The following is a 57,671-nucleotide window of genomic DNA, read 5'->3' on the forward strand; positions in this document are numbered from 1 at the left end:
CTGCCAAAGCGCGAACTCCGCCCGTTGCCCTATACACACCGCGACACATTGTCGGCTTGACTTTGCCTGTGCCCACCCAATTGCTGTAAAGTTGACGTCAAGGTCAGCTTTTACCAGGCCAGGCCAAGAATCAAAAGAAAGGGCAGGCCCCAACTGCCCAGAGGATCAAGCATGTCCAACCGTGATATTTCCCGGCGCGCCTTCCTGCAAGGCGGCCTGATCGCTGGTGTCGGTGTGACCATGGCGCCACTTGGCAGCCAGGCCTTCGCCGCGTTGATGGAGGAGCGCGTTACCACGTCGCCGCAAAAGTGGATGAACCACGACGGCAAGGCGCGTTTCCGTAACGATGCCTTGTCCAAGGTCTGCGGCGACAAAGTGTTCGCCCGCGACATCCGCGCCAAGGACATGCCCGGCTGGCCCGCCCAGCAGGGCCATGCGCTGCTGCTCAAGGCCACCACGGTTGATCGTATCTATGCCGGGCATGACCTCAGCCTGCTCGGTGCCGACCTGCAGCCGGACCGCATCGTCACCGCCGCCGACCTCGAGCAGGACGGTATTGCCTGGCCCGAGGCCCATTCGCCTGACCCGCTGCTGCCGCCCGGCAAGGTGCCGATGTTCATCGGCCACCCGGTGGCGATCCTGATCTGGCACGACTTCGAGCGCTTCCGCCAGGCCAAGCGCAAGCTGCAGTTCAATCAGCAGGCGATCCGCTACGGTGCCCAGGCGCCGCTGTACCAGCGCGACCCTTATGGCAGCTTCCGCTTCGTGCGGGTGGGCGGCGCCACGCCGTTCGACGACGATGAGTTCTCCAGCCTGAAGAATTCCATGCTGTTCCCCACCATTCTCAACCGCAAGCCGGTGTGGTCGAAGCAGCCCAACCAGCACGGCGACCTGACCGAGCAGGGTTTGTTCTACGCCAGGCGCATGGCCGAGCAGCTGGACAACCCGCCCGAGGACTGGCTGGTGTTCGACGAGCGCTACAAGACGCCGTCCATCGAACCTGCGGCGCTGGAGCCGGACAACGGCAACGGCTGGTATGACCCGGCCACCGGCACGCTGCACTTCGTGGTCGCCACCCAGTGCCCGTTCGAAGTGGCGCAGGAATGCGTGCACATGATCAAGCCGTCGCGCTTTGCCCTGAACACGCTGAACATGCACCCGGGCTACACCGTGGGCTATGGCTCAAAAGACAACAACATCTTCGTCTTCTATGCTGCGGTGGCTGCGCTTTACGGCGCCGGCGTGCCGATCCGGCTGGCCAACGACCGCTACGAGCAGTTCCAGAGCGGTATCAAGCGCCATGCCTTCGATATCCGCTACCAGCTGGCGGTGGACAAGAAGGACAACAGCTTCAAGATCTTCCGCGCCGACATGAGCTGCGACGGCGGCGGGCGCATCAACTACAGCCCATCGGTGGCCGCAGTGGGCGCCACGGCTGCCCAGTCGATCTACTACATGCCACAGAACGACCTGTCGGTGACCGCCTACTATTCCCGTGGCGTCGAGGCCGGCTCCATGCGCGGTTACGGCACCCTGCAGAGCATGGCGGCCACCGAGATGATGGTGGATGAGATCGCCGGCCGCCTGGGCGTCGATGCCATCGACCTGCGTCGCGCCAACGCGCTGAAATCGGGCATGAAGAACACCCAGGGTGCGGTCCCGGCCGGCGCCCTGCGCCTGTACGAGATCCTCGACAAGGCCGCTGTGCACGAGTGGTGGCGCAACCGCGATGCACGCAAGCAACAGATGGACGCCAAGGACCCGGATCACTGGTACGGCGTCGGCTTCGCCATCTGCCAGAAGGACTTCGGCACAGGTTCCGAGGCGCCGATGGCCAGTGTCGAGTTCAGCGCCGATGGCCGCATCAGCCTGCGCCATATCGGCACTGAGCTGGGTACTGGCATGTCCACCTCCCAGGCTTTGGTGGTCAGCGATTTCCTCGGCCGTTCGGCCGACGAGGTAAAGACTGCAGTCACCGAATGGCCAGAGCTGCAATTGACCACCAGCGGAAACCCGTACCTGATCAGCCAGCCAGAGCAGGACGCCGCGCTGCGCGACCCGCGCTGGGTCGGCAAGCTGGCATCGCCATCGTCGGCGACCAACTCGGCCTTCTACTTCAGCCATGCCACCCGCGAAGCGGCGCGTGTGCTGTTCAACCATGGGCTGTGGCCGGCGGCCATGGCGATCTGGAGCCAAGGCCCGTACGGCGGCCAGGCAAACCCGCTGGTGGTGCGCCGCGAAAATGCGGTGTGGGTCAACGGTGAGCTGACTGGCAACGGCCTGGCGCCGATTCCGTTTGCCCAGCTGGCGCAGAAGGCCCATGAAATGGGGCTGGTTACTGGCGTGAGCGTGCACGGCTTCAACCGCTGGAGTTGGGCCGAGGCCGACTTTGTCATCGATGGCGTGCGCGAGCGCTTCCCGCTCGATGCCATGGCGGTGAAATACGGCGATGGTGCGGTGAATGCCAAGAAGGCGCAGATGGGCAGCCATGGCTATCACCTGCTCGACCGGCAGAATGCGGCCTACCCCGACACCCAGCTGAACAACGCCATGGTCACCTACTACAGCCCGGTGGCGACCATCGTCGAGGTCAAGGTCAACAAAGGCACCTTGGAGACACAGGTGCTCAACCACCACAGTTGGGTCGAGTGTGGCCGGGTGCTGGTGCCGGAACTGGTCAAGGGCCAGCTCGAAGGCGGTATCGCCATGGGCATTGGCCATGCACTGACCGAAGAAATGCCGTTGTACGAGGGTGGGCCCGGGGAGGGCGACTGGAACTTCAACCGCTACCGCCTGCCGCATGCGCGCGATGTGGCGGTGTGGCAGCAGACCAGCGAAATCCTCCCGCCGCTGTCACCGACCGACCCCTCCAAGGGCATCGCCGAAGTGGTGATGATCCCGGTCGTCGGTGCCATCGGCAATGCCGTCGCGCATGCCATCGGCAAGCGCGTGCGCGATCTCCCCATCACCCCAGCCCGTATCAAGGAGGCCCTCAATGGCTAACCGTCCACTGCAACTGACGCTCAACGGTCAACCGGTCGGGCCGGTCGAGGTCCCCGCGGACTTGGCGATGATCGACTACCTGCACGAACACCAGAACCTCACCGGCTCGCGCCTGGGTTGCGGCCAGGGCATCTGCCACGCCTGCGTGGTGATCGTCGACAACCCCGATGGCACCAGCGAGGAAGTGCGCACCTGCATCACCGGTGCGCATTACTTCGAAGGCAAGAAGGTACGCACCATCGAAGGCCATGCCAAGAAAGACGAGGCCGGCAACCTGACGCTCAACCCGATCCAGCAGAAGTTCGTCGACCTGTTCGCCTTCCAGTGCAGCTACTGCGCACCAGGCTTCGTCAATGCCGCTACCGTGCTGGTGGAAACGGCCCAGCGCCAGCCGCTGAAGAAGAGCGAGGTGGAAGACCGCATCGAGGCCAGCCTCGGTCACCACATCTGCCGCTGCACAGGCTACGTGCGTTACTACGATGCCACCCGCAAGGTGCTCAACGATCTCGGCCTGGTCAAGGAGGGTTGAACATGGGCTTCGTACGTAGCGCCTCGGCGTTGGCCCTCGGGCTGGCTGTCAGTTCGTTTGCCCTGGCGGCCGACAATGCGCAGATCAAGCGCGGTGAATACCTGGCCCGCGCGGCCGACTGCATGGCCTGCCATACCGCCGAGGGCGGCGCGCCGTATGCGGGCGGCCTGCCGATCCATTCGCCGTTCGGCACCATTTATGGCAGCAATATCACCCCGGACAAACAGTACGGCATCGGCAACTACAGCGCCGACGAGTTCTTCGCCGCAGTCACCGAGGGCAAGCGCAAGGACGGTGCCAACCTTTATCCTGCGATGCCTTACACCTCGTACCACCTGATCAAGCGTGAAGATTCGGACGCGATCCTCGCCTACCTGATGACCCTGCCGCCGATCAACCGCCCGGCACCGCAGACCGCGCTGCGCTTCCCGTTCAACGTGCGCATGGGGCTCAGCGGCTGGAACATGCTGTATGGCAAGCGCGTGCAACTGCAGCCGACCGAGGGTAAAAGCCCGGCCTGGCAGCGTGGCCAGTACATGGTCGAGGTCATGGGCCATTGTGGCGAATGCCATACCCCGCGCAACCCGATCGGTGCGCTGCAGCAGGACCAGCGCCTGAGCGGCGGCCTGCTGGGTGGCTACCTGGCGCCAAGCCTGCTGGCCCAGGACCTGGCCGAGCGCGGCTGGACCCAGCCGGACCTGACCACCTTCCTCAAGCACGGCATCAGCGCCCAGGGCAGCATGTTCAACGAGATGTTCCCGGTGGTGCACCACAGCACCCAGCACCTGGAAGATGCAGACCTTGCGGCCATGGCCACCTACCTGCTGGGCGACCAGCCGCCGCCGGCCAAGGCTATCGAGGCCGTTGCCCTGGAGCAGATGAGCGACAGTGCCAAGCGGGGCCACCAGCAGTACCTGAACGTCTGCGCCGGCTGCCATGGGGTAGACGGCGAGGGCAAGCCGCACATCGCCGTAGCCATGCGCGGCAACACCGTGCTGCGCCAGGCCGACTCGCGCAATCTGGTCAAGGTGGTCCTCGAAGGCATCCGTGAACAGCAGTTCACCGGCTTCGAGCGCATGCAGCCAATGCCGGGCTTTGCCGACAAGCTTGATGACCAACAGGTGACGGATATGGTCAACTACCTGCGCCAGGCCTGGGGTGGATTACCCGGTGACCTGAACGTACAGCAGCTCGCCGAGCTGAAGGCGGAGTAAAGCGTGCAGCATCTCGATCTCCAGGTGGTCCGTCAGGCTTTGCAGTGGTCCTGCAACGGCCAGCGGGTATGGTTGTGCACGGTGCTCGCCACCTACGGCTCGGCGCCGCGTGCGCCGGGTTCGCTGCTGGCGGTGAACGCCAGCGGCCAGTGGCTGGGCTCGCTGTCCGGTGGCTGTGTCGAAGACGACTTTCTCGAACGTGTGGCCCTGGGGGAGTTCCCCGAGCCGGTTGCCATCGTGCGTTATGGCGACGGCAGCGACCCGCGTTCACGCGTACGCCTGCCGTGTGGCGGTGTGCTTGAAGTACTGGTGGAGAACCTCCCGGTTGAATGCGAAGCGCAGGCTCACCTGCGTGAGTTGGAGCGTGCGCTGCTGGGCCAGCGCCGGGTATTGCGTGAGGTGAGCTTGTCTACCGGTGCCCGCCAGCTGCTCGATGACCCTAGCCAGGGGCCACGGGTCGAGCGGGAAAATGCCCGGGTGCGCTTGCGTGTTGGTGCCGCCCAGCGGCTGCTGCTGGCCGGCTATTCCAGCGTGGCGCATTTTTGCGCCGAATTCGGCAGGGGGCTGGGTTTTGAGGTCATCCTTTGCGAGCCGCGTGACGAAGTACTCGACGGCGTAGTGCTCAATGGCATAGAGGTGCGCCGCGAGCTACCGTCGGAATTCATCGCCAATGGCGGTTGCCATGCCGATACGGCAGTGGTGGCATTGACCCATGATCCGAAAATCGACGACCTGGCGATGCTTGAAGCCGTGCGTACCGAAGCGTTCTACATCGGGGTGATGGGCTCCAAGGTCACCTCCGACAAGCGTCGCGTACGCTTGCAGCGGATTGGTGGCCTGGGTTGCGACGAGTTGGCGCGCATCCATGCGCCGATTGGCCTGAACCTGGGCAGCAAGACTCCGGCCGAGATCGCCTTGGCGGTACTGGCCGATATCCTTCGTGTGCGCAACGGCATCGAGCGGGTGGCGCTGTGAACGTGATTGCGTTGGTATTGGCTGCAGGCAGCAGTGTGCGTTTTGGCGCCGACAAGCGCCGGGCGACCCTGGCTGATGGCCGCAGTTTGCTGGCGCATAGCGTGGCGCGTGCCCGGGCGGTGTTTGATGATGTGCGCGTGGTGTTGCGCGCGGGCGAGCAGGGCGAAGATTTTGGCTTGCCTGCCGATTGCCGGGTTATCGTCAGCCCTGATGCGGCGTCGGGCATGGGGCATAGCCTGGCGGTCGGGGCCGGGGCGTTGGGCGACAGCCAGGCACAGGCGGTGGCGATCCTGTTGGGTGATATGCCTTGGATCGAGTCGGCAACCTTGCGCCGGTTGGCCGATGCCTCGAGCGCTTCGAACATTGTGTTGCCGCGCCATGCCGGGCAGCAGGGCCACCCGGTGATTTTCGGGCGCAATTTCTGGCCGGCGCTGGGGCTATTGGCCGGCGATGAAGGGGCGCGGGCGGTGGTGCAGGCGCAGCGGGATCGTTGTGTTGTGGTTGAGGTGGAGGATGCTGGGGTGTTGCTGGATGTGGATACCCCGCAGGGGGTGATGTAGGGCCAAGGGGGCGCCATAGCGTCTGCGGCGTCTGTGGCGGGTGTTCGGCATGGCGTCTGTGGCGCCTGTGAAAGGTGTTCGCCGTGGCATCTGCGGCGCCTGTGAAAGGTGTTCGCCATTACGTTTCTTGGCGCCTGTGAGATCGAGCGCCGCCCGCGCGGCGCTTCGCGGGTAAACCCGCTCCTACGTTTGTTTCGGGCCAGTCCCTCCTGTGCCTGGCGCGCGCGTCCGCCTTGTTGGTACGACGCGATATCGGGCCATGCGCCAGGGCGTTCGCGCGCAAATCCCACAGGCATAATTGGCCCGAAACAAACGTAGGAGCGGGTTTACCCGCGAAGCGCCGCGCGGGCGGCGCTCGATCTCACAGGCGCAGAAAGCGTCACGGCGAACACCTTTCACAGGCGCCGCAGATGCCACGGCGAACACCTTTCACAGGCGCCGCAGATGCCACGGCGAACACCTTTCACAGGCGCCGCAGATGCCACGGCGAACACCTTTCGCAGGCGCCGCAGATGCCATGACGAACAACCCGGCCAATCACCCCACCCGAGCCGCCCCCCATCCCCTCACAAAAGGTCCATAATCCCCCCTTAATCCGCCCAAGGTGCAATGCCAGCCATACCACTCCGGGAGCCCCACCATGCACGTTCTGCTCTGCGAGGACGACGACCTGATCGCCGCCGGCATCTGCGCCGGCCTCACCGCCCAGGGCCTGACCGTGGACCGGGTTGGCAACGCCGCCGATGCGCGGGCAATGCTGCAGGCCGCGCAGTTCGACGTGATGATCCTCGACCTCGGCCTGCCCGACGAAGACGGCCTCAAGCTGCTGCGCCGCCTGCGCGAAAAAGGCGAGACCCTGCCGGTACTGGTGCTCACCGCCCGCGATGCCGTCACCGATCGTGTCGATGGCCTGCAGGCCGGTGCCGACGATTACCTGCTCAAGCCCTTCGATTTGCGCGAGCTGGCTGCACGCCTGCATACCTTGCTGCGGCGGGTGGCCGGGCGGGCGGTGAACGTGATCGAGCACGGCCCGCTGCGCTATGACCCCAGTAGCTGTGAGGCGACCTTGGCCGGCCAGCATGTCGACCTGTCCCGCCGTGAGCAGGCCCTGCTCCAGGCGCTGCTGCAGAACCCCGGGCGAGTGCTGTCCAGCGAGCAACTGAAAGACTGCGTGTACGGGTTCAGCGACGAAGTCGAAAGCAACGCCCTCAACGTGCACATCCACCACCTGCGCCGCAAGCTGGGTAACGGCATTGTCGAGACCGTGCGTGGCCTGGGCTACCGCCTGGGCCCGGCGCAGGCACCGCAAGAGGCCGCATCATGAGCCTGCGGGTACGCCTGAGCCTGATCCTCGGCAGTGCCTTCGTGATCATCTGGGCACTGGCCGCCGCGTGGATGCTGCGAGACCTGCGCCAGCAAATGATGTTCTCCCTCGACCAGCGCCTGGTGGCGTCGGCGCGTATGGTCGCCGGGCTGATCGACCAGTTGCCGCAGCCGCTGACTGCCAAGGGCGGGGAGGCGCACTTTTCCGCCGACCAGTTCAGCGTACCGGATGGCATGGCCTGCCAGGTCAGCTCGCTGCGTGGCGAGATCCTCGCCAGCAACCACAAACACGATGGCACCATGGACGACGAGCGCAGCGGGTTCCGTGACCAGACCATCGACGATGCACTTTGGCGCACCTTTACCTACAACCACGGCGATGTGCGTATCACCACGGCCGACCGGCACATGGAGCGCGAGGCGCTGAACCAGTCGATTCTGCTGGCGGCATCGGCACCGGTACTGATGGCCCTGCTCGGCAGCCTGGGGCTGTTGTGGATCGGGCTTGGCAAGGGCCTGGAGCCGCTCAACCGCATGCGTGATGCCTTGCGCCGCAGGCGTGCGGACAGTGTCGAGCCGCTGCAGGTGGCGGGTATGCCCAGCGAGTTGCAGCCGTTGCTGGAGACCCAAAACCAGCTGTTCCTGCGCATTGCCCAGACCCTCGAGCGTGAGCGGCGCCTGACCGACGATGCCGCGCATGAACTGCGCAGCCCGCTGACCGCGATCAAGACCCACCTGCAGGTGGCGCGCATGACCGACGGTGCAGTGCGCGAGCAGGCGCTGGAGCATGCCGAGCAGGGCACCGACCGCATGCACCGCACGCTTGAGCAGTTGCTGATGCTGGCGCGGGTGGAAGGCAGCCTGTCGTTCGAAGATGGCGTGCAGTGCAGCGCCGAGCAGGTGGTCCGTCAGGCGGTGCAGGATGCCGGCGGCGGTGACAACCGGCGTATCGTGTTGCGTTTGCCAGAAGAGGCGACGCAAATCTACCTGGGGATGCCGGCACCGTTGGCGGTGGCAGCGCTGCGTAACCTGCTGGACAACGCCCTGCGTCATGGCGGTGATGAAGCCGTAGAGCTGGACGTGCAGATGGCGGACGGGCAAGTGGGTTTCATGGTGCGTGACCATGGGCCAGGGATTGCCGAGGCGGACCTCGCGCACCTGACCGAGCGCTTCTGGCGTAATGGGCAGAGTGGTGGTTGCGGATTGGGGCTGGCCATTGTGCAGGCAATCGTGCAGCGGTGTGCTGGTAGCCTGCGCTTTGACAGCCGTAGTGACGGTTTGCGCGTCTTGTTGCGGGTGCCGGCGCGTCCGGTGCATTGATGTTTTATTGCCTGTGCTGGCCTCTTCGCGGGTGAACCCGCTCCTACGGGCGGGTGGCGGTCTGTGGGGGGAGGGTTTGCCTGTGCTGGCCTCTTCGCGGGTGAACCCGCTCCTACGGGCGGGTGGCGGTCTGTGGGGGGAGGGTTTGCCTGTGCTGGCCTCTTCGCGGGTGAACCCGCTCCTACGCAGCGGTGTGGTCTTTGTAGGAGCGGGTTTACCCGCGAAAGGGCCGGCACAGACAAAAATAAAATCGCGTAACAACCGCTAAATCCTCCCCCCACTCAAGCGTTTCCAAAGCGATAACCGCCCATCCGCTTGCTTGCGAGGATTCACCCATGTCCACCGCTTCCAGCCTTGCCCAGGTTGCACCGGCCAGCGTGCCGCAACCCTTGTACGAATTCACCGATTCGCCTTTGCTGCAACGCCAGCAGCAGCAAGAGTCCAACGCCCGCAGCTACCCGCGGCGCATCCCGCTGGCGCTCAAGCGCGCCCGGGGCATCCATGTCGAAGACGTCGAAGGCCGCCAGTTCATCGACTGCCTGGCTGGCGCTGGCACCTTGGCGCTGGGTCATAATCACCCGGTGGTGATCGAGGCAATCCAGCGCGTGCTGGCTGACGAACTGCCGCTGCATACACTCGACCTGACCACACCGGTCAAGGACCGTTTCGTCCAGGACCTGTTCGGCATCCTGCCCGAGGCGCTGCGTCGCGAGGCCAAGGTGCAGTTCTGCGGCCCGACCGGTACCGACGCCGTTGAAGCGGCGCTCAAACTGGTGCGTGGCGCAACCGGGCGCAGCACCGTGCTGGCCTTTCACGGCGCCTACCACGGCATGAGCCAGGGCGCGTTGAGCCTGATGGGTAGCCTCGGCCCCAAGCAGCCACTGGGCGCATTGCTGAGCAGCGGCGTGCAGTTCATGCCGTACCCCTACGACTACCGCTGCCCGTTCGGCCTGGGCGGTGAGGCCGGGGTCAAGGCCAACCTGCATTACCTGGAAAACCTGCTGCTCGACCCGGAAAGCGGCGTGCCGCTGCCCGCCGCCGTTATCCTCGAAGTGGTACAGGGTGAGGGCGGGGTCATTCCGGCCGACATCGAATGGCTCAAGGGCGTGCGGCGCATTACCGAGCAGGCGGGTGTGGCGTTGATCGTCGACGAAATCCAGAGCGGCTTCGCCCGTACCGGGCGCATGTTCGCCTTCGAGCACGCCGGTATCGTGCCCGATGTGGTCACCTTGTCCAAAGCCATCGGTGGCAGCCTGCCGCTGGCAGTAGTGGTCTATCGCGACTGGCTGGACACCTGGAAGCCGGGTGCGCATGCCGGTACCTTCCGTGGCAACCAGATGGCCATGGCGGCGGGTTCGGCGGTGATCAACTACCTGGTCGAACATCGCCTGGCCGAGCACGCCGAGGCCATGGGGCTGCGCCTGCGTCAGCACTTGCAGCAATTGCAACGGGACTATCCGCAGTTGGGTGATGTTCGCGGGCGTGGCTTGATGCTTGGGGTCGAACTGGTGGCCCCGCAGGGCCAGCGGGATGCCTTGGGGTATCCGCAGGCCAACCGTGAGCTGGCGGCCAAGGTGCAGCGCGAGTGCCTCAAGCGAGGGTTGATCCTGGAGCTGGGGGGGCGGCATGGCGCGGTGGTGCGCTTCCTGCCGCCGTTGATCATCAGCGCTGAGCAAATCGATGACGTGGCGCAGCGCTTTACAGAGGCGTTGATCGCGGCAGTCTGAACCTTTGCCGGGGCCGCGTTGCGGCCCATCGCCTCCACCAATGGCCCATCAGGATCAGGTTGCCGTCACCGGGTTACCAGCCGCGTCCGGAGTCTACCCAGAAGTTCACGGACAGCGACGTGGACACTGACTCTACCTGGTGGAACCAGCCCTCGGGCAGGAACAGCAAGTCGCCGGCCTGCAACACCACGCGCAGGAAGGGCACCTCACGGGCTTCGGGGAAGCGCTCGTAGTCGGGGGCATCGGGGTTGAAATCGCAGCCGTCCAGGCCGCCCTTCGGGCTGGTTGACCAGGTGCCCAGTGCGGCGCGATGGTGCGGAGCTGCCAGGATGAACGATTTCTGTCCCCAGACCTGGGCGAACAGGTTGTCGGTATCATCCCGGTGCAGCGGTGTAAGGGTACCTTTTGGGCCGATCCAGATGCGCGGTGGAATGAAGCGCTGGCGTTCGAAGTAGTCCGGGTAGCGGATCAGGGCCTGGAGCTTTTCTGGCACGATATTGTTGCCCATGTAGGCGGGCGGCTCGCCGGGCTTGGCCGGCTTGTCGAGCGAAGCGATGAAGTCGGCCATGGAGGTGGCGCGGAAGTCGCGGTCGGTAGAGAAGGTCTTCTTCACGTAGTCACCATGCCGGGTGATGCCCTGTAGCTCGGCAAAGTGGGCCAACGAAGCTTCACGGCCCATGGTGAACAGCGGCCAGTCGCCAAGGGCATCGCTCAGCACCACCGGCAAGCCCGTTGCCAGGTGTTCTCGATCGAAGCGCGACGGCGGCATCTCGGCCCGTGACAGGCGTTGTACCTCATACAGCACGGGTTGGGCTGCTGAGACCTCCTCGCTGTAGCGCCCTGGCGTGGGGTATCGCTGGTTCATTGCTGCCTTGCTGGTGGTCGCGCCTTGCCGCGCGCTGCTGATAACCTGCGGCAGCAGGGTAGCCAGGCCCATGTTGCCGGTAATTTTCAGGCGTGCACTGGCGAACAGTTCCTCTACGTCGACAGCGCCCGCCATGATGCCGAGGAAGTCATCTTGAGCCACTTCGATCGTGACGTCCGGAGCCTCATGCCGGCCACCCCCCGTGCACGTGTTGTCGCCTACCTCGGACCAGTAGGTGAGCCCCTGGCCGAAGTCGAACTGGAACACGCCTTCGATGCCGACGGCATGGGCGTTGACGAACAGTTTTTCGAGTATGCGCTGAAGGTCCACGGTAAGCCTCGTCGGTGGTCGTTGTGCAGGGTTGGCATGGGCGCGTGTGGCCGGCCCGGGTTGTCAGGCGCGCAGGCGCTGGCGCAGTACTTCGACCAGCCGGTCGATTTCCGCTTCGGTATTCAGCAAACCCGGCGCAGTGCGCACCACTGGCCCGGCATCGCGCGAGACGGCGTCGACGATGATGCGTTGGCTTGTCAGGTACCTGGCCAGCTCGTCGGCATCCTGGCCTTTGCCGCGAAAGAAGGTGAAGCCCGCCGAATGGGTGCTGCTGCGCGGCGTCACCAGTTCGATGGCAGGCAGGCTTTCCAGCTGTTGCTTGAGGTAGTCGTTGAGGGCGTGGATACGTGCCTGCACGGCAGCCTTGCCGGTTTGCAGGTGCAGTTCGAACGCCTTGCCCAGGGCCCAGCGGTGCTCGAAGGCGTGGTAGCCACCCGGGCTCATGATGGTGGCGAAGTCTTCGTTTTCCGAGAAGGTGGCGATGCTCGGTTGCAGCTGCCCCAGTGCCGAGGATGCGGCGCAGATGATGCCTGTCCCGCGGGGGCCGAACATCCACTTGTGGGTCCCGGATATGAAGTAGTCGCAGTTCAGGTCGGCGAAGCGCATGTCCTCGACGCCAAAGCCGTGAACCCCGTCGATGACATACAGGATATGGTCGCGTTCGTCCCTGTTCTGATTGACCTCGCGTACGAGTGCACCGATTTCGCCAACCGGCAGTTTCACCCCGCTGCCCGAATGTACCCAGGTCATGCCCAGCACCCGCGTTTGCGGGGAAATAGCGGCACGCAACGTGCCCAGCACCTGGTCGGTGCTTACCTGCCAGGGTTGCTCGAACAGGCGCAGCCTGCGTACCGGGTTGCCATCGCGGGCGCTGCGGTAGTTCATGGTCTGCCGTGCGGCGGAATGTTCGTGCACCGTGGTCAGGATTTCCTGGCCGGGCGCCAGCTTGATGCCACCATAGATCAAGCCCAGGCCCTCGGTAGTGCTGCCCGTCAGGGCAATCTGGCGTGGCGCCACCTCCAGGTAGCGTGCCGCCCATTGGCGTACCTCAGCCTCGTGTTTCCACTCCGACTGGGCGTCCCAGTCGACCATTCGCGCCGGGTGACGGTCGAAACGTGCACGCAGGGCCTCAATGGCCTCGCGTACCGGCCTTGGATGAGAGGTGATCAGGAAGTTGGCGAAGTGCGCATAGTTCGGGTCGAGTTCGAACAGGCGGCGAAAATCGGCCCATCGTGGGTTGCCGACGCTCGGTATCGGCGTGGCGGCCTCGGCACCGGGTAGCAGGTGGCCGGCGAGCGGCAGGCCGGCGGCGAGGAGACCTGCCCGTTTAAGAAAGTTGCGACGGTCGTTCATAAGAGTGCCCAATGGCTCAGCGCAGAGAAGTGTCGGTGCCGCGGGCAGCGTTCTGTACCTGTTCCCAGACGCGCAGGAAGTTGCCACCCCAAAGCTTGGCGATATCGGCCTCGGAGTAGCCGCGGGTAATGAGTTCGGCCGTTACGTTGCGTGCCTCGCTGGCGTCATGCCAGCCATCGATGCCGCCGCCTTCGTTGAAGTCGGAGCTAATGCCGACGTGGTCGATGCCAATCTTGCGCACGGTGTAGTCGATGGCATCGCCATAGTCCTTCAGCGTCGCTGGCGGCTCCTGTTCGAGGATTGCATAGAGCTCGTTGGCATATTGCCCGACCTTCTGCTCGGGCCAGCCGGCTATGACCGGGTCGCCCGGCATCAGCGCGTAGTTCAGGTCAGCCAGTGGCGGCAGCGCATAGCGGGCACGCAAGGCATTGAGGTTTTCCTGGGTCTGCGCGCTGAGCGGCTTGAGGTAGCTGGAGAACGCGACCAGTTGCACGACCCCGCCGCCTTCCTTGATCAATTGCATTTCCTTGTCGGACAGGTTGCGGTTGATATCGACCATGGCCCGGGGTGCCGAGTGCGACGCCACCACCGGAGTACGGCTGAGCTCAATGACCTGGTTCAGCGCCTTGCTGGACATCTGCGAGACATCGATGATCACGCCCAGGTCATTGAGCCGCTGCACGGCGCGCTTGCCGATGGGGGACAGGCCATCGAGCGCATCGACAGTGTCATTGAAGAATGGCAAGGGGCGAGACGAGTCGGCCCAGCTGTTGTTGCCGACGTAGCTGAAGCCGAACATGCGCACCCCGCGTGCCGCCCAGCGGTCGAGCTGGTCGATATCGTCCCCCAGCGCATACGCATTGAGCATGCTCAGAAATACCGCGAACTTGCCTTCGCCGTGCAGGCGCCGCATGTCCTGAGGGGTGTAGGCAATCGCGGCGCGTTCAGGGAAGTCGCGCACCATTGCGGTGATGGCGTTGTAGCGCACTTCCTGGGTGTGGCGGGCGGCCTCGACGAAGCCTGGTGTGGGGCGATGCGGGCTGTTTGCGCCGGTCCACGATTCGGGCCAGGCAAAGAGGGTCAGCGCCGCGCCGGACAGCCGCCCCCGGGCAGCCTTGGCCAGGTCGAAGCGGCCCGGCCCGTCCTTGTCGGCTTCGCTGCCTTCGTTGCCGAAGTCCAGCGGCAAGGTGACATGGCTGTCGAACGAGATGATGCGTTCCTGCAAGTCGTTGGCTTGACGAACGACTTCCCGGGAGTAGCCGCCAGGGGCCGCGAAATGGTACCAGGCAGCCAGACCGGCACCCGCGGCGACTGCCGCAGCCAGGCTGATGTACAGGGCTTTTTTCCAGCGTGGTGTCGTCATCTTGGTCTCGGTAGGTTCGCCGTCGAGGGAGGGCACAGAGGCCGCCGCTACCTGGGGTGAACGAGTCGACACGGAGGAAATTTAGCCGGCCCGGCCGCGGCGTTAAATTTTTGCGCAGGTACAACGTTCTAGCCTTGGACGGGCCGTGCTCCATGGCCGCCATGAACGCACAGGTAGTTGCAATGACGATTTCTCGACGCGGGTTCATCGCTGCTGTGGCATTGACGGGCGTAGCGGTACCCGGCGCGCTGTACGTGCAGCGACAGCGCGATGCCGAGGCGTTTGTGGAAACGCCTGGCGAGGCTGTTGTCGAGTTGGCCGATACCCGCCTGCAGCAGCTGGGCGACATCCTGCGGGGCATCTGGCGCTGGACTGCACATGGCAAGGATGCCCAACTGCTGGGTTTACCCGACGGGGAGCTGGAATTGTTTCTGGATGTCGCCAGCAATGGCCGGGGGCTGCGGGGCTACCTGGACACCGCAGAACGCCTGCGCAGTGAGCAGGAACCCCGTTATCGGGTCATGGGTGACTTGTTGACGGACAAGCCCGGGACGTTGCGCTGGCGGCTGTTTCCAACCGAGCCCGGGGCAGGGCAGGCGCGCTATGAATGCCATGTGGTGCTCGATGAGGTCTGGGGCGCCTATGGCAATGCCGGGCCGGCAACGCTCAATGGTCGTATCTCGGCCCTGGACCGCGCCCTGTCGCTGCCTGTTCTGGACAATGGTTTCCTGGCCTTGAAGCGGCCTTTCCCGGAGGCTCGCGAACGTACGCCGCTGTCGCCACAGCTGCTGGCCTGGCTCATTTCGCCGGAGCACCGGCTGTTTCACCAGCTGTGGCACGCATCGCGGGACAAGTGGCACAAGCTGGAAGAGGACAAGCAATCCGCCCTGCGTGGCTTGGGCTGGCAACCCGGGCCGCGTGGCCAGGAGCGTGATGCGCGTGGCAGGCACAAGGATCGCAACGGCTCCGGGGAAGACTTCCTGTTCATGCACCGGCACATGCTCGGCAGTGCCAGGGCCCTGCAGGACCTGCCTTCGTGGACGCGGTTCCCGCTGCCTCAGCCGGAGCTCGAGCGTGACCGCATCGGTTTCGCCCGTTACTTCGACAACCACGACGGCAATGCCTTGCCACCCACCTGGCTGGCCCATGACGACCAGGAGTACACCCAGTGGGTACGCGACATCAAAAGCCCGGATACCTTCCATGGCAACTTTCAGGTCTGGGAGTCGCGCTACAGTGATCCGGAATACCTGAGCAAGCTGACCTTGGGGCAGTTCGGTTCAGAGCTGGAGCTGGGCCTGCATGACTGGTTGCACATGCGTTGGGCGGCGGTGCCGCGCGACCCGTCCAACGGTATGCCGGTGCCTGCTGCACGCACCCCGGGTGATTTCGCCGAGCGCTGGTTCGAAGCACGCAACGATTTTCTCGGCGACCCGTTCTCGTCGCATGTAAACCCGGTGTTCTGGCATTTTCATGGCTGGATCGACGACCGAGTCGACGACTGGTTCCGAGCCCATGAGCGGGTCCACCCGGGTGAGATCCGTCGCTTGCAGGTGAACGGCGTACCCTGGTTCGCACCCGGGCGCTGGGTGGCCGTGGCTGACCCGTGGCTGGGTCCCGATACCCATGGCTGTTCGACGGTACCAGGTTTGCGGCCCGGTCGAAGCGTCGAAATGGACCCGGAAACCATGAAGTTGGCGTTGCGTATCATTTATGGCAACGAAGACCTCTTTGCCCGGCTGCGACCACGGGTGCCACAGCGTCCCTGGTATGCCCGCAATCTCAAGGTCGTGCGGGCGTCGGGCTGACGGTGAGTACAGCGCAGGTGTGCGTTGCTGAGAATCATTATATTTTGTAAGATTGCACGCTGATATCACTCAGTTCTGCAACTGCCTCAGCGTGGGTGTGCAGACGATTCCAGGTGTGTTTGTGGAACGTTACTATCGTGAGTTGGTGAGTTTCCTGTCCGCGCGCTTGGGTAACCGTCAGGCGGCAGAGGATGTTGCCCACGATGCCTACCTGCGGGTACTGGAGCGAGCGGACAACGGGCAGATCGAGCATCCGCGCGCCTTCCTGTACCGTATCGCCCTGAACCTGGTGGTCGACCGTCATCGTCGCCATCTGGTGCGTCAGGCCGAACCGCTGGAGATACTCGACAGTGATGAGGGCGGGCATGTGCCGGCGCTGGCGCAGGAACTGCAGCTCAACCAACGCCTGGCCCTCATGCAGCGGGCACTCGACGAACTGACCGGCCCCTGCCGCGAATGCTTCCTGCTGCGCAAGATCGAAGGCCTGTCACATTTGCAGATCGCCGAGCGGCTGGGCATCTCGCGCAGCCTGGTGGAAAAGCACATCGTCAATGCCATGAAGCACTGCCGGGTGCGCATGCGGCAATGGGAATCCTGATTGCCAGGTTAAAGGCAAATGCAAATTCCGTCAGTCAATCACTTGATTTATGCGGCTTTCCCGACTTCTATCAAAGAAGACCGTTGCCGGGTATGGCCTTGGCATTTGCCGTTACAGGCGCAGTATGGTCATGGAGCGTGCCCATTACCTAATGGCCCAGGTCCGACCATGGTAAACAAGACCCTGCGCATTCTCATCGCCGATGCACACCCCTGCCAGCGCCTGCAGCTGGAGCGGTTGCTCAATGGTTTGGGCTATTACCGGATAGCCCCAGTGGATAGCTTCGAGGAGCTGCAGCGCCTGGTGCAGTGCGCCTTGCAGCCCTTTCACCTGTTGCTGGGCAATATCGAGCTGGCCAGCCATTGTGGCGTCGATCTGGAACGCTTCTGCCGCGTCAGCACACAAATCCAGCATGCCCTGCTTTACCATTCCAGCCAGTTGAAAGTACCCGCAGTGCCGCAGACCGAGCGCCAGGCGGTCAGCCTGAGCCTGCCTCAGGCGCCCGATAACGAGGCGCTGGAGACGTTCATGGCAATCATCGACGCACCCATGGTGGTCGGCAAGCTACCGCTGCCAAGCGCCCTGCCGGCCAGTACAGCGCGGCCACGGCCGCGAGCCAACTTCGCGCATACGGTGTTCAACCGCTAGCGGTGCCGCAGGCGGGGCAATCGGGCAGCTATTTGTTATGCTCTTGCCCTTTGCCGATCTGCGGACCCTGCCATGACTGCCATCGATACCGCTCGCCCGCCCCGGTTCAGCCGCGGCGACCATCGGACCCTGGGCCTGGCGGCGCTGGGTGGCGCGCTGGAAATCTACGACTTCATCATTTTCGTGTTCTTCGCGCTGACCCTCAGCCAACTGTTCTTCCCGCCCGAGATGCCCGAATGGCTGCGCTTGCTGCAAAGCTTCGGCATTTTCGTCACCGGCTACCTGGCGCGGCCGCTGGGCGGCATCCTGATGGCGCACTTCGCCGACCACCTGGGGCGCAAGCGGGTATTCAGCCTGAGCATCCTGATGATGGCCCTGCCGTGCCTGCTGATCGGGGTGATGCCGACCTATGCCGACATCGGCTATGCCGCCCCGCTGATCCTGTTGGCCTTGCGCATCCTCCAGGGTGCTGCCGTCGGCGGTGAAGTGCCAAGCGCCTGGACGTTCGTTGCCGAGCACGCGCCAGACGGGCGGCGCGGCTATGCCCTGGGCTTTCTGCAGGCCGGGCTCACCTTTGGTTACCTGCTGGGGGCGCTGACCGCTACCTTGCTTGCGCAACTGTTCACCCCGCAGGAAATCCTCGATTACGCCTGGCGCTACCCGTTCCTGTTGGGTGGGGTGTTCGGTGTGATAGGTGTGTGGCTACGCCGCTGGCTAAGTGAAACACCGGTGTTCCTCGCCCTGCGCGCGCGCCAGGAGCAACCTGTGAGTTTTCCGCTGCGGCGGGTGCTGGGCGAACACCGCCGGGCGTTGATCCCTGCCGCGTTGCTGACCTGTGTGCTGACCTCGGCGGTGGTGGTGCTGGTGGTGATCACGCCGACGGTGATGCAGCAGCGTTTCGGCATGAGTGCCGGGCACACCTTCGCCCTGAGCAGCGTGGGCATCGTCTTCCTCAACATTGGCTGCGTGCTGGCCGGGCTGCTGGTCGACCGTGTGGGGGCCTGGCGCGCGCTGATGCTGTATAGCCTGTTGCTGCCGCTGGGTATCGGCGCGTTGTACGCCAGCCTGGTGGGGCAGTGGGGGATGACCTGGATGGCGTATGCGCTGGCAGGGTTGAGCTGCGGAGTGGTGGGGGTGGTGCCGTCGGTAATGGTCGGGCTGTTCCCGGCCGAGATCCGGGTTTCGGGGATTTCCTTCACCTACAACGTGGCCTACGCAGTGTGGGCCAGTACCACGCCGCTGGCGCTGATTGCGCTGATGCCTTGGAGCCCGTGGGTGTGTGTCGGGTTTTGTCTGATCATGGGTGCGGTGGGGCTGCTGACGGCCTTGTATTACGGGCGTCGTGAGCCATTGGTGTTTGCGGCGGAGCCGATGCCGGTCATGTGTGGCGACAAATGAGCAGGTGCATGTCTTGGGTTGTGTAGCAGGGCTTGCTCGCGATGCGCCGCGCGGGCGGCGCCCGATCTGATAGGCGCTGAACCTCTCACGGCGAACACCTCGTAGTCCAGACGCATACACAACAAAAAGCCCCCGGCCCATGAGGACCGGGGGCTTTTTGTTGTCGCAAGGGCAGGGGCCTTACATGTTCGGGTAGTTCGGCCCGCCAGCGCCTTCAGGGGTGACCCAGGTGATGTTCTGGGCCGGGTCCTTGATGTCGCAGGTCTTGCAGTGCACGCAGTTCTGCGCGTTGATCTGGAAACGCTTGTTGCCGTCTTCCTGGGTGACCACTTCGTACACACCTGCCGGGCAGTAGCGCTGGGCAGGCTCGTCGTACAGCGGCAGGTTGCTGGCGATCGGTACGCTCGGATCGGTCAGCTTCAGGTGGCAGGGTTGTTCCTCTTCGTGGTTGGTGCTGGAGAGGAACACCGAGCTGAGCTTGTCGAAGCTGAGCTTGCCGTCCGGTTTCGGGTAATCGATCTTCTGCGAGTCGGCGGCCAGCTTCAGGCAAGCGTAATCCGGCTTGGTATCGTGCAGGGTGAACGGCAGTTTGCCACCGAACCAGTTCTGGTCGACGTAGTTGAACGCACCGCCCAGAAGAGGCCCGAACTTGTGCAGGGCAGGGCCGAAATTACGGCTGGCAAACAGTTCTTCGTACAGCCAGCTGGCCTTGAAGGCGCTGACATAACCGTCGAGCTGGTCACCGCCTTCGCGGCCAGCGGCCAAGGCGTCTGCCACCGCTTCCGCGGCAAGCATGCCGGACTTCATCGCGGTGTGGCTGCCCTTGATCTTGGAGAAGTTCAGGGTGCCCAGGTCGCAACCGATCAGCGCGCCACCGTTGAACACCATCTTCGGCAACGAGTTCAGGCCACCCTTGCAGATGGCGCGGGCACCGTAGCTGATGCGCTTGCCGCCTTCGAGGTATTGGCTGATCACCGGGTGGTGCTTGAGGCGCTGGAATTCGTCGAACGGCGACAGGTAGGGGTTGGCGTAGGACAGGTCGACGATCAGGCCGACCACCACCTGGTTGTTTTCCAGGTGATAAAGGAACGAGCCACCGGTGTTGTCCTTGGCCATCACGTCCAGCGGCCAGCCGGCGGTGTGCACCACGAGGCCCTGCTCGTGCTTGGCCGGGTCGATTTCCCAGATTTCCTTCAGGCCGATGCCGTAGTGCTGGACGTCGGACTCGTTGTCGAGGTTGAAGCGCTTGATCAGCTGCTTGCCGATATGGCCACGGCAGCCTTCGGCGAACAAGGTGTACTTGGCGCGCAGTTCCATGCCCGGGGTGTACAGGCCGTCCTTGGGGTTGCCTTCACGGTCGACACCGAGGTCGCCGGTGACAATGCCGCGGACCACGCCGTTGTCGTCGAACAGCGCTTCCTGGGCGGCGAAGCCCGGGTAGATCTCTACACCGAGGTTTTCGGCCTGCTGGGCCAGCCAGCGGCACAGGTTGCCCAGCGAGATGATGTAGTTGCCATGGTTGTGCATGGTCTTGGGCACGAACAGGTCAGGCACCTTGGTCGCGCTGCCGGCATCCTTGAGCACGTAGATGTCGTCGCGCTTCACTTCGGTGTTCAGCGGTGCGCCGAGTGCTTTCCAGTCGGGGAACAGTTCGTTCAGGGCGCGGGGCTCGAACACTGCGCCAGAGAGGATGTGGGCGCCGACTTCAGAGCCTTTCTCCACCACGCAGACGCTGATTTCGCTACCGGCTTCGGCGGCCTTCTGCTTCAGGCGGCAGGCGGCGGACAGGCCCGCCGGGCCGGCGCCGACGATGACCACGTCGAATTCCATGTATTCGCGTTCCACTGGTTCTCTCCTACTCATCAAGGCTCGTGCTGTTGCTTTGTCTTATGGGTGCGGGGCATTCGCAGCGGTTCTACGCAACGGCGGAACTGTAGCTGGGCAAATGACGGACTACACCGTTTTGTCTTGGCCGCGCATTATATCTACACCACTTGGTGGGTCCAATACAAACGTTTGTTTGAATTTGCCGCAGGCCAGTAAAATCACAGGAACGCGGCTGGAGGGTGACCGATTTGCCGTATTGACCGGAATGGGTGTTACGGTCAAGATACGAGCGGTTTTACGTTCGCCGTAGGCTTGCAGCCGGGCGCAGGTACACCTCTAAAGACCAGGTGTGGAGCAGGGTTTTGCGGGCTTAGGCCGGTTTGTAGTGGAGTTTACACGCCACGACAGGAAATGACCCGTGAGGATTTGCCGCAAGAGTCCGAACAAGACTGTTTGGTCACTGTGAAGTTGCGGCCTCCCGATACGTTTTTAGAGGTGCCCTTGTACCCACGCGCATCGCAGGGCTCTGTCCCAGGCGACTATCTATTCACCGGAGAGTAACGAGGAATCCATGAAGGTTCTTGTAGCTGTCAAACGAGTGGTCGACTACAACGTCAAGGTTCGCGTCAAAGCGGACAACTCCGGCGTCGACCTTGCTAACGTCAAGATGTCCATGAACCCCTTCTGCGAAATCGCCGTGGAAGAAGCCGTACGCCTGAAGGAAAAAGGTGTTGCGACCGAGATCGTCGTCGTTTCCGTCGGCCCGACCACTGCCCAGGAGCAACTGCGTACTGCCCTGGCCCTGGGTGCCGACCGTGCCATCCTGGTCGAAGCCGCTGACGAACTGAACTCCCTGGCCGTGGCCAAGGCGCTGAAGGCCGTTGTCGACAAGGAGCAGCCGCAGCTGGTCATCCTCGGCAAGCAGGCCATCGACAGTGACAACAACCAGACCGGCCAGATGCTGGCCGCGCTGACTGGCTTCGCCCAGGGCACCTTCGCTTCCAAGGTCGAAGTCGCTGGCGACAAGCTGAATGTCACCCGTGAAATCGATGGCGGCCTGCAGACCGTTGCACTGAACCTGCCCGCGATCGTCACCACCGACCTGCGCCTGAACGAGCCACGCTACGCGTCGCTGCCAAACATCATGAAGGCCAAGAAAAAGCCGCTGGAGACTGTTACTCCGGACGCTCTGGGCGTTTCCCTCGCCTCCACCAACAAGACCGTGAAGGTTGAAGCCCCGGCTGCCCGCAGCGCTGGCATCAAGGTCAAATCGGTGGCCGAACTGGTCGAGAAGCTGAAGAACGAAGCGAAGGTAATCTAAATGACTATCCTGGTTGTCGCTGAATACGAGAACGGTGCCGTAGCCCCGGCCACCCTGAACACTGTCGCCGCAGCCGCCAAGATCGGTGGTGATGTGCACGTGCTGGTCGCAGGCCAGAACGTCGGTGGCGTTGCTGAAGCCGCTGCCAAAATCTCTGGCGTGGCCAAGGTGCTGGTGGCCGATAACGCCGCCTACGCCCACGTCCTGCCGGAAAACGTCGCGCCGCTGATCGTCGAACTGGCCAAGGGTTACAGCCACGTGCTGGCCCCGGCTACCACCAACGGCAAGAACATCCTGCCGCGCGTTGCCGCGTTGCTGGACGTGGACCAGATCTCCGAGATCATCTCGGTCGAGTCCGCCGACACCTTCAAGCGCCCGATCTATGCGGGTAACGCCATCGCCACCGTGCAATCGAGCGCGGCCATCAAGGTGATCACCGTGCGTACCACCGGCTTCGACGCCGTGGCCGCCGAAGGTGGTTCGGCTGCCGTCGAGGCTGTTGGCGCTGCGCACAACGCCGGCATTTCGGCGTTCGTTGGCGAAGAGCTGGCCAAGTCCGACCGCCCAGAGCTGACCGCAGCCAAGATCGTCGTGTCCGGCGGCCGTGGCATGGGCAACGGTGACAACTTCAAGCACCTGTACAGCCTGGCCGACAAGCTCGGCGCCGCCGTCGGTGCTTCCCGCGCCGCGGTCGACGCAGGCTTCGTGCCGAACGACATGCAGGTCGGCCAGACCGGCAAGATCGTTGCGCCTCAGCTGTACATCGCCGTCGGTATCTCCGGCGCCATTCAGCACCTGGCCGGCATGAAAGACTCCAAAGTGATCGTGGCGATCAACAAGGATGAAGAAGCGCCGATCTTCCAGGTGGCTGATTACGGCCTGGTTGCCGACCTGTTCGAAGCGGTGCCGGAGCTGGAAAAGCTGGTCTGATCCGCCTGCTTCACTTATAAAGAACCCGGCCCTCGTTTTGAGGGTCGGGTTTTTTTATGGCTTGAGGGGTGAGGGATGACGTTGCGCGGAACGGGCAGGGTGCTGGCATGTGTGGCGCTGTTGGTGACACCACTGGCCATGGCTGCAGGCAAGTGCGAGCGCCTGGTGGCGACCGGTAGCCCTGATGCGCCGCCCTATTCGTGGCAAGACCCGAAAGACCCCCGGCACCTGATCGGCGCCAACGTTGACCTGTTGCGCCAGGTGGCGGGTGAATTGGGCGTGAAGGTGGAAGTGTTGAGCGCTGGCCGCCGCGACCAGGCACTGGAAGAGGTGCGCAGCGGACGCATGGACCTGCTGCTCGACGCCCCCATGCAGGTGGAGCAACTGACCGCGCTGGATTACATCCATCCGCCGCTGCAACTCAATGAGTACCTGGTGTGGACCCGCCATGATGCCGCGGTGATCTTTGATGGCCCCGCGGATCTGGCCAGGTACCAGGGCAGTTTGTCCGAGCGTGCGCGCCTGACCCCGGCCTTTACTGCGTTCGCCAACGCCCAGCTCAAGCTGGTGCCGGCGCAGAACCTGACCCAGGCGTTTCAGAAACTGGTGCTCGGCCAGGTGGACTATGTGCTGGCTGGCCGTTACTCCGGTATGGCCATGGCCCAGAGCCTGGGTATGAGCAATGACCTGATAGCCCGCGGCTTGCCGGTGGACAGGCCGGGCCTGTACCTGGCGCTGTCGCACAACTCGGCGTGCAATGACAGCTGGTTGCGTGGGCAATTGGCAAAAAAACTGACAGAATTGCCGATCTCTGGTGCATCCGAAGCTGTGCTGCAACGTAATGTCGAGCGCTGGAAAGCGCAGTTGCAGGTGCCGGCGGACGCCCCCAAACACTAGGAAGATTGCGTGAGAACCCAACCACTAATCCTTGCCTTGGCCGTGCTCGGCCTGGCTGGCTGCGCCAATGATCCGGCCCCTGAAGAGCAGATGCGCATTTCCGAACAGGCACTGGACCAGGCCAAGGCCGTCGGCGCCACTGAGCAGGTCGAAACGCTGAAACTGGCTGAAGACAAGCTGGCCCGCGCCAAGGCCAACATGCTTACCCAGGACTACCGCGATGCGCGCATGCGCGCCGAGCAAGCCGAGCTGGATGCGCGCCTGGCCGAGGCTCAGGTGCTGAACCAGAAGAGCGAAGAGCAGCTGCAGGTGCTGCAGTCGCGGGTCAAGCGCTTGCGCAAGCAACTGGAGGTGCAGCCATGATCCGTCGTACGCCTTTGGCTGCACTGGCATTGTTGGCGCTGACGGCAGGTTTGCAAGGTTGCGCCAGCCAGCGCAGCAGTGCCGCGCTGGATGAGGCCACCGCCGCCTTCCAGGGGGTCAAAGATGATTCCGATGTGCTGCGCAGCGCGCCGCGCGACGTGATTCGCGCGGGTGAATCGCTGGCGCGCGCTGAGCGCCTGTCCAGTTACATCGGCACCGGTTCCGATGTGCGGCATTACGCTTACCTCAGCCAGCGCTACAGCGAGATTGCCCGCGAGCATGCCAAGCTGGCGCTGAACCAGGAGCGCCAGGCCAAGCTTGACCTGGAGCGCCAGCGCCTGCAGTTGGCCTTGCGTGAGGCCAAGCTAGCCAGCGTGCAGCAGCAGGGCAAGTGGGTTGAGTCACAGATTGCCGCGTTGGCTTCGGAGCAGGCAGACCGTGGCTTGGTGATGACCTTGGGCGATGTGCTGTTCGATACCGGCAGTGCCGACCTGAAGAACTCGGCCAGCCGGACTGTGCTAAAGCTGGTGCAGTTCCTGCAGCTCAACCCCCGCCGGGTAGTGCGTATCGAGGGCTATACCGACAGTACTGGCGCGGGCGAGGAGAATCTCAAGCTGTCGCGCGACCGGGCGCAGTCCGTGGCCGACATGCTTGTGGACCTGGGCATCGACGAAAAGCGCCTGCAGGTTGAAGGTTATGGCGACCAGTACCCGATCGAGGCCAATGCTTCGGAGCGGGGCAGGGCACAAAACCGTCGAGTGGAGATCGTATTCTCCGATGACAAGGGGCGGCTCGCACCGGCGCGCTGAGTAATGTAGAAAATGGGCCGCTTTGCGGCCCGTTTTATGTCGGTTTAATCGTTTCGATAGCTGTCACGCTGTTGTATTGTCGACGAGGTTGCAATCTGTCCCAGTACACTTTGCAACTGTTACGGTATCCTCTACCGTCAGTGACCCGTACAAGAACAACGAGCATGTAGCCATGACCAACCTGCTGCTGTACCAGCGTATCGCCCAGCAACTGGCTGATGATATCCGTCGCGGTGTCTACCAGCCAGGCGAGCGGGTACCCTCCGTGCGCAAGATGAGCGCCCAGCTCAATGTCAGCCATGCCACGGTGTTGCAGGCCTATGCCAATCTCGAGGATCAAGGGCTTATCCGCGCGCGGCCGCAGTCCGGCTATTACGTGCACCAGACCCCTGCCTTGACCGCGCAAACCCCGGACATCGCCCGGGTGGAGCGCCCCGGCCTGGTCACGCGTGCCAGCATCATCCAGCAGGTGCTGACCGAGGCGCGCCGCGATGGTGTGTTTCCGTTTGGCGCTGCAGTGCCGCATGTCGACTACCTGCCGGTGCGCGCCCTGCATCAGCAAATTGCCAAGGTAACGCGCTTCCATAGCCCGCGTGCCTTCAGCTATATGTTCAGCCCCGGTTTCGAGCCGCTACGCAGGCAGATCGCCATACGCATGCGCGATGCCGGCGTGCTGGTCGACCCGCGTGAAGTGATCGTGACCCATGGCTGTGTCGATGCCCTGCAGATGTCGCTGCGGGTACTGACCCGCCCCGGTGACCTGATCGCCGCCGAGTCACCGACCTATTACGGCTTGCTGCAGCTGGCTGACCTGCTGGGTTTGAAAGTGATCGAAATTCCCAGTGACCCGTCCACCGGTATCAGCCTCGAAGCCTTGCAACTGGCGGCTAACCAATGGTCGATCAAGGCGCTGGTGCTCACTGCGCGCTTGAGCAACCCGCTGGGCGGCACTGTTCCCGAAGAGCGGCAAAAGCAATTGCTGCGCCTGGCCTCGGACTTCGATATCCAGATCATCGAGGATGACATCTACGGTGAGCTGATGTTCGAGCAGGGCAAGACCAAGGCGCTGAAGGCGTTCGACCGGCTAGACCGAGTGATCTACTGTTCGAGCTTCTCCAAGACCCTGTCCCCTGGCGTGCGGGTGGGGTGGATGATCGCCGGGCGTTACCAGGACGAGATTCAGCGCCTGCAGACGTTTACCACCCACTCGGCCTGTAGCGTGACGCAGATGGGCGTGGCGGCCTACCTGGAGAATGGTGGCTACGACCGGCATCTGCGCTACATACGCCAGGAGTATCGCAAGAACCTCAGTGCCTATCAGTTGGCAGTGCAGCAGCACTTCCCCGAGGGTACCCAGATGACCCGGCCGACAGGCGGCTTCATTCTCTGGGTGAGCCTGCCTGGTCGGGTCAATACCCAGGAGCTGCATGTGCGCGCGCTGGAGCAGGGCATCAGTATTGCACCAGGGCTGATATTCAGTAACACAGAGCAGTTCAACCACTGTGTCCGACTCAATTGCGGCATACCTTGGAATAAAGAGGCCGAGCGGGCTGTTATTACGCTCGGTTTACTGGCGCAGCAGTTGTGCAGGGAGACTGCGGTAACGCTTTTGTAAGGCTTGCAAGCCGCCTGTGGAACAGGGAGCATACGCACTTTTACTGCCAGTCTGTCCATTTGCCATGAACGCTTTGCGCTGCTTTGTTCTGACCGTATGCCTTATGCCGTTCTGCTGGCCGATTGTTCCTGCCTTGGCTGCGCAACCGGCAAGCCAGGTTCAGGCAGCTCAGGGTAAGCACGTGCCCAAAAAGGCTACAGCCAAGCCTGCGCGCAAGCCAGTCAGCAAAGTGGTTGCCAAGCCTTTGCCCAAACCAGGGCTGGACCTTAGCTTGCCAGTCGAGATGGTCAACGACCTTGAGCCGAATGTGGGCACGCTTTCGCCAATCCAGCGGCGCAAACCTTTGTTGCCGCCCATGTTCACAGAAAAGCCAGAGACCAATGACAGCCCTTTTCAGCTCAATGGTCGGCTGATCAACAACGAAATGCAGCTGCAGCTGCGCAATGACAGCCGTCGTGAAGTAGAGGGCGCTGCCATCGATTTCGAGTATCGCCAATAGGTGCGAACTGACTGCTGGGTCACGGCAGATTTCATCGTGCCAGCAATTTCAAACGTCTGTTTGAGCGGTTACTATCCAGGGACGTTCGTCCCGTTTTGTTCCAGGGAGTCCTGATTTTGGTGAATAGCCATGAAATGCCGTGAGGGCTGTGGTGCCTGCTGCATCGCCCCGTCCATCACTTCTGCGATGCCGCGAATGCCCAATGGCAAGCCGGCGGGTGAGCGCTGCCTGCACCTGACGGCGGCCAACCTTTGCGACCTGTTCGGCAAGCCCGAGCGGCCGGCGGTGTGCGGTGGCTTCAAGGCGGATGCCGAGGTGTGCGGCAGTAATCGTGACGAGGCAATCAGGATTCTTGGCTGGTGGGAGCAGATGACGGCGGCGTGACGGGCTGGATCTTCTACAACAAGGATAAACATGATGAGATCGTTCAAGCGTATTGCACTGCTGTGTGGCGTGGGTGTTCTGTTGTCGCCTGTGGCCTGGGCTGAAAACTGGCAAGTGGCCAAGGACGAGGAGGGGATCAAGGTGTCCCTCAGTGAGGTGGCCGGGTCCAAGTACAAGGCCTATCGCGGTGTGACCGTGATCAAGGCGCCGCTGGCCAAGGTCGAGGCGCTGCAGGAGGACGTGTCCGGGGCCTGTGCCTGGATTCACGAATGCAGGTCCCAGAAGCTGCTCAAGCACGAAGGTGACCAGACCTGGACCTATACCCAGTTCAATACGCCATGGCCGGTGACGCCGCGTGATTCCGTGCTGCATATTACGACCGTCAAGGAGGCGGATGGCAGCCTGATCCGTAACCTGAAAGAAGAGCCGACTTACCTGCCGGAAGAGAAGGGTTTTGTTCGGGTGGCAAAAGTCGAAGGCTTCTGGAAGCTGGTGCCCAAGGGTGACAGCACTGAAGTGACCTACCAGGTGCACACCGAGCCAGGTGGTAGCGTGCCGGCGATGGTGGCCAACAAGTTCGTGGTGGATGCGCCGTTCAATACCCTGAAAGGGCTGCGCGAGCGGGCGGAGAAAAACTGAGGTTTAGCGCGTGCGCGCTCCCACATGAGAACGCGCAGCGCGCAATAAAAAAGGCTGCCCGAGGGCAGCCTTCTTGCGTTCGGCTACTGCAGCTTACTTGCGGTCCTTCAGGGCAACGATGTCGCGCTTCTGCTCGCCGGTGTACAGCTGGCGCGGACGGCCGATCTTGTACGGGCTGGAGAGCATTTCTTTCCAGTGCGAGATCCAGCCCACGGTACGTGCCAGGGCGAAGATCACGGTGAACATGCTGGTTGGAATGCCGATGGCCTTGAGGATGATCCCCGAGTAGAAGTCGACGTTCGGGTACAGCGAGCGCTCGATGAAGTAAGGATCGGTCAGGGCGATCTCTTCCAGGCGCATGGCCAGTTCCAGCTGCGGGTCGTTCTTGATGCCCAGCTCGCGCAGGACTTCGTCGCAGGTCTGCTTCATCACGGTGGCGCGCGGGTCGCGGTTCTTGTACACGCGGTGACCGAAGCCCATCAGCTTGAACGGGTCGTTCTTGTCCTTGGCCTTGGCGATGAACTTGTCGATGTTCGAAACATCACCGATTTCATCGAGCATGGTCAGTACGGCTTCGTTCGCACCGCCGTGGGCCGGGCCCCACAGTGCGGCGATACCGGCGGCGATACAGGCGAACGGGTTGGCACCCGACGAGCCTGCCAGACGAACGGTAGAGGTGGAGGCGTTCTGCTCGTGGTCGGCATGGAGGATGAAGATCCGGTCCATTGCCTTGGCCAGCACCGGGCTGATCGGTTTGATCTCGCACGGGGTGTTGAACATCATGTGCAGGAAGTTTTCCGCGTACGACAGGTCGTTGCGCGGGTACATCATCGGCTGGCCCATGGAGTACTTGTAAACCATCGCAGCCAGGGTCGGCATCTTGGCGACCAGGCGCACCGCGGAGATTTCGCGGTGTTGCGGGTTATTGATGTCCAGGGAGTCGTGATAGAACGCCGACAGGGCGCCGACTACGCCGCACATCACCGCCATCGGGTGAGCGTCGCGGCGGAAGCCGTTGAAGAAGGACTTCAGCTGCTCGTGAACCATGGTGTGGTTCTTGACGGTGCTGACGAACTGGGCCTTCTGCTCGGCATTTGGCAGTTCGCCATTGAGCAGCAGGTAGCAGGTTTCGAGGTAGTCGGACTGTTCGGCGAGTTGCTCGATCGGGTAGCCGCGGTGCAGCAGGATACCTTTGTCGCCGTCAATATAGGTGATCTTCGACTCGCACGAGGCAGTCGCCATGAAACCTGGGTCGAAGGTGAAGTGACCAGTGGCCCCTAACCCGCGGACGTCGATTACATCAGGACCAACGGTGCCGGTTAAAATGGGCAGCTCGACGGGGGCAGCGCCCTCGATGACCAACTGCGCTTTTTTGTCAGCCATGTGGCCTCCTATTAATGCTTGAAATCATCAGACAGACCCCCCACGCAGGGCCCGCACCACTATAGAGGGATAAATTCAGATGTCAATTTGCCTAAAGGCTTGTTGAATCAGGCATTCAAGCCTGGTTTTTCCCGAAATTCTCGCCCATTTACGCCTTTTGTTCATTAAAGGCAATGCGCTATTTGGGCTACCCCGTCACGTTGTCATAAGCAGCCTAACTGTCTATACTCGGCACCCGACCGCCAGGGGCTTGCAAGCCCGAACTGCTGGGGGTCGCCGTTCCCTGGGTGGTGGGTACCTGACCAGTACACTTACCAACAACTTTGCCCTGATTCGCTAGGGGCTCTTCAGTGTGAAAAAAGCCGTGAAAAGCCAACGACCTGTAAACCTAGACCTAAGGACCATCAAGCTCCCCGTCACTGCGTACACGTCCATCCTGCACCGTATCTCCGGCGTCATCCTGTTCATCGGCCTTGCCATCATGCTTTATGCACTGGGCAAGTCGCTGGGTTCCGAGGAAGGCTTCGGTGAGGTGAAGGCGTGTCTGACCAGCCCGCTGGCCAAGTTCGTGACCTGGGGTCTGCTGTCCGCCCTGCTTTATCACCTCGTGGCAGGTGTTCGTCACCTGATCATGGACATGGGTATCGGTGAGACGCTGGAAGGCGGCAAGCTGGGCTCGAAAATCGTGATCGTCATCTCCGTGGTGCTGATCGTTCTGGTGGGAGTTTGGGTATGGTAACCAATGTCACGAACCTGTCGCGTTCGGGCCTCTATGACTGGATGGCGCAGCGCGTTTCTGCGGTCGTTCTCGCGGCTTACTTCCTCTTCCTGATCGGCTACGTGGTCGCCCACCCAGGCATCGACTACACCCAGTGGCATGGTCTGTTCTCCAACAACGCGATGCGGATCTTCAGTCTGCTGGCCCTCGTTGCCCTGGGCGCTCACGCCTGGGTCGGCATGTGGACCATTGCAACCGACTACCTGACGCCTATGTCGTTCGGCAAGTCGGCAACTGCGATTCGTTTCCTGTTCCAGGCGGTATGCGGCGTTGCGATGTTCGCTTACTTCGTCTGGGGTGTGCAGATTCTCTGGGGTATCTGATCCATGGCTAGCATTCCAACCATTTCCTTCGACGCCATCATCATCGGTGGCGGCGGCGCCGGCATGCGCGCAGCGCTGCAGCTGGCTCAAGGCGGCCACAAGACTGCCGTAGTCACCAAGGTCTTCCCGACCCGTTCGCACACCGTATCCGCCCAGGGCGGCATCACCTGCGCCATCGCTTCGGCCGACCCGAACGACGACTGGCGCTGGCACATGTACGATACCGTCAAGGGTTCCGACTACATCGGTGACCAGGACGCTATCGAATACATGTGTCAGGAGGGCCCGGCTGCGGTCTTCGAACTGGACCACATGGGTCTGCCGTTCTCGCGCACCGAAACCGGCCGCATCTATCAGCGCCCGTTCGGTGGTCAGTCCAAGGACTTCGGTAAAGGTGGCCAGGCCGCCCGTACCTGCGCCGCTTCGGACCGTACCGGTCACGCGCTGCTGCACACCCTGTACCAGGGCAACCTGAAAGCTGGCACCACGTTCCTCAACGAGTACTACGCCGTTGACCTGGTGAAAAACCAGGACGGCGCATTCGTGGGTGTGATCGCCATCTGCATCGAAACCGGCGAAACCCTGTACATCAAGTCCAAGGCCACCGTGCTGGCCACTGGCGGTGCGGGCCGTATCTACGCTTCCACCACCAACGCCCTGATCAACACCGGTGACGGTATCGGCATGGCCCTGCGTGCAGGCGTGCCGGTGCAGGACATCGAAATGTGGCAGTTCCACCCAACCGGTATCGCCGGTGCCGGTGTACTGGTCACCGAGGGTTGCCGCGGTGAAGGTGGCTACCTGATCAACGCCCACGGCGAGCGCTTCATGGAGCGTTACGCACCGAACGCCAAGGACCTGGCCGGCCGCGACGTGGTTGCCCGTTCCATGGTCAAGGAAATCATCGCCGGCAACGGCGTGGGCCCGAACAAGGACCACGTACTGCTGAAGCTGGACCACCTGGGCGAGGAAGTGCTGCACAGCCGCCTGCCAGGTATCTGCGAGCTGTCCAAGACCTTCGCCCACGTTGACCCTGTGGTCGCACCGGTGCCGGTCGTGCCAACCTGCCACTACATGATGGGCGGCGTTGCCACCAACATCCATGGCCAGGCCATCACCATGGACGCCGACGGTCAGGATCACATCATCCCGGGCCTGTTCGCCGTAGGTGAAGTGGCGTGCGTATCGGTTCACGGTGCCAACCGCCTGGGCGGCAACTCGCTGCTCGACCTGGTGGTGTTCGGCCGTGCTGCCGGCCTGCACCTGGAGAAGGCGCTGAGCGAAGGCGTGGAATACCGCGACGCCAGCGACACCGACGTCGATGTTGCCCTGAACCGCCTGAACAAGCTCAACGAGCGTACCAGCGGTGAAGACGTTGCCAGCCTGAAGCGCGAGCTGCAGAGCTGCATGCAGAACTACTTCGGTGTATTCCGTACTGGCGAATACATGCAGAAGGGTATCGAGCAACTGGCCGGTCTGCGTGACCGTATCGCCAACGTCAAGATCAACGACAAGTCCCAGGCCTTCAACACCGCGCGTATCGAAGCGCTGGAGCTGCAGAACCTGCTGGAAGTTGCCGAAGCTACCGCCATTGCGGCGGAAGCCCGTAAAGAGTCCCGCGGCGCTCACGCCCGTGAAGACTTCGAAGACCGTGACGACGAAAACTGGCTGTGCCACACCCTGTACTACCCGGGTGAGAAGCGCGTTGCCAAGCGCGGCGTCAACTTTGCGCCGAAGACTGTTCCAGCCTTCGAACCAAAAGTCCGGACTTACTAAGGGTGGCTGCTATGTTGAAAGTCGAAGTTTATCGTTACAACCCGGACACCGACTCGGCGCCAAAAATGGAGTCGTTCGACGTCGATACCGGCGGCAAGGACCTGATGGTGCTGGATGTATTGGCACTGATCAAGGAAAAGGACGAGGGTTTCTCGTACCGTCGCTCCTGCCGTGAAGGCGTTTGCGGTTCCGACGGCATGAACATGAACGGCAAGAACGGCCTGGCTTGCATCACCCCGCTGTCGGCGGTGGTGAAGGGTGGCAAGCTGGTTCTGCGTCCTCTGCCAGGCCTGCCGGTCATTCGTGACCTGGTGGTCGATATGAGCATCTTCTACAAGCAGTACGAGAAGGTGAAGCCGTTCCTGCAGAACGACACCCCGGCCCCGGCTATCGAGCGCCTGCAGTCGCCGGAAGACCGTGACAAGCTGGACGGCCTGTACGAGTGCATCCTGTGCGCTTGCTGTTCGACTTCCTGCCCGTCGTTCTGGTGGAACCCGGACAAGTTCCTGGGCCCGGCAGCCTTGCTGCAAGCCTACCGCTTCCTGGCCGACAGCCGCGATACCAAGACTCAGGAGCGCCTGGCGTCCCTGGATGACCCGTTCAGCGTATTCCGCTGCCGCGGGATCATGAACTGCGTAAACGTTTGCCCGAAAGGTCTGAACCCGACCAAGGCAATCGGTCACGTACGTAACATGCTGCTGCAAAGCGGCACCTGATACAAAGCGTTGTACCTGCAGTAAGCCGAGGTGCGGGTGGTGAGCCCGCACTGAGGTAAAATCCGAACAAGGGCCCACAAAGCCCGCGTTCATTACCTATGAAGATATGAGACCAGCAGGGGCTTTCCGGGCTGGTACCCGGAAAATCAGCAGGATCCAGGTGGCGTGGTTCAGTCGCTGTTTTCGGACTTTTCCAGGTTTGCTGTGGCTCTCGCCGATCAGTCCCCTAATCGAGGGTGACCAAGCATGCAAGAAAGCGTGATGCAGCGCATGTGGGATAGCGCCCACCTTTCAGGTGGTAACGCTGCATATGTGGAAGAGCTCTACGAGCTCTACCTGCACGACCCTAACGCTGTGCCAGAAGAGTGGCGCACTTACTTCCAGAAGTTGCCAGCCGACGGCAGCACCGCTACTGATGTATCGCACTCGACAATCCGCGACCATTTCGTACTGCTGGCAAAGAACCAGCGCCGCGCCCAACCGGTTTCCGCCGGGAGCGTGAGCAGTGAACACGAGAAGAAGCAGGTTGAAGTTCTGCGACTGATCCAGGCCTATCGTATGCGCGGCCATCAGGCTGCCAAGCTCGACCCGTTGGGGTTGTGGCAGCGCCCTGCGCCCGTAGACCTGTCGATCAATCACTACGGCTTGACCAATGCCGATCTTGATACGACCTTCCGTGCCGGCGACCTGTTCATCGGCAAAGAGGAGGCGAGCCTACGCGACATCTTCGATGCACTCCAGAAGACATATTGTCGCACCATTGGCGCCGAATTCACCCACATCGTCGATTCCGAGCAGCGCAGCTGGTTCCAGCAGCGCCTGGAAAGCGTGCGCGGCCGTCCGGAGTATTCCGCTGACGTGCAGGCCCACCTGCTCGAGCGCGTGACCGCCGGTGAGGGCCTGGAAAAATACCTGGGCACCAAGTACCCGGGCACCAAGCGTTTCGGCCTTGAAGGCGGCGAGAGCCTGATTCCGATGCTGGATGAAATGATCCAGCGTTCCGGCTCTTACGGCGCCAAGGAGGTCGTGATCGGCATGGCCCACCGTGGCCGCCTGAACGTGCTGGTGAACACCTTCGGCAAGAACCCGCGCGAGCTGTTCGACGAGTTCGAAGGCAAGAAGATGAACGAGCTGGGCTCCGGTGACGTGAAGTATCACCAGGGCTTCTCCTCGAACGTGATGACCCCGGGTGGCGAAGTGCACCTGGCCATGGCGTTCAACCCGTCCCACCTGGAAATCGTATCGCCGGTGGTCGAGGGTTCGGTGCGCGCCCGTCAGGACCGCCGCAACGACACCGTTGGCGACAAGGTGGTGCCGATCTCGATCCACGGCGACGCTGCGTTCGCTGGCCAGGGCGTGGTCATGGAAACCTTCCAGATGTCGCAGACCCGCGGTTTCAAGACCGGCGGTACCGTGCACATCGTGATCAACAACCAGGTTGGTTTCACCATCAGCAACCCGCTGGATGCGCGCTCCACCGAGTACGCGACCGACGTTGCCAAGATGATCCAGGCCCCGATCCTGCACGTGAACGGCGATGACCCGGAAGCCGTGCTGTTCGTCACCCAGCTGGCCATCGACTACCGCATGCAGTTCAAGCGTGACGTGGTCATCGACCTGGTCTGCTACCGTCGCCGTGGCCACAACGAGGCAGACGAGCCTAACGGCACCCAGCCGCTGATGTACCAGCAAATCAGCAAGCAGCGCACGACCCGTGAGCTGTATGCCGAGCAGCTGATCCAGGCCGGTCGCATCGACGCCGAGCGCGCTCAGGCCAAGATCGACGAGTACCGCAACGCGCTGGACAATGGCCTGCACGTGGTGAAAAGCCTGGTCAAGGAGCCGAACCGCGAGCTGTTCGTCGACTGGCGTCCGTACCTGGGCCATGCCTGGACCGCGCGTCACGACACCCGTTTCGACCTCAAGACCCTGCAGGATCTGTCGGCCAAGCTGCTCGAGCTGCCGGAAGGTTTCGTGGTCCAGCGTCAGGTGTCGAAGATCTACGAAGACCGTCAGAAGATGCAGGCCGGTGGCTTGCCGATCAACTGGGGTTATGCAGAGACCATGGCTTACGCCACCCTGCAGTTCGAAGGTCACCCGATCCGCATGACCGGCCAGGACATCGGCCGTGGCACCTTCTCGCACCGTCACGCGGTGCTGCACAACCAGAAGGACGCCAGCACCTACATTCCGTTGCAGAACCTGTTCCCTGGCCAGCCACGTTTCGACCTGTACGATTCGTTCCTGTCCGAGGAGGCGGTACTGGCCTTCGAATACGGCTACTCCACCACCATGCCGAACGCGCTGGTGATCTGGGAAGCCCAGTTCGGCGACTTCGCCAACGGTGCGCAAGTGGTGATCGACCAGTTCATCACCAGTGGTGAGCACAAGTGGGGCCGCCTGTGTGGCCTGACCATGCTGCTGCCACACGGCTATGAAGGGCAGGGGCCGGAGCACTCCTCCGCGCGTCTGGAGCGTTACCTGCAGCTGTGCGCCGAGCACAACATCCAGGTCTGCGTACCGACGACGCCGGCCCAGATTTACCACCTGCTGCGTCGCCAGGTCATTCGCCCGCTGCGCAAGCCGCTGGTCGTCCTGACGCCGAAGTCGCTGCTGCGCCACAAGCTGGCCATCTCGACGCTGGAAGACCTGGCAGAAGGCTCGTTCCAGACCGTGATCCCGGAAATCGACGCCATCGATCCGGCCAAGGTCGAGCGTCTGGTGCTGTGCAGCGGCAAGGTCTACTACGACCTGCTGGAAAAACGCCGTGCCGAAGGCCGCGAAGATATCGCCATCCTGCGTATCGAGCAGCTGTATCCGTTCCCTGAGGACGATCTGGTCGAAATCCTCGCCCCTTACACCAACCTCAAGCACGCGGTCTGGTGTCAGGAAGAGCCGATGAACCAGGGCGCCTGGTACAGCAGCCAGCACCACATGCGCCGTATCCTGGGCCGCCACAACAAGGCACTGGTCCTGGAATACGCCGGTCGCGACGCTTCTGCCGCGCCAGCCTGTGGTTACGCTTCGAAGCACGCCGAACAGCAGGAAAAACTGCTGCAAGACGCCTTCATTGTCTAACGCCTTCGCGCACCTGAAACCGAATTTAAGGAAACACAGATAATGGCTATCGAGATCAAAGCCCCAACCTTCCCGGAATCGGTTGCCGATGGCACCGTTGCCACCTGGCACAAGAAGCCGGGCGAAGCCGTCAAGCGTGACGAGCTGATCGTCGACATCGAGACTGACAAGGTTGTCCTGGAAGTACTGGCGACTGCCGATGGCGTGCTGGGCGACATCGTCAAGGGCGAGGGCGATACTGTCCTGTCCGACGAATTGCTGGGTTCGATCGTTGAAGGCGGTGCTGCCGCCGCGCCTGCCGCGGCCGCCGCACCTGCAGCTGCTCCGGCCGCTGCCAGCGCTGACGCCGGCGAAGATGACCCGATCGCTGCCCCGGCTGCGCGCAAGCTGGCTGAAGAAAACGGCATCGACCTGGCGAGCGTGGCAGGTACCGGTAAAGGCGGTCGCGTCACCAAGGAAGACGTGGTTGCTGCTGTTGCCAACAAGAAGTCGGCACCTGCCGCGGCACCGGCTGCCAAGCCTGCCGCTGCTGCCGCTGCCCCGGTTGTCGCCGCCGCTGGCGACCGTACCGAGAAGCGCGTACCGATGACCCGCCTGCGTGCCAAGATCGCCGAGCGCCTGGTCGAAGCCCAGTCGAACATGGCGATGCTGACCACCTTCAACGAAGTGGACATGACCGAAGTCATGGCCCTGCGTTCGAAGTACAAGGACCTGTTCGAGAAGACCCACAATGGCGTGCGCCTGGGCTTCATGTCGTTCTTCGTCAAGGCCGCTACCGAAGCGCTGAAACGCTTCCCGGCGGTCAACGCCTCGATCGACGGCAACGACATCGTCTACCACGGCTTCGCCGACGTCGGTGTTGCCGTGTCCAGCGACCGTGGCCTGGTGGTGCCGGTGCTGCGTAACGCCGAGTCGATGAGCCTGGCTGAAATCGAGAACGGCATCGCTACCTTCGGCAAGAAGGCGCGTGACGGCAAACTGTCCATCGAAGAGATGACCGGTGGCACCTTCACCATCACCAACGGTGGCACCTTCGGTTCGATGATGTCGACCCCGATCGTCAACCCGCCGCAGGCCGCCATTCTCGGCATGCACAACATCATCCAGCGCCCGATGGCCATCAATGGCCAGGTCGTGATTCGCCCGATGATGTACCTGGCGCTGTCGTACGATCACCGCCTGATCGACGGCAAGGAAGCGGTAACCTTCCTGGTCACTATCAAGAACCTGCTGGAAGATCCGTCCCGCCTGCTGCTGGACATCTAACCCTCTGGCTGCGTACCGTGCCGGGCCTGGCCTCGCAAGAAGCCAGGCCGCGCGGTTCGCGGCTTGTAGCTTGTAGCTGATAAGGAATCTTTTATGACCCAGAAATTCGACGTAGTGGTAATCGGTGCAGGCCCAGGCGGCTATGTGGCTGCCATCAAGGCTGCCCAACTTGGTCTGAAGACTGCCTGTATCGAGAAGTACACCGACGCCGAGGGCAAACTGGCCCTGGGCGGCACCTGCCTGAACGTAGGTTGCATTCCTTCCAAGGCGCTGCTGGACAGCTCGTGGAAGTACAAGGAAGCCAAAGAGAGCTTCAACGTCCACGGTATCTCCACTGGCGAAGTGAAGATGGACGTCGCCGCGATGGTTGGCCGCAAGGCCGGCATCGTCAAGAACCTGACCGGTGGCGTTGCCACCCTGTTCAAGGCCAACGGCGTCACTTCGATCCAGGGCCACGGCAAGCTGCTGGCTGGCAAGAAAGTCGAAGTCACCAAAGCTGACGGCACCACCGAAGTCATCGAAGCCGAGAACGTGATCCTGGCGTCCGGCTCGCGCCCGATCGACATTCCGCCGGCTCCGGTCGACCAGAACGTCATCGTCGACTCCACCGGCGCCCTGGAATTCCAGACCGTACCGAAGCGCCTGGGCGTTATTGGTGCAGGCGTGATCGGCCTGGAGCTGGGCTCGGTATGGGCGCGCCTGGGTGCTGAAGTGACCGTCCTGGAAGCCCTGGACACCTTCCTGATGGCTGCCGACACCGCCGTGTCGAAAGAAGCCCAGAAGACCCTGACCAAGCAAGGCCTGGACATCAAGCTGGGCGCTCGCGTCACCGGCTCGAAAGTCAACGGCAATGAAGTCGAAGTGACCTACACCAACGCCGAAGGCGAGCAGAAGATCACCTTCGACAAGCTGATTGTTGCAGTCGGCCGTCGCCCGGTGACTACCGATCTGCTGGCTTCCGACAGCGGCGTGACCATCGACGAGCGTGGTTACATCTTCGTCGACGATTACTGCGCCACCAGCGTTCCGGGCGTGTACGCCATCGGTGACGTGGTACGCGGCATGATGCTGGCCCACAAGGCTTCGGAAGAGGGCATCATGGTCGTCGAGCGCATCAAGGGCCACAAGGCCCAGATGAACTACGACCTGATCCCGTCGGTCATCTACACCCACCCGGAAATCGCGTGGGTCGGCAAGACCGAACAGGCCTTGAAGGCCGAGGGCGTTGAGGTTAACGTGGGCACCTTCCCGTTCGCGGCCAGCGGCCGTGCGATGGCTGCCAACGACACCGGTGGTTTCGTCAAGGTCATCGCCGATGCCAAGACCGACCGCGTCCTGGGTGTTCACGTGATTGGCCCATCGGCTGCCGAGCTGGTGCAGCAGGGCGCAATCGCAATGGAATTCGGCACCAGTGCCGAGGATCTGGGCATGATGGTCTTCAGCCATCCAACCCTGTCCGAAGCGTTGCATGAAGCAGCGCTGGCGGTGAATGGCGGCGCCATTCACGTGGCCAACCGTAAGAAGCGTTAATTATAAGAAACCACGGCGGGCTGCCCGTCGTGAGTCTTGCGTGCATGACTCACCGCGGAAAGTCCGCCGGACCGGATCACACGGGGAACCCGGGGTCAACGGTCACAGGTGGTGCGGCGCCACTGATGGCGCAGCGCCGAAGCGCAGTACCTAACGAAGACGGTAAAAAGCATGAATCTTCACGAGTATCAGGGTAAGCAGCTGTTCGCTGAGTACGGCCTGCCAGTTTCCAAGGGTTTCGCAGTCGACACCCCTGAGCAAGCTGCAGAAGCCTGCGACAAGATCGGCGGGAACGAGTGGGTTGTAAAAGCCCAGGTTCACGCGGGTGGTCGCGGTAAAGCGGGCGGCGTAAAGCTGGTTCGCAGCAAGGAAGACGCCAAGGCGTTCGCTGCACAGTGGTTGGGCAAGAATCTGGTTACCTACCAGACCGATGCCAACGGTCAACCCGTCTCCAAGATTCTGGTCGAATCCTGCACTGACATCGCCAAAGAGCTGTACCTGGGCGCTGTAGTCGATCGTTCGAGCCGCCGTATCGTGTTCATGGCTTCCACCGAAGGTGGCGTGGACATCGAGAAAGTCGCTCACGAAACGCCTGAGAAAATCCTCAAGGCCACCATCGACCCACTGGTCGGCGCTCAGCCGTTCCAGGGTCGCGAGCTGGCATTCCAGCTGGGTCTGGAAGGCAAGCAAGTTCAACAGTTTGCCAAGATCTTCGTTGGCCTGGCCAAGCTGTTCAAGGATCACGACCTGGCGCTGCTGGAAGTGAACCCGCTGGTGATCAAGGCCGATGGCGACCTGCACTGCCTCGATGCCAAGATCAACATCGACGCTAACGCCATGTACCGTCAGCCGAAGCTGAAAACCTTCCACGACCCGTCGCAGGACGATGCCCGTGAAGCCCACGCTGCCAAGTTCGAACTGAACTACGTTGCCCTTGAAGGCAACATCGGCTGCATGGTCAACGGTGCCGGCCTGGCCATGGGTACCATGGACATCGTCAACCTGCACGGCGGCAAGCCGGCCAACTTCCTCGACGTTGGCGGTGGTGCTACCAAAGAGCGCGTAACCGAAGCGTTCAAGATCATTCTGTCCGACAGCAATGTCGCGGCCGTTCTGGTCAACATCTTCGGCGGCATCGTTCGCTGCGACATGATTGCCGAAGGCATCATTGGTGCAGTGAAAGAAGTCGGCGTAAAAGTTCCGGTCGTCGTTCGCCTCGAAGGCAACAACGCCGAACTGGGCGCTAAAGTACTGGCAGAAAGCGGTTTGAACATCATTGCGGCAACCAGCCTGACCGACGCTGCTCAACAAGTTGTCAAAGCTGCGGAGGGCAAGTAATGAGCGTCCTGATCAATAAAGATACCAAAGTCATCTGCCAGGGCTTCACCGGCTCGCAGGGTACTTTCCACTCCGAACAGGCCATTGCCTACGGCACCAAGATGGTCGGCGGCGTAACCCCAGGCAAGGGTGGCACCACCCACCTGGGCCTGCCGGTGTTCAACACCGTCAAGGAAGCCGTGGAAGCGACCGGCGCTGACGCTTCGGTCATCTACGTACCGGCTCCGTTCTGCAAAGACTCGATCCTGGAAGCTGCCTTTGGCGGCATCAAGCTGATCGTCTGCATCACCGAAGGCATTCCTACCCTGGACATGCTGGATGCCAAGGTCAAGTGCGACGAGCTGGGCGTAACCCTGATCGGCCCTAACTGCCCAGGTGTCATCACCCCGGGCGAGTGCAAGATCGGCATCATGCCAGGCCACATCCACTTGCCAGGCAAGGTCGGTATCGTTTCGCGTTCCGGCACCCTGACCTACGAAGCTGTGAAGCAGACCACCGACGCCGGCTTCGGCCAGTCGACCTGCGTCGGCATCGGCGGTGACCCGATCCCGGGCTCCAACTTCATCGACATCCTGAAGCTGTTCCAGGAAGACCCGAAGACCGAAGCGATCGTCATGATCGGTGAGATCGGCGGTTCGGCTGAAGAAGAAGCCGCGGCCTACATCAAGGCCCACGTTACCAAGCCAGTCGTTTCCTACATCGCCGGTGTTACCGCACCTGCGGGCAAGCGCATGGGCCACGCTGGCGCCATCATCTCCGGTGGCAAGGGCACCGCGGACGAGAAGTTCGCCGCCCTGCAGGACGCGGGTGTGAAAACCGTGCGTTCCCTGGCTGACATCGGCAAGGCCCTGGCCGAGCTGACTGGCTGGGAAGCCAAGAAGTAATACTGCTACACCCCCCACGCGCACAGAGGCCACCTTCGGGTGGCCTTTGTCGTTTGTGGGGTTTGTTTATTCCTGCACTGGCCTCTTCGCGGGCACAGGTGGCATGGATTTTTCGATGGGTTTAATAGGAATTTTCACACAGACGAAAGTTTCAATCCGAGGATAATGCCTGCTGTCCTCGGTCGCACAGACGACAAACATGTACGCACATCGGACAAGCAGCACTGTGCCAGTGCGTTTGACTGACAAAACAGTTACATTACGCGTTCACTCTGTGCCCGTACCCCAAAAGGGAACGACACGCTAAACGGGTCTGGCCTATCAAGCCGGGCAGCATTTCCCCTTACCCAAAGGGAAATCCCCTCTCGAATCCCGATTTCAGCAGTGTGGTACTACCTTAAAATGAAAGTTCTCAAAGGCCAGGATATCCTGGCGCTTGGCTTTATGACGTTTGCCCTTTTCGTGGGTGCAGGCAATATCATCTTCCCACCTATCGTCGGCCTGCAGTCTGGCCCGCACGTATGGATGGCGGCCTTGGGCTTCCTGGTCACGGCCGTGGGCCTGCCGGTCATCACCGTAGTCGCCCTGGCCAAGGTCGGTGGTGGCATGGACGCCCTGAGCAGCCCGATCGGCAAGTTCTTCGGTGGGTTGCTGGCCGCTGTATGCTACCTGTCGGTCGGCCCATTGTTCGCCACCCCGCGTACGGCGACCGTGTCGTTCGAAGTGGGCGTTGCGCCGCTGACCGGTGAAAGCCCGCTGGCGCTGTTCATCTACAGCCTGGTGTACTTCCTCGTCGTGCTGGCCGTGTCCATGTACCCTGGCAAGTTGCTCGACACCGTGGGCCGCTTCCTGGCACCGTTGAAGATCATTGCCCTGGCCGTACTGGGCATCGCTGCCTTCGCCTTGCCCGCCGGTACCATTGGTGAGGCGCAGCCTGCCTATGCCGCCGCTGCATTCTCCAAGGGCTTCTCCGATGGCTACCTGACCATGGATACCCTGGGTGCCCTGGTGTTCGGTATCGTCATTGTCAATGCCATTCGCTCGCGCGGTGTCGAGTCGCCGAGGCTGATTACCCGCTACGCCATCATCGCCGGCCTGATCGCCGGTGTCGGGCTGGCCCTGGTCTACATCAGCCTGTTCCGCCTGGGTGCCACCAGCCACGACATCGCGGCGGACGCCACCAACGGTGCGGCGGTGCTGCATGCCTACGTACAGCACACCTTCGGCTCCCTGGGCAGCGGCTTCCTGGCCGTGCTGATCGCGCTGGCCTGCCTGGTGACCGCGGTTGGCCTGACCTGTGCCTGCGCCGAGTACTTCAGCCAGATCCTGCCGCTGTCGTACCGCGCGCTGGTGGTGATCCTCGCCGGCTTCTCGCTGCTGATTTCCAACCTTGGCCTGACCAAGCTGATCATGTTCTCGATCCCGGTGCTCACCGCCATCTATCCGCCGTGCATCGTGGTGGTCGGCCTGAGCTTCGTGAAAGACCTGTGGAACTCGCCAACGCGCATCCTGGCACCCGTGATGCTGGTATCGCTTTTGTTCGGCATGGTCGATGCGATCAAGGGCAGCAGCCTTGCCCACGTGTTGCCAGACTTCATGGCGCACCTGCCATTGAGTGATGCCGGCATGGCCTGGCTGGTACCTTCGGTGGTGACCCTGATGGGGGCCGTGGCCTGCGACCGCATGCTCGGCAAGCCACGCGAGGCGCTGGCCTGACCGGACACGTCGAAGCCTGAGGGCGATACCGGCCACAAGCCGAGATGTGCGCGCCAAGGGTGAAAACAGGAGAGCCCCGTATCCGAAAGGATGCGGGGCTTTTTTAGTTTGCCTGTTACGGTCTGTTCACAGCAGGTCAGGCATTTTTTGACTGTGCAGGTGTGCCTTTTGCCGCTTGCCAGCGTCGAAATCCGGTCCCTATCCTTTGGGCACATGGCCCTTTCGGTAACCCTGCATGAACTTCATCCAAAGCAACCTCAACAACCTGCTGGCCATCGCCTGGTTCGCCCTGTGCTGGGGTGGTTATACCCGCTATGCGATCTGGAAGGGGCGGGACACCGCGTGCCTGGCCAGCGTACTGCACTTGTACCGCGAAGACTGGATGCGCCGCATGCTGCTGCGCGACAACCGCATCGCCGATGCCAGCGTGATCGGTAACCTGGAGCGCAACGCTTCGTTCTTTGCTTCCAGCACCCTGATCATTCTGGCTGGCATCCTCACCGTGCTCGGTGCCTCCGACCGGGCACTGTCGTTGCTGGCCGACCTGCCGCTGGTTCAGCAAACATCCCAGGGCATGTCGGAGATCAAGCTGCTGTGCCTGGCCATGGTATTTGTCTATGCGTTCTTCACGTTCAGCTGGTGCATGCGCCAATACAACTTTGCCGCCGTGCTGGTGGGGTCGGCGCCGATGATCGGCGAACGGCTGGTCAATGAGCTGGAGCGCAAGGCGTTCGCCTCCCGCGCGGCGCGGGTGCTGTCACTGGCCGCCAACCAGTTCAACTTTGGCCTGCGCTCGTATTACTTCGGCATGGCCATGCTGACCTGGTTCATCAGCCCTTGGCTGTTCATGGTGGTGAGTGTGGGCGTGGTATTGATCCTGTACCGCCGTGAATTCCATTCCGATGTACTGGAAGTCATGGTCTTCACGCCCACTGAAAGTGCCCCAACGGACGCGGGCAAGGAAAGCGCCGCTGGCAATGCTTGACCGACCAGGGGGCGCCGCTGGGTTGTCTAGCGGCTGCCAACCTGCGCCTGCAGCCAGGCAACTGTCGCCGGCGAGGCCTGGCTGAGGGGAATCGAAGCCTGGTGTACGCTGCCATCCCAGCCTTCCATGGTGATCCACAGTTCAGCATTGGGTCGGGTCTTGGGCGGAACCGGGACGGAAGCGCCCATGCTGTAGGGTGAACCGAAGAAAATGCTCCCGGCCGCCCGCAGGCTGCGTGGCTTGCCCACCCGCAGGTAGGTGGCCTTCACTTCGCCGATACAGTGGTTGCAGAGCGCCGCGCTGAAACTCTTGAAATACCCGGCTGGGCCTTCCTGGCGGGGCGCCGACGCACGGAATTCGGCCAGACGCAGGCTCCATGGGCCCACGGCGACCACACCTGCCTCACGCTCACCCAGCCCGGCTTCACCCTTGAACAACGCCTGGTCGGCAAAATACCTGGGCATGAACCCCAAGGGGATGAGTATCAGCAGGATGTTCAGGTGAAAGCGCCATTTCAGCCACAGGCGGCGTGAGGCCGAAGGTGCTTCGGTGGTAGTGGCTCGGCTCATCGGGCGGTCTCCGGCAGGTGGGCGTCTTGCGCGGCGTTGGCCGTTGGTGCGCTGCGCGGCTTGCGTTTGAGTGCGGCTGCAGTCGCCTGTGCGGTGCGCTTGCTCCAGATCAACAGGCCGCTGAGCACCATCAAGGTCAGCACCAGGCCAAATACGAACCAGATCATCTTGATCCACAGCCCGCCGAAGTCGCCTGTGTGCAACGGGCGCATGGATTCGGTGACGAACTCCAGCGACGTGCGATCATCCAGGGTGTGCGAGGTGGCGACCACGCCGGTGTACGGGTTGATGCTGGCGCTCTGGAACATCAGCGGGTACCAACCGCGGCCACGGATGTTGAAGGTGTCGTAGGCATTGCCGGGCAGGCGCACGAAGGATGCCTCGAAGCCGGGGATCTGCGCCTTTACCGTTTCGATGGCATGCTCCAGGCTGACCAGCCGGGGCGCTTCGCCAGCCTGCAGCAACGGTACGTCCTCGCGGGCTACCACGGCGGGTACGTCGCGGCTTGAGATCGAGATGTGGTTGTCGGCCAGCAACGCCTGGATGAGGAACCAGGTGCCGGTGATGGCGATCACGGCAATGAACCAGATCGACCAGATGCCGCTCAGGCGATGGAAGTCACCCCAGAAGATGCGGGCACCGTGGCCAAAGCGCAGGGTAGGTTTGAGAAAGCCTTTCCAGAAGCGTTTGTAGACGACCAGGCCGGTGACCAGCGAGGCAAGCATCGGCAAGCCCAGCAGAGAAACCAGGTACCACCCCCACGGGTAGCCGTTGCCGAAAGGCACCAGCCACCAGCCATGCAGGGCGCGGGTGAACTGGCGGAAGTCGAAGGAAGGGCTGATGCCCTGGACCTTGCCTGTATAGGGGTTCACGTAGAGGTTCTGGGTGGTGTTGTCCGGTTGCACCACCTGCACCTGCAGTGCGAAGTGCGACTCGTCCGGGCGCATGATGTATTGCACATCCAGCTCGGGGCGTGCTTCACGCAGGGCCTTGAGCACCTGGTCGTACGTCAGCAGTGGCGCATCATCGCTCGGCTTCGCCGCGCGGATCTCCGGTTTGGCCAGCCACACCAGCTCCTGGCTGACCACTGCCAGGGTGCCGGTGAAGCAGACGATCAGCACGAAGAACCAGATGGGCAGGGCCAGCCAGCTGTGAACCAGGAACCAGAGTTTCGAGCGTGACTTTTTGGACATAGGGGCCGGTGCCTTGTGGTGTGGGTGGCTTGCGCGTCGATCCCTCGCGGTATGAGGAAATGCCCGCCGCTACCCTTATGACGCGCGAGGGCAGGCAAACCGGAAAACCGTCTGTCATGCAGCACCCCAGGCCCCCGCTGAGCCTGCCTTTGCCAGTGGCCGTGGCGGGTTAATTTTCCCGGTGTTCCATCCGTTTCGTAGGGATAGCCGAGTCGTTACTCGAAACCCATGTGCACGGATGAAACCAGATGAATGTTGAGAAGTCCCTGAAGCTCGCCCGCCGTTTCATTGAGCTGCCGGTGGAAAAGCGGCGGCTGTTTCTCGAAACCCTGGCCAGCGAGGGTATCGACTTTTCACAATTCCCGATCCCTGCGGACGTCGCCGTCGACGATCGCCATGCACTGTCCTATGCCCAGCAGCGCATGTGGTTTCTGTGGCAACTGGACCCACACGGTGCCGCCTACAACCTGCCCAGTGCGGTGGTGTTGAAAGGGGCACTGGACACCTCGGCGGTACAGCGCGCGTTCGAGCAGGTACTGCAGCGTCACCAGGCCCTGCGCACTGTGTTCCAGACCCAGGGTGACTCCGTGGTGCAAGTGGTGCAGCCAGCGGCCATCGTCATTGAAGAACACGACCTTCAGGCGCTGGCCGCCGAGGCCCGCGACGCCGCCGTCGCGCAGGCGGTGCGGGACGAAGCCGGTTTGCCCTTCGACCTCCAGCAGGGCCCGCTGTTTCGCGTGCGCTTGCTGAAGCTGGCGGCCCAGGAGCATGTGCTGCTGTTGACCCTGCACCATATCGTCGCCGACGGCTGGTCGATGAACGTGCTCATCCAGGAATTCGTCCACGGCTACGACGCGTTGGTTCGCGGTCAGGTGCCGGTGCTGCCTGAGTTGCCGATCCAGTACAGTGACTATGCGCTGTGGCAGCGGCGTTGGCTGGAGGCCGGGGAGCAGGCGCGACAGCTGGTTTATTGGCAGGCCAAGCTGGGCGACCAGCACCCGGTATTGCAGTTGCCTGCCGACTACCCGCGCCCGCTGCATGCCAGCCGCCAGGGCCAGCGCCTGCCCATCGCGGTGCCACAGGGCCTGAGCGAGCGCCTGGCGGGCCTGGCGCGTCAGCAAGGGGTTACCTTGTTCAGTGTGCTGTTGGCCGGCTTCAAGCTGCTTTTGCAGCATTACAGTGGCCTGCAGGACATCCGTGTCGGGGTGCCGGTGGCCAACCGCAATCGCGAAGAAGTCGAGGGGCTGATTGGCGTATTCGTCAACACCCAGGTGTTGCGCACCGAGCTCGACCCGCAGATGTCCGTCGCCCAATTGCTGGCCGATATCCGCGAAACCACCCGCGCGGCCCAGAGCCACCAGGATTTGCCGTTCGAGCGTTTGGTCGAAGGCCTGCAGGTCGAGCGCAGCCTCAGCCATACGCCGTTGTTCCAGGTGTTGCACAACCATCAGGCGAACGTCGCCGACATCGGCGCCTTGCGCAGCGAATCAGGCCTCGAACTGCACGTGCTGGAGCGCCAGGAGCGCAGTGTCCAGTTCGAGCTCACTCTCGATACCGTGGAGCGCGACGGCCAGGTGCAGGCAGCGTTCACCTATGCCCGCGAATTGTTCGCCCCGGCCACCATCGAACGGATGGCGGGCCATTGGCTGAACCTGTTGCAAGCGATGGCCGCCGACCCGCTGGCGGCCATCGGCGACTTGCCGCTGCTGGGGGCCGGTGAGCGGCAGCGGCTGCTGCAGGCCAGCCAACCGGCAGCCAGCGAGTTCGCTGTAGACAGCGTGCTTGCGCTGTTCGCCACGCAGGTGGCGCAGCAGCCGCAGGCGCCGGCACTGGTGTTCGGCGACCGGCAACTGAGCTATGCCGAACTGGATGCCGATGCCAACCGGCTGGCACACCACCTGATCGAGTGGGGCGTCGGGCCTGAAGTACTGGTGGGTATTGCAGTCGAACGGTCGGTGGAGATGATCGTTGGCCTGCTGGCGATCCTCAAGGCCGGCGGTGCCTATGTGCCGTTCGACCCCGAGTACCCGCAAGAGCGGCTTGCCTACATGGTCGACGACAGCGGTGTTCAACTGCTGCTGACCCAGCAGGCGCTGCTGCCCCGCCTACCACAGGACACACACGTGCGCTACCTGGTGCTCGACCAGGCAGCAGAGGAACTGGCGCGCTTCAGTACGGCGGCTCCGCCTGCACGGCTGAATGCCGATAACCTGGCCTATGTCATCTACACCTCGGGCTCTACCGGGCGCTCGAAGGGTGTCACCATCAGCCATGGTGCCCTGGCCAACTACGTCCAGGCGGCCTTGCAGCGCCTGGCGCTGGGCCAGGCCGCGAGCATGGCGGTGGTCTCCACGCTGGCGGCCGACCTTGGCCACACCACCCTGTTCGGTGCACTGTGCAGCGGCAGCTGCCTGCATGTGATTCCCCTGGACATCAGCCTGGACGCCGAACGCTTCGCCGCCTACATGCACACACACGCCGTGGACGTGCTGAAAATCGTCCCTTCCCACCTGCAGGCATTGCTTGATGGCCCGCACCCGGCCCGGTCACTGCCGCAGCGTGCGCTGGTGCTGGGCGGCGAGGCGTGCCCCGCCGGGCTGATGGCGCAACTGGCGCAGCTGGCCCCGCACTGCACGCTGTTCAACCATTACGGCCCTACCGAAACCACCGTGGGCGCACTTGCCGATGCGGTCGAGGCGCTACCGGCGACGGGCCGCGCGCCGCTTGGGCGGCCGTTGGCCAACATGCAGGCTTATGTGCTGGACGCTTCGCTGCAACCGCTGAGCACCGGCTGCCAGGGCGAGTTGTATCTTGCCGGCGCAGGGGTGGCGCGAGGGTATCACCGCCGCGCGGCCATGACCGCCGAACGCTTCGTGCCCAACCCGTTCGGGGCCGCCGGTAGCCGTGTGTACCGTACCGGTGATCTGGCGCGGCAGTTGGCGAACGGCCAGGTCGATTACCTGGGACGGGTCGACCATCAGGTAAAGATTCGTGGTTACCGGATCGAACTGGGTGAAATCACCGACACCCTCAAGCGCCAACCCCGTGTGCACGACGCCGTGGCCGTTATCCACGGCACCGGCAGCGCGGCCCGTATCGTCGCCTACGTGGTCCCCGACAGCCAGGCCGACGCCCCGCAGGTGCTTGCCGAATTACACACGGCGCTGGCCAGGCAGCTGCCGGACTACATGCTGCCGAGCCGCTTCATGGCATTGCCCGGCATGCCACTGACACTCAACGGCAAACTCGATTTGCGTGCCTTGCCGGTGCCTGACGAAGGCCCGGCATTGGCCTACCGTGCCCCGCAGACCACCTTGGAGCAGCAGCTGGCGCTGATCTGGCAGGACGTGCTGAACGTCGCCCAGGTAGGGCTTGACGACAACTTCTTTGCCCTGGGTGGGCATTCGCTGCTGGCGACGCAGATCATCGCCCGGGTCCGGCGCATCCTGGGGCGTGACGTGCCGTTGCGCAGCCTTTTCGACAGCAACTCGCTACAGGGCTTTGCCGAACAGGTACTGAGCGCTGACGCGCAGCACGTCGAGCCGATCGCAGCGGTGCCGCGTGACCAGCCCCTCGTCGCTTCGCACGCCCAGCAGCGGCAATGGTTGTTCTGGCAGATGCAGCCGCACAGCACCGCCTACCACACGCCTATGGTCGTGCGCCTGCGCGGCGAACTTGATCGTGCCGCATTGACCCAGGCCTTCGCGATCCTCAGCGAGCGCCATGAAGCTTTCCGCACCACGTTCGTCGAGCACGATGGGGTGTTGCTGCAGCGCATCCAGCCTGCGGGTGAGTTACCGCTGGTCTGGGACTCACTGCCGGCAACGGCCGAGCTGGCACAGATACAGGCTCAGGTACTGGCCGAAACCCAGCGGCTGTTCGACCTCGGCACCGGCCCATTGTGGCGCGCCAAGGTGCTGCAGTTGGGCGAGCAGGACCACCTGCTGGTGGTCACCTTGCACCACATCATTTCCGATGGTGGCTCGATGAGCGTGATGGTGCGTGAGTTCGTTGCCCTGTACCAGGCCTTGCACCGGGGCGAGGCACCGGCGTTGGTCAAGCTGCCGATCCAGTACGCCGATTACGCCGCCTGGCACAAGCACTGGCTCGACCAGGGCGAGCTCCAGCGCCAGCTGGACTATTGGCGCGGGCAGTTGGGCTGCGAGCAGCCAATCCTGGAGCTGCCAGTCGACCACCCGCGCAGCGCGCTGAAAGACCATCGTCTGGGGCGGGTCGCATTCGCCCTGGACAACGATCTGGCACAGCGCCTGCGGCAGTTGGCGCGTGAGCATGAGCTGACCCTGTTCCAGCTGTTCCTCGGCGCATTTGCCCTGTTGTTGCAACGCTATTGCGAACAACCCGATGTGCGCATCGGCATACCGGTGAGCAACCGTAGCCGGCAAGAACTGGAAAACGTCCTGGGCTTTTTCGTCAATACCCTGGTCATGCGCGTCGAAGTGGACCCGGCCATGAGCGGCGCGGCGCTGCTCAGCCAGATCAAGGCCACGGCACTGGCCGGGCAGGCACATCAGGACCTGCCGTTCGACCGCCTGGTCGAAGCCTTGAACCCGCAACGCTCGCTGGACCGCAACCCGTTGTTCCAGGTGATGTACAACCACCTCAGCATCGCCGGCCAGCAGGTTGGCAGCACCAGCCTGGCAGGTTTGCATGCCGAGGAAATGACCCTGCAGGGTGGCACTGCGCAATTCGACCTGACCCTGGAAACCCTGGAGACGGACGCAGCGATCAACGTCTCGTTCCTCTACGCCGCCGAGCTGTTCGAAGCCGCTACCCTGCAGCGCATGGCTGAGCACTGGTGCAACTTGCTGCGTGGCCTGGCCGCCGACCCTGGCCAGGCTGTCGGCGAGCTGGCGTTGCTGGCGCCGCAGGAGCAGGCGGCGCTGTTGCAGGGCTGGCAGCAGGCTGCCCTGGCAACTGAGCCCGCGGCGGTTCACCAGCTGATTGCCGAGCAGGCACGGCGCCAGCCGCAAGCGGTAGCGCTGCTGTGCGGTGACCAGCAACTGAGCTACGGCCAGCTCGAAGCCCAGGCCAACCAGCTGGCACACCGCCTGCGGGCGCTGGGTGTCGGCCCCGACGTGCTGGTGGGCATCGCCCTGGAGCGGTCGCTTGACATGGTTGTCGGTTTGCTGGGCATTCTCAAGGCCGGGGGCGCGTTCCTGCCGCTGGACCCTCAGTACCCGGCAGAGCGCCTGGCCTACATGATGCAGGACAGCGGTATCGACCTGTTGCTCAGCCACAGCCGGGTGCTGCCCGGCCTGGACGTGCAGGCCGGCATTCGTACGCTGCTGCTCGACCAGCTGGTTGCGCAGCCAGGCGCCGAACATGCGCCCACCGTGGCATTGAGCCCACACAACCTGGCCTACGTGATCTACACCTCGGGTTCTACCGGCCAGCCCAAAGGTGTTGCGGTCGCACACGGGCCGCTGGCCATGCACTGCCTGGCCACCGGCCAATGGTACGAAATGACCCCGGCGGACCGTGAGCTGCATTTCCTGTCGTTTGCCTTCGACGGTGCCCATGAACGCTGGCTGACTTCGCTGGTCATGGGCGGCAGCCTGCTGCTGCGCGACGATGAGCTGTGGAGCCCAGAGCGCACCTACGAGGAAATGCGCCGCCATGGGGTGACCATGGCCGGTTTCCCCCCGGCTTACCTGCAACAGCTGGCCGAGCATGCGGCGCATGCCGGTAACCCTCCGCCGGTTCGTCTTTACAGCTTTGGCGGCGACGCCATGCCGCGGGCGACTTATGAGCGGGTGCAGCAAAGCCTGCAACCCCAGGTGATGATCAATGGCTACGGCCCCACCGAGACCGTGGTCACGCCGATGGTCTGGCGCACCCGCGCCGGCGATCATTGCGACAGCGCCTACGCGCCGATCGGCCAGCCTGTCGGCGCGCGCAGCGCGTGTGTGCTGGACGCCGCCATGGGCCTGCTGCCAGCAGGCGTGGCCGGGCAGTTGTACCTGGGCGGTACGGGCCTTGCCCGGGGCTACCTGGGGCGTCCAGGGCTGACGGCTGAGCGCTTCGTGCCCGACCCGTTCGGCACCGAGGGTGCGCGCCTGTACCGCACCGGTGATCAGGTTCGCCTGCGCGCCGACGGGCAGTTCGATTACCTGGGGCGGGTCGATAACCAGGTAAAAATCCGCGGCTTCCGTGTCGAGCTGGGCGAAATCGAGGCGTGCCTGCTGGCCTGCGCCGAGGTGCGCGAGGCCGTGGTGGTGGCCGTTGACGGGCCAAGCGGCAAGCAGCTGGCGGCTTACCTGGTACTGGCCGATAGCATTGCCGCACACGGGCCGGCCGAGCAGCGCGAGCAGCTCAAGGCAGCGCTGCGCCAGAACCTGCCGGACTACATGCTGCCGACCCACTGGCTGATGCTTGAACAACTGCCGTTGCTGCCCAACGGCAAGCTCGACCGCAAAGCACTGCCGGCACCCGACTTCAGCGCCTTGCAGCAGGCCTACGTTGCGCCGCGCAATGCCCAGGAGCTGCGTCTTGCCGAGTTGTGGCAGCGCGTGCTGAAGCTGCCGCAGGTGGGCGTGAGTGACAACTTCTTCGAACTCGGGGGTGACTCGATCATCTCGATCCAGCTGGTCAGTCGTGCGCGTCAGGACGGCCTGCTGTTCAGTGCCCGTGATCTGTTCGAGCATCAGACCGTGGCCGCACTGGCCAGCGTTGCCCAGGTCGGCGCATGCGAAGCGCAGGCCGACCAGGGGCCGCTCAGCGGTGAGCAGGTGCTGCTACCGGTGCACCAGCTGTTCTTTGCCCAGGTGATTCCGGCACGTCACCACTGGAACCAGTCGATTCTGCTTGAGCCACGGCAGCCCTTGAACGCTGCTGACCTGGACCAGGCCCTGCAAGCCCTGGTCGAGCACCATGACGCCTTGCGCCTGAGTTTCACAGCCGCCGATGACGGCTGGAAGGCGCGCTACCGCAGCCCCGCCCAGTGCGCCCAGGCGGCACTGCTATGGCAGGCCGCGGTGGCCGACGAAGGTGCGTTGCAAACCCTGGTAGAGCAGGCGCAGCGCAGCCTTGACCTGGAAAACGGGCCATTGCTGCGCGCGCTGCTGGCAACGCTGGCGAACGGCAGCCAACGCTTGCTGTTGGTCGTTCATCACCTGGTGGTGGACGGGGTGTCATGGCGCATCCTGCTGGAGGACCTGCAACAGGCCTACGCTGCCGTGCTTGCGGGTAACAAGCCGAACCTGCCCGCCAAGAGCCATTCCATGCAGGCATGGGCCAAGCGCCTGCAGGGGCATGCAGCGCACATGCAGGGCCAGCTTGGCTACTGGCGCGAGCAGTTGCTGGGGGGCGCCGCACTGCCACGTCGGCAGGTCACCGACCTGGCCGCAGCCAATCTGCAGTGCCACGCCCACACGGTCTACAGCCGCCTGGACCGGGCCTGGACCGAGCGGCTGCTGCGAGAGGCGCCGGCCGCCTACCGCACACGTGTCAACGACCTGCTGCTGGCAGCCTTGGTGCGGGTGATTGCAGGCTGGACCGGGCGCGACGAAGTCTCGGTGCTGCTGGAAGGGCATGGCCGTGAAGCGCTGTTCGACGACCTGGACCTCAGCCGCACGCTCGGCTGGTTCACCACGGTGTTCCCGCTGAAACTGGCGGTGCCCAGCGAGCTTTCGCACACCTTGAAGCAGGTCAAGCAGCACCTGCACAGCATTCCTGACAACGGCATCGGTTTCGGGGTGCTGGGCCAATGGGGCAGTGCCGAGGCGCGCCAGCAGTTGGGCCAGGCACAGCTGCCGGAAATCACCTTCAACTACCTGGGCCAGTTCGATGGCAGCTTCGATCAGGCCGAAGCGCTGTTCGTGCCGGCCAGGGAAGACAAGGGCGCCGATCACGACGCGCAGGCCCCGCTGGGCAACCTGTTGAGCCTCAATGGCCAGGTGTACGGCGGTGAGCTGAGCCTGGGCTGGACCTTCAGTCGCGAGCTGTTCGATAGCGCCACCCTTGAGCGCCTGGCCGCAGATTACACCCGCGAGTTGCAGGCGTTGATCGAGCACTGCTGCACACCGGGGGTGTGCGGCGTGACGCCGTCCGACTTCCCGCTGGCGCGCCTGTCGCAAACCCAGCTGGACCAACTGCCAGTGCCCGCGGCCGAGATTGCCGACCTCTATCCGCTGGCGCCGATGCAGCAGGGCATGCTGTTCCACGCCTTGTACGAGCAGCAGGCGGGGGATTACGTGAACCAGATGCGCGTGGATGTCGACGGCCTGGATGTCGAGCGTTTCCGCCGTGCCTGGCAGGCTGTACTGCAGCGCCACGATATCTTGCGCACGCAGTTTTACTGGGAGCACGAGCAGGCCCTGCAGGTGGTGCGCAAACACGTTGAACTGCCGTTCGTGGTGCACGACTGGCAGGGGCGCGACGGCCTCGAGGCCGCCCTCGAGCAACTGGCGCTCGACCAGCGCCAGCAGGGCTTCGACCTCAGCCAGGCGCCGTTGCTGCGCCTGGCACTGGTGCGCACCGCCCCGGCCCGACAGCACTTGCTCTATACCAGCCATCACATCCTCATGGATGGCTGGAGCAACTCCCAGCTGTTGGGCGAAGTGCTGCACCAGTACGCCCTGCTGGGCGACGGGCAACCCTCGGCATTGCCACCGGTCACCAGCCGCTACAGCGATTACATCGACTGGCTGGGACGGCAGGACACCGCTGCCGGTGAAGCGTTCTGGAAAGACTGCCTGCGCGACTTGCAAGGGCCCACCCGCCTGGCGCAGGCCATTGCCTACGAGGCCCAGGCCGAAGCCGGGCAGGGCTACGCCGAACATCTGCAGGTGATCGATGCCGCCACCACCGGGCAGCTGGTGGCCCTGGCGCGCCAGCACAAGGTTACCCTCAACACCTTGCTGCAAGGGGCCTGGTTGCTGCTGCTGCAACGCTATACCGGGCAGGACAGCGTCACGTTCGGGGCCACGGTTGCCGGGCGCCCGGCTGCGCTCACGGGCATCGAGCAGCAGGTGGGCCTGTTCATCAACACCTTGCCGGTCACTGCCAGCCCGGCCCCGCAGCTGCCGTTCGCGCAATTCCTGCAGCAGTTGCAGGCGCAGAACGTGGCCATGCGCGAGTTCGAACACACCCCGCTGTTCGACATCCAGCGCTGGAGCGGGCAGGGCGGCGAGGCCCTGTTCGACAACATCCTGGTCTTCGAGAACTACCCCGTTTCCGAAGCCCTGCGGCAGGGTGCCCCGGCAGGCTTGAGCTTCGGCGAGGTCTACAGCCGCGAACAGACGCATTACCCGCTCACCTTGTCGATCAGCCAAGGGCAGACCTTGCAGTTGCACTACAGCCATGCGCTGGAGCATCTGCAGCGCCCGGCGCTGGCTGCGCTGGCCGACAACTTCCAGCATGTGTTACAGCAGTGCCTGAGCTTGCCGCTGGACAGCTGCCTGGGCGCGTTCAGCCTGGTAGCCCCTGCTACCCGCGAAGGGCTGTTGCAGCACGTCAACCAGACGGCTGCCGATTACCCGCTGCAGCACAGTTATGCCGAACTGTTCGAAGCCCAGGTGGCCCGTACCCCGCAGGCGGTCGTTGCGCGCTGCGGCAACCGGCACTACAGCTACAGCGAGCTCAACCGCCGTGCCAACCGTGTGGCCCACGGGCTGATTGCCCTGGGCGTCGGCCCTGATCAGCCAGTGGCATTGCTGGCGCCGCGTAGCCTTGAGTTGCTGGGCATGATGGTGGGCACATTCAAGGCCGCCGCCGGCTACCTGCCACTGGACCCTGGCTTGCCACAACAACGCCTGAGCCATATCGTCGCGTTGAGCCGCACCCCGGTGCTGCTCTGCACCGAGGCGTGCCAGGCGCAGGCCGAGGCGTTGCTGCACGCGCTGGATGAAGCACGGCGGCCGCAACTGCTGGTGCTGGAAACACTCGACCGGCCTGACAGCGCCGAGCACGATCCGCAGCGCTACAGTGGCCCGCAGCACCTGGCGTACGTGATTTACACCTCAGGCTCGACCGGCCAGCCCAAAGGGGTGATGGTCGAGCAGGCGGGGATGCTCAACAACCAGCTGAGCAAGGTGCCTTACCTGGGCCTGGGGCCGGACGACGTAATTGCCCAGACCGCGTCGCAGAGCTTCGACATCTCGGTGTGGCAGTTCCTTGCAGCGCCACTGTTTGGTGGCTGTGTGCAGATTGTGCCGAACGAACTGGCGCACGATCCCGAAGCCTTGCTGGAGCATGTGCGCGAGCAGCGCATCAGTGTGCTGGAGAGCGTGCCGTCGTTGATCCAGGGCATGTTCCAGGCCCCGGCCATTGCGGTGCCGACGCTGCGCTGGATGCTGCCCACTGGCGAGGCGCTGGCACCGGAGCTCGCCCGTCAATGGTTGCAGCGCTATCCCGATGTCGGGTTGGTCAATGCCTATGGTCCGGCCGAATGTTCCGATGACGTGGCCTTCTTCCGCGTCGACCTGGCGAGCACCCAAGGCGTGTACCTGCCCATTGGCAGCCCGACCGACAATAACCGCCTGTATGTGCTGGACGCCGCGCTGGAGCTGGCGCCGCTGGGCGTTACCGGGGAGCTGTGCGTGGCAGGCACCGGCGTGGGCCGAGGCTATGTCGGGGACCCACTGCGTACTGCCCAGGCCTTTATTCCGCACCCTTGCGGGGCGCCCGGCGAGCGCCTGTACCGGACGGGCGACCTGGCCCGGCGCCGTGCCGACGGCGTGCTGGAGTACGTCGGCAGGGTCGATCACCAGGTCAAGGTCCGCGGTTTCCGTATCGAGCTGGGCGAGATCGAAGCCGCGTTGCTCGACAGCGATCAGGTACGCGAAGCGGTGGTGATGGCCCAGCCCGGCGCCAACGGGCCGCAGTTGGTGGCCTATTGTGTGGCGGATGACGCTGTGGCTGCCGACGCGCTCAAGCAACAGCTCAAAGCCCGCCTGCAAGCCCGCCTGCCGGACTACATGGTACCCGTGCACTGGGTGCTGATGGCGCGCCTGCCGCTGACGCCGAACGGCAAGGTAGACCGCAAGGCGCTGCCGCTGCCGGACATGAGTCAGGCACGCCAGGCCTATGTTGCCCCGCGCAGTGAACTGGAGCAGCAGCTGGCCGCGATCTGGCAGGACGTGCTCAAGCTCGACCAGGTAGGCGTGGACGACAACTTCTTCGAGCTGGGCGGCGATTCGATCGTTTCGATCCAGGTGGTCGGGCGCGCCCGCCAGGCCGGCATCGCCTTCAGCCCCAAGGATGTTTTCGAGCAGCAGACGGTGCAGGGCCTGGCGCGTGTCGCTCGGCGGGGTGCCGCTCAGCAGCAGATCGACCAGGGCCCGGTCAGCGGTGAGTTGCACCTGCTGCCGGCCCAGGCCGAGTTCTTCGCGCTGGCTATTCCAGCGCGCCATCACTGGAACCAGTCGGTGCTGCTGGACACCCTGCAGCCGCTGGATGCCGACCAACTGGAACACGCCCTGCGCCATTTGGTGGTGCACCATGACGGCTTGCGCCTGAAGTTCGACGACAGCGAACAGGGCTGGCGCGCCAGCTTCGGCGAAGCGCACGTGCGCCACGCCCTGTTGTGGCAGCGTGACTGCGCCGATGCGCAGGCGCTGGAGGCACTGTGCAACCAGGCCCAGGCCAGCCTGTGCCTGGGCAACGGCGACCTGGTGCGTGCGGTGCTGGTCACGCAACCGGGCGAGTGCCAGCGCTTGTTGCTGGTGATCCATCACCTGTTGGTCGACGGGGTGTCCTGGCGGATCCTGCTGGAAGACCTGCAGCGTGCTTATCGTCAATGCGTGGCGGGCCAAGCGGTGGTGCTGCCGGCCAAGACCAGTTCGCTCAGGGACTGGGCCGGGCAGTTGCAGGCCTATG

General features: G+C 63.2%; 40 protein-coding genes (1 of these 40 running past the window's edge). 33 read left to right on the plus strand and 7 right to left on the minus strand.

The window, feature by feature from the left end; translation table 11 throughout:
• Window positions 1-171 precede the first annotated feature (171 nt).
• From LVS58_RS23235 to LVS58_RS23270, 8 genes are all read left to right on the plus strand, one after another.
• Entirely contained in the window at window positions 172-3,003 is a 2,832-nt protein-coding gene (locus tag LVS58_RS23235) for a xanthine dehydrogenase family protein molybdopterin-binding subunit (protein WP_233693003.1), read from the plus strand.
• Complete coding sequence (locus LVS58_RS23240) at window positions 2,996-3,532, plus strand: (2Fe-2S)-binding protein (protein WP_003254265.1); 537 nt, start codon at window positions 2,996-2,998, stop codon at window positions 3,530-3,532. The genes LVS58_RS23235 and LVS58_RS23240 overlap by 8 nt, the downstream gene beginning before the upstream one ends.
• 2 nt (window positions 3,533-3,534) lie before the next feature.
• Window positions 3,535-4,746 carry a cytochrome c gene (locus LVS58_RS23245; protein WP_233693004.1) on the plus strand — a complete coding sequence of 404 codons (1,212 nt, stop codon included), beginning with the start codon at window positions 3,535-3,537 and terminating at the stop codon, window positions 4,744-4,746.
• A 3-nt stretch (window positions 4,747-4,749) separates the two neighbouring features.
• Window positions 4,750-5,721: an XdhC family protein gene (locus tag LVS58_RS23250; RefSeq protein WP_233693005.1), complete on the plus strand. Its 972-nt coding sequence runs from the start codon at window positions 4,750-4,752 to the stop codon at window positions 5,719-5,721.
• Window positions 5,718-6,281 (plus strand): nucleotidyltransferase family protein, encoded by a 564-nt coding sequence (locus LVS58_RS23255; protein ID WP_233693006.1) that lies wholly within the window; start codon window positions 5,718-5,720, stop codon window positions 6,279-6,281. Before LVS58_RS23250 ends, LVS58_RS23255 begins: the two co-directional genes overlap by 4 nt.
• Window positions 6,282-6,921: 640 nt before the next feature.
• Window positions 6,922-7,605: a response regulator gene (locus tag LVS58_RS23260; protein ID WP_020193358.1), complete on the plus strand. Its 684-nt coding sequence runs from the start codon at window positions 6,922-6,924 to the stop codon at window positions 7,603-7,605.
• The gene (locus tag LVS58_RS23265) at window positions 7,602-8,924 is read left to right on the plus strand and encodes an ATP-binding protein (RefSeq protein ID WP_233693007.1); all 1,323 of its coding nucleotides are present in this window, start codon (window positions 7,602-7,604) and stop codon (window positions 8,922-8,924) included. The genes LVS58_RS23260 and LVS58_RS23265 overlap by 4 nt, the downstream gene beginning before the upstream one ends.
• Window positions 8,925-9,259: 335 nt before the next feature.
• A complete protein-coding gene (locus LVS58_RS23270; RefSeq protein ID WP_233693008.1) occupies window positions 9,260-10,651 on the plus strand; it encodes an aspartate aminotransferase family protein in 1,392 nt (463 codons plus the stop codon).
• Window positions 10,652-10,724: 73 nt separating this feature from the next.
• On the opposite strand, the gene LVS58_RS23275 is transcribed toward LVS58_RS23270, so the two are convergent.
• The 3 genes from LVS58_RS23275 to LVS58_RS23285 form a co-directional block, all read right to left on the minus strand.
• Entirely contained in the window at window positions 10,725-11,846 is a 1,122-nt protein-coding gene (locus LVS58_RS23275) for a cupin-like domain-containing protein (protein ID WP_233693009.1), read from the minus strand.
• Window positions 11,847-11,909: 63 nt separating this feature from the next.
• Window positions 11,910-13,199, minus strand: a complete 1,290-nt coding sequence (pvdN, locus tag LVS58_RS23280; protein ID WP_233693010.1) for a pyoverdine-tailoring periplasmic protein PvdN — start codon at window positions 13,197-13,199, stop codon at window positions 11,910-11,912.
• 16 nt (window positions 13,200-13,215) lie between these two features.
• Window positions 13,216-14,562, minus strand: coding sequence for a dipeptidase (locus tag LVS58_RS23285; protein WP_233693011.1), 1,347 nt, complete (start codon window positions 14,560-14,562; stop codon window positions 13,216-13,218).
• A gap of 182 nt (window positions 14,563-14,744) precedes the next feature.
• Between LVS58_RS23285 and pvdP the strand changes: the two genes are divergently transcribed.
• The 4 genes from pvdP to LVS58_RS23305 all read left to right on the plus strand — a co-directional run bounded on the left by pvdP (window position 14,745) and on the right by LVS58_RS23305 (window position 19,014).
• Window positions 14,745-16,370, plus strand: a complete 1,626-nt coding sequence (gene pvdP, locus LVS58_RS23290; protein WP_233693012.1) for a pyoverdine maturation tyrosinase PvdP — start codon at window positions 14,745-14,747, stop codon at window positions 16,368-16,370.
• 64 nt (window positions 16,371-16,434) lie between these two features.
• A complete protein-coding gene (locus LVS58_RS23295; RefSeq protein ID WP_325175992.1) occupies window positions 16,435-16,968 on the plus strand; it encodes a sigma-70 family RNA polymerase sigma factor in 534 nt (177 codons plus the stop codon).
• A 168-nt stretch (window positions 16,969-17,136) separates the two neighbouring features.
• Window positions 17,137-17,616, plus strand: a complete 480-nt coding sequence (locus LVS58_RS23300; RefSeq protein WP_233693014.1) for a histidine kinase — start codon at window positions 17,137-17,139, stop codon at window positions 17,614-17,616.
• 72 nt (window positions 17,617-17,688) lie between these two features.
• Window positions 17,689-19,014, plus strand: coding sequence for an MFS transporter (locus LVS58_RS23305; RefSeq protein ID WP_233693015.1), 1,326 nt, complete (start codon window positions 17,689-17,691; stop codon window positions 19,012-19,014).
• Window positions 19,015-19,194: 180 nt separating this feature from the next.
• Here the strand turns inward: LVS58_RS23305 and LVS58_RS23310 are convergent, their stop codons facing one another.
• Window positions 19,195-20,877, minus strand: coding sequence for an electron transfer flavoprotein-ubiquinone oxidoreductase (locus LVS58_RS23310; protein WP_267954630.1), 1,683 nt, complete (start codon window positions 20,875-20,877; stop codon window positions 19,195-19,197).
• Window positions 20,878-21,412: 535 nt separating this feature from the next.
• Here LVS58_RS23310 and LVS58_RS23315 point away from each other — a divergent pair.
• From LVS58_RS23315 to LVS58_RS23355, 9 genes are all read left to right on the plus strand, one after another.
• Window positions 21,413-22,162, plus strand: coding sequence for an electron transfer flavoprotein subunit beta/FixA family protein (locus tag LVS58_RS23315; protein ID WP_003254232.1), 750 nt, complete (start codon window positions 21,413-21,415; stop codon window positions 22,160-22,162).
• Entirely contained in the window at window positions 22,163-23,092 is a 930-nt protein-coding gene (locus LVS58_RS23320) for an electron transfer flavoprotein subunit alpha/FixB family protein (RefSeq protein ID WP_003254230.1), read from the plus strand.
• Window positions 23,093-23,167: 75 nt separating this feature from the next.
• Window positions 23,168-23,989 (plus strand): substrate-binding periplasmic protein, encoded by an 822-nt coding sequence (locus tag LVS58_RS23325; protein WP_233693017.1) that lies wholly within the window; start codon window positions 23,168-23,170, stop codon window positions 23,987-23,989.
• A 9-nt stretch (window positions 23,990-23,998) separates the two neighbouring features.
• On the plus strand, window positions 23,999-24,352 hold the full coding sequence (locus tag LVS58_RS23330) for a DUF4398 domain-containing protein (RefSeq protein ID WP_014859265.1): 354 nt from the start codon (window positions 23,999-24,001) through the stop codon (window positions 24,350-24,352).
• Window positions 24,349-25,161: an OmpA family protein gene (locus LVS58_RS23335; RefSeq protein WP_233693018.1), complete on the plus strand. Its 813-nt coding sequence runs from the start codon at window positions 24,349-24,351 to the stop codon at window positions 25,159-25,161. The genes LVS58_RS23330 and LVS58_RS23335 overlap by 4 nt, the downstream gene beginning before the upstream one ends.
• Window positions 25,162-25,333: 172 nt before the next feature.
• On the plus strand, window positions 25,334-26,776 hold the full coding sequence (locus LVS58_RS23340) for an aminotransferase-like domain-containing protein (RefSeq protein WP_003254223.1): 1,443 nt from the start codon (window positions 25,334-25,336) through the stop codon (window positions 26,774-26,776).
• A gap of 64 nt (window positions 26,777-26,840) precedes the next feature.
• On the plus strand, window positions 26,841-27,275 hold the full coding sequence (locus LVS58_RS23345) for a hypothetical protein (RefSeq protein ID WP_233693019.1): 435 nt from the start codon (window positions 26,841-26,843) through the stop codon (window positions 27,273-27,275).
• A 129-nt stretch (window positions 27,276-27,404) separates the two neighbouring features.
• Window positions 27,405-27,659, plus strand: a complete 255-nt coding sequence (locus tag LVS58_RS23350) for a YkgJ family cysteine cluster protein (protein ID WP_233693020.1) — start codon at window positions 27,405-27,407, stop codon at window positions 27,657-27,659.
• 33 nt (window positions 27,660-27,692) lie between these two features.
• A complete protein-coding gene (locus LVS58_RS23355) occupies window positions 27,693-28,298 on the plus strand; it encodes an START domain-containing protein (protein WP_233693021.1) in 606 nt (201 codons plus the stop codon).
• A gap of 93 nt (window positions 28,299-28,391) precedes the next feature.
• On the opposite strand, the gene gltA is transcribed toward LVS58_RS23355, so the two are convergent.
• Window positions 28,392-29,681 (minus strand): citrate synthase, encoded by a 1,290-nt coding sequence (gene gltA, locus LVS58_RS23360; RefSeq protein WP_003254218.1) that lies wholly within the window; start codon window positions 29,679-29,681, stop codon window positions 28,392-28,394.
• A 352-nt stretch (window positions 29,682-30,033) separates the two neighbouring features.
• Between gltA and sdhC the strand changes: the two genes are divergently transcribed.
• From sdhC to LVS58_RS23415, 11 genes are all read left to right on the plus strand, one after another.
• Window positions 30,034-30,420, plus strand: a complete 387-nt coding sequence (sdhC, locus tag LVS58_RS23365) for a succinate dehydrogenase, cytochrome b556 subunit (RefSeq protein ID WP_008091902.1) — start codon at window positions 30,034-30,036, stop codon at window positions 30,418-30,420.
• A complete protein-coding gene (gene sdhD / locus LVS58_RS23370; protein WP_003254214.1) occupies window positions 30,414-30,782 on the plus strand; it encodes a succinate dehydrogenase, hydrophobic membrane anchor protein in 369 nt (122 codons plus the stop codon). Before sdhC ends, sdhD begins: the two co-directional genes overlap by 7 nt.
• A 3-nt stretch (window positions 30,783-30,785) precedes the next feature.
• Window positions 30,786-32,558: a succinate dehydrogenase flavoprotein subunit gene (gene sdhA / locus LVS58_RS23375; protein ID WP_003254213.1), complete on the plus strand. Its 1,773-nt coding sequence runs from the start codon at window positions 30,786-30,788 to the stop codon at window positions 32,556-32,558.
• Between the two features lie 11 nt (window positions 32,559-32,569).
• Window positions 32,570-33,274 carry a succinate dehydrogenase iron-sulfur subunit gene (locus LVS58_RS23380; RefSeq protein ID WP_003254212.1) on the plus strand — a complete coding sequence of 235 codons (705 nt, stop codon included), beginning with the start codon at window positions 32,570-32,572 and terminating at the stop codon, window positions 33,272-33,274.
• A gap of 246 nt (window positions 33,275-33,520) precedes the next feature.
• Complete coding sequence (locus LVS58_RS23385) at window positions 33,521-36,352, plus strand: 2-oxoglutarate dehydrogenase E1 component (protein WP_233693022.1); 2,832 nt, start codon at window positions 33,521-33,523, stop codon at window positions 36,350-36,352.
• Window positions 36,353-36,394: 42 nt separating this feature from the next.
• Window positions 36,395-37,618 carry a 2-oxoglutarate dehydrogenase complex dihydrolipoyllysine-residue succinyltransferase gene (gene odhB / locus LVS58_RS23390; RefSeq protein WP_233693023.1) on the plus strand — a complete coding sequence of 408 codons (1,224 nt, stop codon included), beginning with the start codon at window positions 36,395-36,397 and terminating at the stop codon, window positions 37,616-37,618.
• Window positions 37,619-37,711: 93 nt separating this feature from the next.
• The gene (gene lpdA / locus LVS58_RS23395) at window positions 37,712-39,148 is read left to right on the plus strand and encodes a dihydrolipoyl dehydrogenase (protein ID WP_233693024.1); all 1,437 of its coding nucleotides are present in this window, start codon (window positions 37,712-37,714) and stop codon (window positions 39,146-39,148) included.
• A 171-nt stretch (window positions 39,149-39,319) separates the two neighbouring features.
• Window positions 39,320-40,486 carry an ADP-forming succinate--CoA ligase subunit beta gene (sucC, locus tag LVS58_RS23400; RefSeq protein ID WP_003254205.1) on the plus strand — a complete coding sequence of 389 codons (1,167 nt, stop codon included), beginning with the start codon at window positions 39,320-39,322 and terminating at the stop codon, window positions 40,484-40,486.
• Window positions 40,486-41,370, plus strand: a complete 885-nt coding sequence (gene sucD, locus LVS58_RS23405; RefSeq protein ID WP_003254203.1) for a succinate--CoA ligase subunit alpha — start codon at window positions 40,486-40,488, stop codon at window positions 41,368-41,370. Before sucC ends, sucD begins: the two co-directional genes overlap by 1 nt.
• A gap of 402 nt (window positions 41,371-41,772) precedes the next feature.
• The gene (brnQ, locus tag LVS58_RS23410) at window positions 41,773-43,086 is read left to right on the plus strand and encodes a branched-chain amino acid transport system II carrier protein (protein WP_233693025.1); all 1,314 of its coding nucleotides are present in this window, start codon (window positions 41,773-41,775) and stop codon (window positions 43,084-43,086) included.
• Window positions 43,087-43,321: 235 nt separating this feature from the next.
• Complete coding sequence (locus LVS58_RS23415; protein WP_003254200.1) at window positions 43,322-44,071, plus strand: DUF599 domain-containing protein; 750 nt, start codon at window positions 43,322-43,324, stop codon at window positions 44,069-44,071.
• A gap of 26 nt (window positions 44,072-44,097) precedes the next feature.
• Here the strand turns inward: LVS58_RS23415 and LVS58_RS23420 are convergent, their stop codons facing one another.
• Complete coding sequence (locus tag LVS58_RS23420; RefSeq protein ID WP_233693026.1) at window positions 44,098-44,640, minus strand: thiamine pyrophosphate-binding protein; 543 nt, start codon at window positions 44,638-44,640, stop codon at window positions 44,098-44,100.
• Window positions 44,637-45,833 (minus strand): PepSY-associated TM helix domain-containing protein, encoded by a 1,197-nt coding sequence (locus LVS58_RS23425; RefSeq protein WP_233693027.1) that lies wholly within the window; start codon window positions 45,831-45,833, stop codon window positions 44,637-44,639. Before LVS58_RS23425 ends, LVS58_RS23420 begins: the two co-directional genes overlap by 4 nt.
• 248 nt (window positions 45,834-46,081) lie before the next feature.
• On the opposite strand from LVS58_RS23425, the gene LVS58_RS23430 reads away from it, so the two are divergent.
• On the plus strand, window positions 46,082-57,671 hold part of the coding region annotated (locus tag LVS58_RS23430) for a non-ribosomal peptide synthase/polyketide synthase (protein WP_233693028.1) (this coding region is incomplete at its 3' end). Its footprint extends 2,232 nt past the window's final position; 11,590 of 13,822 annotated nt are visible.

The sequence above is a fragment of the Pseudomonas sp. JR33AA genome, assembly GCF_021378985.1.
Taxonomy (GTDB): Bacteria; Pseudomonadota; Gammaproteobacteria; order Pseudomonadales; family Pseudomonadaceae; genus Aquipseudomonas; species Aquipseudomonas alloputida.

Excerpts from the sequence above, each read along its gene's own strand:
- LVS58_RS23335 (WP_233693018.1), top strand. The coding sequence starts at position 24,349 with ATGATCCGTCGTACGCCTTTGGCTGCACTGGCATTGTTGGCGCTGACG.
- gltA (WP_003254218.1), bottom strand. The coding sequence starts at position 29,681 with ATGGCTGACAAAAAAGCGCAGTTGGTCATCGAGGGCGCTGCCCCCGTC.
- LVS58_RS23355 (WP_233693021.1), top strand. The coding sequence starts at position 27,693 with ATGAGATCGTTCAAGCGTATTGCACTGCTGTGTGGCGTGGGTGTTCTG.
- sucD (WP_003254203.1), top strand. The coding sequence starts at position 40,486 with ATGAGCGTCCTGATCAATAAAGATACCAAAGTCATCTGCCAGGGCTTC.
- LVS58_RS23285 (WP_233693011.1), bottom strand. The coding sequence starts at position 14,562 with ATGACGACACCACGCTGGAAAAAAGCCCTGTACATCAGCCTGGCTGCG.
- pvdP (WP_233693012.1), top strand. The coding sequence starts at position 14,745 with ATGACGATTTCTCGACGCGGGTTCATCGCTGCTGTGGCATTGACGGGC.
- LVS58_RS23425 (WP_233693027.1), bottom strand. The coding sequence starts at position 45,833 with ATGTCCAAAAAGTCACGCTCGAAACTCTGGTTCCTGGTTCACAGCTGG.
- LVS58_RS23270 (WP_233693008.1), top strand. The coding sequence starts at position 9,260 with ATGTCCACCGCTTCCAGCCTTGCCCAGGTTGCACCGGCCAGCGTGCCG.
- LVS58_RS23260 (WP_020193358.1), top strand. The coding sequence starts at position 6,922 with ATGCACGTTCTGCTCTGCGAGGACGACGACCTGATCGCCGCCGGCATC.
- LVS58_RS23415 (WP_003254200.1), top strand. The coding sequence starts at position 43,322 with ATGAACTTCATCCAAAGCAACCTCAACAACCTGCTGGCCATCGCCTGG.
- LVS58_RS23320 (WP_003254230.1), top strand. The coding sequence starts at position 22,163 with ATGACTATCCTGGTTGTCGCTGAATACGAGAACGGTGCCGTAGCCCCG.
- LVS58_RS23235 (WP_233693003.1), top strand. The coding sequence starts at position 172 with ATGTCCAACCGTGATATTTCCCGGCGCGCCTTCCTGCAAGGCGGCCTG.
- LVS58_RS23385 (WP_233693022.1), top strand. The coding sequence starts at position 33,521 with ATGCAAGAAAGCGTGATGCAGCGCATGTGGGATAGCGCCCACCTTTCA.
- brnQ (WP_233693025.1), top strand. The coding sequence starts at position 41,773 with ATGAAAGTTCTCAAAGGCCAGGATATCCTGGCGCTTGGCTTTATGACG.
- LVS58_RS23350 (WP_233693020.1), top strand. The coding sequence starts at position 27,405 with ATGAAATGCCGTGAGGGCTGTGGTGCCTGCTGCATCGCCCCGTCCATC.
- lpdA (WP_233693024.1), top strand. The coding sequence starts at position 37,712 with ATGACCCAGAAATTCGACGTAGTGGTAATCGGTGCAGGCCCAGGCGGC.
- LVS58_RS23345 (WP_233693019.1), top strand. The coding sequence starts at position 26,841 with ATGAACGCTTTGCGCTGCTTTGTTCTGACCGTATGCCTTATGCCGTTC.
- sucC (WP_003254205.1), top strand. The coding sequence starts at position 39,320 with ATGAATCTTCACGAGTATCAGGGTAAGCAGCTGTTCGCTGAGTACGGC.
- LVS58_RS23265 (WP_233693007.1), top strand. The coding sequence starts at position 7,602 with ATGAGCCTGCGGGTACGCCTGAGCCTGATCCTCGGCAGTGCCTTCGTG.
- sdhA (WP_003254213.1), top strand. The coding sequence starts at position 30,786 with ATGGCTAGCATTCCAACCATTTCCTTCGACGCCATCATCATCGGTGGC.
- LVS58_RS23300 (WP_233693014.1), top strand. The coding sequence starts at position 17,137 with ATGGTAAACAAGACCCTGCGCATTCTCATCGCCGATGCACACCCCTGC.
- odhB (WP_233693023.1), top strand. The coding sequence starts at position 36,395 with ATGGCTATCGAGATCAAAGCCCCAACCTTCCCGGAATCGGTTGCCGAT.
- LVS58_RS23310 (WP_267954630.1), bottom strand. The coding sequence starts at position 20,877 with ATGAGTAGGAGAGAACCAGTGGAACGCGAATACATGGAATTCGACGTG.
- LVS58_RS23240 (WP_003254265.1), top strand. The coding sequence starts at position 2,996 with ATGGCTAACCGTCCACTGCAACTGACGCTCAACGGTCAACCGGTCGGG.
- LVS58_RS23420 (WP_233693026.1), bottom strand. The coding sequence starts at position 44,640 with ATGAGCCGAGCCACTACCACCGAAGCACCTTCGGCCTCACGCCGCCTG.
- LVS58_RS23325 (WP_233693017.1), top strand. The coding sequence starts at position 23,168 with ATGACGTTGCGCGGAACGGGCAGGGTGCTGGCATGTGTGGCGCTGTTG.
- LVS58_RS23315 (WP_003254232.1), top strand. The coding sequence starts at position 21,413 with ATGAAGGTTCTTGTAGCTGTCAAACGAGTGGTCGACTACAACGTCAAG.
- LVS58_RS23380 (WP_003254212.1), top strand. The coding sequence starts at position 32,570 with ATGTTGAAAGTCGAAGTTTATCGTTACAACCCGGACACCGACTCGGCG.
- LVS58_RS23340 (WP_003254223.1), top strand. The coding sequence starts at position 25,334 with ATGACCAACCTGCTGCTGTACCAGCGTATCGCCCAGCAACTGGCTGAT.
- sdhD (WP_003254214.1), top strand. The coding sequence starts at position 30,414 with ATGGTAACCAATGTCACGAACCTGTCGCGTTCGGGCCTCTATGACTGG.
- LVS58_RS23305 (WP_233693015.1), top strand. The coding sequence starts at position 17,689 with ATGACTGCCATCGATACCGCTCGCCCGCCCCGGTTCAGCCGCGGCGAC.
- pvdN (WP_233693010.1), bottom strand. The coding sequence starts at position 13,199 with ATGAACGACCGTCGCAACTTTCTTAAACGGGCAGGTCTCCTCGCCGCC.
- LVS58_RS23245 (WP_233693004.1), top strand. The coding sequence starts at position 3,535 with ATGGGCTTCGTACGTAGCGCCTCGGCGTTGGCCCTCGGGCTGGCTGTC.